At 64.5% G+C, this 54,506-nt stretch carries 57 protein-coding genes and 1 tRNA gene (1 of these 58 running past the window's edge); 39 read left to right on the top strand and 19 right to left on the bottom strand.

All coding sequences use genetic code 11. The annotated features are described in order from the left end of the window. From PMI15_RS04750 to PMI15_RS04630, 25 genes are all read left to right on the top strand, one after another. Positions 1 to 1,133 carry the 3' portion of a branched-chain amino acid ABC transporter substrate-binding protein gene (locus PMI15_RS04750; protein ID WP_007864498.1) on the top strand. 145 nt of this gene lie to the left of the window's left edge, so 1,133 of the gene's 1,278 nt are visible here — the last part of the coding sequence; its start codon lies off the left edge, out of view; it ends in the stop codon at positions 1,131 to 1,133. Between the two features lie 55 nt (positions 1,134 to 1,188). Then, positions 1,189 to 2,385, top strand: coding sequence for a pyridoxal phosphate-dependent aminotransferase (locus PMI15_RS04745; protein ID WP_255348953.1), 1,197 nt, complete (start codon positions 1,189 to 1,191; stop codon positions 2,383 to 2,385). 162 nt (positions 2,386 to 2,547) lie between these two features. After that, positions 2,548 to 2,814, top strand: coding sequence for a 30S ribosomal protein S15 (rpsO, locus tag PMI15_RS04740; RefSeq protein ID WP_007864491.1), 267 nt, complete (start codon positions 2,548 to 2,550; stop codon positions 2,812 to 2,814). Positions 2,815 to 3,034: 220 nt separating this feature from the next. Then, the gene (gene pnp, locus PMI15_RS04735) at positions 3,035 to 5,152 is read left to right on the top strand and encodes a polyribonucleotide nucleotidyltransferase (protein ID WP_007864483.1); all 2,118 of its coding nucleotides are present in this window, start codon (positions 3,035 to 3,037) and stop codon (positions 5,150 to 5,152) included. A 76-nt stretch (positions 5,153 to 5,228) separates the two neighbouring features. After that, positions 5,229 to 6,215, top strand: coding sequence for an NAD(P)H-quinone oxidoreductase (locus PMI15_RS04730; RefSeq protein WP_007864482.1), 987 nt, complete (start codon positions 5,229 to 5,231; stop codon positions 6,213 to 6,215). Between the two features lie 7 nt (positions 6,216 to 6,222). Then, the gene (gene tpiA / locus PMI15_RS04725; RefSeq protein WP_036837511.1) at positions 6,223 to 6,981 is read left to right on the top strand and encodes a triose-phosphate isomerase; all 759 of its coding nucleotides are present in this window, start codon (positions 6,223 to 6,225) and stop codon (positions 6,979 to 6,981) included. 33 nt (positions 6,982 to 7,014) lie between these two features. Continuing rightward, complete coding sequence (gene secG / locus PMI15_RS04720; RefSeq protein WP_007864475.1) at positions 7,015 to 7,434, top strand: preprotein translocase subunit SecG; 420 nt, start codon at positions 7,015 to 7,017, stop codon at positions 7,432 to 7,434. Between the two features lie 116 nt (positions 7,435 to 7,550). Continuing rightward, positions 7,551 to 7,635 (top strand) — tRNA-Leu (locus PMI15_RS04715). Positions 7,636 to 7,734: 99 nt separating this feature from the next. Beyond that, positions 7,735 to 8,094, top strand: coding sequence for an NADH-quinone oxidoreductase subunit A (locus PMI15_RS04710; protein WP_007864471.1), 360 nt, complete (start codon positions 7,735 to 7,737; stop codon positions 8,092 to 8,094). A 61-nt stretch (positions 8,095 to 8,155) separates the two neighbouring features. Next, entirely contained in the window at positions 8,156 to 8,635 is a 480-nt protein-coding gene (locus PMI15_RS04705; protein WP_007864469.1) for an NADH-quinone oxidoreductase subunit B family protein, read from the top strand. Positions 8,636 to 8,638: 3 nt separating this feature from the next. Beyond that, positions 8,639 to 9,247, top strand: coding sequence for an NADH-quinone oxidoreductase subunit C (locus tag PMI15_RS04700; RefSeq protein ID WP_007864468.1), 609 nt, complete (start codon positions 8,639 to 8,641; stop codon positions 9,245 to 9,247). A gap of 24 nt (positions 9,248 to 9,271) precedes the next feature. Beyond that, positions 9,272 to 10,525: an NADH-quinone oxidoreductase subunit D gene (locus PMI15_RS04695; protein ID WP_007864466.1), complete on the top strand. Its 1,254-nt coding sequence runs from the start codon at positions 9,272 to 9,274 to the stop codon at positions 10,523 to 10,525. Positions 10,526 to 10,530: 5 nt separating this feature from the next. Further along, positions 10,531 to 11,025 carry an NADH-quinone oxidoreductase subunit NuoE gene (nuoE, locus tag PMI15_RS04690; RefSeq protein ID WP_007864453.1) on the top strand — a complete coding sequence of 165 codons (495 nt, stop codon included), beginning with the start codon at positions 10,531 to 10,533 and terminating at the stop codon, positions 11,023 to 11,025. After that, positions 11,022 to 12,416: an NADH-quinone oxidoreductase subunit NuoF gene (gene nuoF / locus PMI15_RS04685; RefSeq protein ID WP_007864447.1), complete on the top strand. Its 1,395-nt coding sequence runs from the start codon at positions 11,022 to 11,024 to the stop codon at positions 12,414 to 12,416. The genes nuoE and nuoF overlap by 4 nt, the downstream gene beginning before the upstream one ends. A 19-nt stretch (positions 12,417 to 12,435) precedes the next feature. Beyond that, positions 12,436 to 14,592: an NADH-quinone oxidoreductase subunit NuoG gene (gene nuoG / locus PMI15_RS04680; RefSeq protein ID WP_007864444.1), complete on the top strand. Its 2,157-nt coding sequence runs from the start codon at positions 12,436 to 12,438 to the stop codon at positions 14,590 to 14,592. Next, positions 14,589 to 15,680 carry an NADH-quinone oxidoreductase subunit NuoH gene (nuoH, locus tag PMI15_RS04675; protein ID WP_007864442.1) on the top strand — a complete coding sequence of 364 codons (1,092 nt, stop codon included), beginning with the start codon at positions 14,589 to 14,591 and terminating at the stop codon, positions 15,678 to 15,680. The genes nuoG and nuoH overlap by 4 nt, the downstream gene beginning before the upstream one ends. 4 nt (positions 15,681 to 15,684) lie before the next feature. Next, positions 15,685 to 16,185, top strand: a complete 501-nt coding sequence (nuoI, locus tag PMI15_RS04670) for an NADH-quinone oxidoreductase subunit NuoI (protein ID WP_007864440.1) — start codon at positions 15,685 to 15,687, stop codon at positions 16,183 to 16,185. A 38-nt stretch (positions 16,186 to 16,223) separates the two neighbouring features. Continuing rightward, positions 16,224 to 16,877, top strand: coding sequence for an NADH-quinone oxidoreductase subunit J (locus PMI15_RS04665; RefSeq protein ID WP_007864438.1), 654 nt, complete (start codon positions 16,224 to 16,226; stop codon positions 16,875 to 16,877). Continuing rightward, entirely contained in the window at positions 16,874 to 17,182 is a 309-nt protein-coding gene (nuoK, locus tag PMI15_RS04660) for an NADH-quinone oxidoreductase subunit NuoK (RefSeq protein ID WP_007864437.1), read from the top strand. Before PMI15_RS04665 ends, nuoK begins: the two co-directional genes overlap by 4 nt. 7 nt (positions 17,183 to 17,189) lie before the next feature. Next, complete coding sequence (gene nuoL / locus PMI15_RS04655; protein ID WP_007864436.1) at positions 17,190 to 19,214, top strand: NADH-quinone oxidoreductase subunit L; 2,025 nt, start codon at positions 17,190 to 17,192, stop codon at positions 19,212 to 19,214. A 30-nt stretch (positions 19,215 to 19,244) separates the two neighbouring features. Then, positions 19,245 to 20,720: an NADH-quinone oxidoreductase subunit M gene (locus tag PMI15_RS04650; RefSeq protein WP_007864433.1), complete on the top strand. Its 1,476-nt coding sequence runs from the start codon at positions 19,245 to 19,247 to the stop codon at positions 20,718 to 20,720. A 29-nt stretch (positions 20,721 to 20,749) separates the two neighbouring features. Next, complete coding sequence (gene nuoN, locus PMI15_RS04645) at positions 20,750 to 22,252, top strand: NADH-quinone oxidoreductase subunit NuoN (RefSeq protein ID WP_007864431.1); 1,503 nt, start codon at positions 20,750 to 20,752, stop codon at positions 22,250 to 22,252. After that, complete coding sequence (locus PMI15_RS04640; protein WP_007864430.1) at positions 22,249 to 22,551, top strand: DUF2818 family protein; 303 nt, start codon at positions 22,249 to 22,251, stop codon at positions 22,549 to 22,551. Before nuoN ends, PMI15_RS04640 begins: the two co-directional genes overlap by 4 nt. Further along, positions 22,548 to 23,168: an NUDIX domain-containing protein gene (locus PMI15_RS04635; RefSeq protein ID WP_007864429.1), complete on the top strand. Its 621-nt coding sequence runs from the start codon at positions 22,548 to 22,550 to the stop codon at positions 23,166 to 23,168. The genes PMI15_RS04640 and PMI15_RS04635 overlap by 4 nt, the downstream gene beginning before the upstream one ends. Positions 23,169 to 23,189: 21 nt before the next feature. Further along, entirely contained in the window at positions 23,190 to 23,705 is a 516-nt protein-coding gene (locus tag PMI15_RS04630; protein ID WP_007864428.1) for a DUF1178 family protein, read from the top strand. Positions 23,706 to 23,714: 9 nt separating this feature from the next. Here the strand turns inward: PMI15_RS04630 and PMI15_RS04625 are convergent, their stop codons facing one another. From PMI15_RS04625 to PMI15_RS04615, 3 genes are all read right to left on the bottom strand, one after another. After that, entirely contained in the window at positions 23,715 to 24,206 is a 492-nt protein-coding gene (locus PMI15_RS04625; RefSeq protein ID WP_007864427.1) for a hypothetical protein, read from the bottom strand. Then, complete coding sequence (locus tag PMI15_RS04620; protein WP_007864426.1) at positions 24,206 to 25,516, bottom strand: Glu/Leu/Phe/Val dehydrogenase; 1,311 nt, start codon at positions 25,514 to 25,516, stop codon at positions 24,206 to 24,208. Before PMI15_RS04620 ends, PMI15_RS04625 begins: the two co-directional genes overlap by 1 nt. 160 nt (positions 25,517 to 25,676) lie before the next feature. Then, positions 25,677 to 27,515 carry an ABC transporter transmembrane domain-containing protein gene (locus PMI15_RS04615; RefSeq protein WP_007864425.1) on the bottom strand — a complete coding sequence of 613 codons (1,839 nt, stop codon included), beginning with the start codon at positions 27,513 to 27,515 and terminating at the stop codon, positions 25,677 to 25,679. Positions 27,516 to 27,635: 120 nt separating this feature from the next. Between PMI15_RS04615 and PMI15_RS04610 the strand changes: the two genes are divergently transcribed. The 9 genes from PMI15_RS04610 (at position 27,636) to PMI15_RS04570 (ending at position 36,357) form a co-directional block, all read left to right on the top strand. Beyond that, a complete protein-coding gene (locus PMI15_RS04610; RefSeq protein WP_007864423.1) occupies positions 27,636 to 28,190 on the top strand; it encodes a MarR family winged helix-turn-helix transcriptional regulator in 555 nt (184 codons plus the stop codon). Between the two features lie 88 nt (positions 28,191 to 28,278). Continuing rightward, positions 28,279 to 29,754, top strand: coding sequence for an efflux transporter outer membrane subunit (locus PMI15_RS04605; RefSeq protein WP_036837527.1), 1,476 nt, complete (start codon positions 28,279 to 28,281; stop codon positions 29,752 to 29,754). A 60-nt stretch (positions 29,755 to 29,814) separates the two neighbouring features. Next, positions 29,815 to 31,212 (top strand): HlyD family efflux transporter periplasmic adaptor subunit, encoded by a 1,398-nt coding sequence (locus PMI15_RS04600; RefSeq protein ID WP_007864421.1) that lies wholly within the window; start codon positions 29,815 to 29,817, stop codon positions 31,210 to 31,212. A gap of 77 nt (positions 31,213 to 31,289) precedes the next feature. Further along, positions 31,290 to 32,858, top strand: a complete 1,569-nt coding sequence (locus PMI15_RS04595) for a DHA2 family efflux MFS transporter permease subunit (RefSeq protein ID WP_007864419.1) — start codon at positions 31,290 to 31,292, stop codon at positions 32,856 to 32,858. A gap of 245 nt (positions 32,859 to 33,103) precedes the next feature. Continuing rightward, the gene (locus PMI15_RS04590) at positions 33,104 to 33,565 is read left to right on the top strand and encodes a hypothetical protein (RefSeq protein ID WP_007864417.1); all 462 of its coding nucleotides are present in this window, start codon (positions 33,104 to 33,106) and stop codon (positions 33,563 to 33,565) included. Positions 33,566 to 33,605: 40 nt separating this feature from the next. Next, positions 33,606 to 34,265: a hypothetical protein gene (locus PMI15_RS04585; RefSeq protein ID WP_007864413.1), complete on the top strand. Its 660-nt coding sequence runs from the start codon at positions 33,606 to 33,608 to the stop codon at positions 34,263 to 34,265. A gap of 58 nt (positions 34,266 to 34,323) precedes the next feature. After that, positions 34,324 to 34,773 carry an SRPBCC domain-containing protein gene (locus tag PMI15_RS04580; protein ID WP_007864410.1) on the top strand — a complete coding sequence of 150 codons (450 nt, stop codon included), beginning with the start codon at positions 34,324 to 34,326 and terminating at the stop codon, positions 34,771 to 34,773. A 98-nt stretch (positions 34,774 to 34,871) separates the two neighbouring features. Next, entirely contained in the window at positions 34,872 to 35,525 is a 654-nt protein-coding gene (locus PMI15_RS04575; RefSeq protein ID WP_007864407.1) for a hypothetical protein, read from the top strand. A 4-nt stretch (positions 35,526 to 35,529) separates the two neighbouring features. Continuing rightward, positions 35,530 to 36,357 (top strand): DUF4261 domain-containing protein, encoded by an 828-nt coding sequence (locus PMI15_RS04570; protein ID WP_007864404.1) that lies wholly within the window; start codon positions 35,530 to 35,532, stop codon positions 36,355 to 36,357. A 79-nt stretch (positions 36,358 to 36,436) separates the two neighbouring features. On the opposite strand, the gene PMI15_RS04565 is transcribed toward PMI15_RS04570, so the two are convergent. The 7 genes from PMI15_RS04565 to PMI15_RS04535 form a co-directional block, all read right to left on the bottom strand. Then, positions 36,437 to 36,868, bottom strand: coding sequence for a PaaI family thioesterase (locus tag PMI15_RS04565; RefSeq protein WP_007864401.1), 432 nt, complete (start codon positions 36,866 to 36,868; stop codon positions 36,437 to 36,439). Positions 36,869 to 37,059: 191 nt separating this feature from the next. After that, positions 37,060 to 37,503, bottom strand: a complete 444-nt coding sequence (locus PMI15_RS04560; protein ID WP_007864399.1) for a tetratricopeptide repeat protein — start codon at positions 37,501 to 37,503, stop codon at positions 37,060 to 37,062. Between the two features lie 351 nt (positions 37,504 to 37,854). Beyond that, positions 37,855 to 38,454 (bottom strand): hypothetical protein, encoded by a 600-nt coding sequence (locus PMI15_RS04555; RefSeq protein ID WP_007864396.1) that lies wholly within the window; start codon positions 38,452 to 38,454, stop codon positions 37,855 to 37,857. Between the two features lie 104 nt (positions 38,455 to 38,558). Then, positions 38,559 to 38,852, bottom strand: coding sequence for a YciI family protein (locus tag PMI15_RS04550; protein WP_007864393.1), 294 nt, complete (start codon positions 38,850 to 38,852; stop codon positions 38,559 to 38,561). Positions 38,853 to 38,890: 38 nt separating this feature from the next. Continuing rightward, on the bottom strand, positions 38,891 to 39,997 hold the full coding sequence (locus PMI15_RS04545) for a lipocalin-like domain-containing protein (protein ID WP_007864390.1): 1,107 nt from the start codon (positions 39,995 to 39,997) through the stop codon (positions 38,891 to 38,893). Between the two features lie 10 nt (positions 39,998 to 40,007). After that, on the bottom strand, positions 40,008 to 41,090 hold the full coding sequence (locus tag PMI15_RS04540; RefSeq protein ID WP_007864387.1) for a PLP-dependent cysteine synthase family protein: 1,083 nt from the start codon (positions 41,088 to 41,090) through the stop codon (positions 40,008 to 40,010). Positions 41,091 to 41,132: 42 nt separating this feature from the next. Continuing rightward, entirely contained in the window at positions 41,133 to 41,408 is a 276-nt protein-coding gene (locus PMI15_RS04535) for a DUF1127 domain-containing protein (RefSeq protein WP_007864384.1), read from the bottom strand. 135 nt (positions 41,409 to 41,543) lie between these two features. Between PMI15_RS04535 and PMI15_RS04530 the strand changes: the two genes are divergently transcribed. After that, entirely contained in the window at positions 41,544 to 42,437 is an 894-nt protein-coding gene (locus PMI15_RS04530) for a LysR family transcriptional regulator (RefSeq protein ID WP_007864383.1), read from the top strand. Here PMI15_RS04530 and PMI15_RS24670 read toward each other — a convergent pair. Genes PMI15_RS24670 through PMI15_RS04520 form a run of 3 tightly spaced genes read right to left on the bottom strand, consistent with a single transcriptional unit; the run spans position 42,434 to position 44,809 of the window. Next, on the bottom strand, positions 42,434 to 42,574 hold the full coding sequence (locus tag PMI15_RS24670) for a hypothetical protein (RefSeq protein WP_007864382.1): 141 nt from the start codon (positions 42,572 to 42,574) through the stop codon (positions 42,434 to 42,436). The genes PMI15_RS04530 and PMI15_RS24670 overlap by 4 nt on opposite strands. Beyond that, positions 42,571 to 43,797: an alpha-hydroxy acid oxidase gene (locus tag PMI15_RS04525; protein WP_007864374.1), complete on the bottom strand. Its 1,227-nt coding sequence runs from the start codon at positions 43,795 to 43,797 to the stop codon at positions 42,571 to 42,573. Before PMI15_RS04525 ends, PMI15_RS24670 begins: the two co-directional genes overlap by 4 nt. A 40-nt stretch (positions 43,798 to 43,837) precedes the next feature. After that, entirely contained in the window at positions 43,838 to 44,809 is a 972-nt protein-coding gene (locus tag PMI15_RS04520) for a tripartite tricarboxylate transporter substrate binding protein (RefSeq protein WP_007864371.1), read from the bottom strand. Between the two features lie 106 nt (positions 44,810 to 44,915). Between PMI15_RS04520 and PMI15_RS04515 the strand changes: the two genes are divergently transcribed. Continuing rightward, positions 44,916 to 45,716, top strand: a complete 801-nt coding sequence (locus PMI15_RS04515) for an IclR family transcriptional regulator (protein ID WP_007864368.1) — start codon at positions 44,916 to 44,918, stop codon at positions 45,714 to 45,716. A 182-nt stretch (positions 45,717 to 45,898) separates the two neighbouring features. Here PMI15_RS04515 and PMI15_RS04510 read toward each other — a convergent pair whose 3' ends face one another. After that, positions 45,899 to 46,570, bottom strand: a complete 672-nt coding sequence (locus PMI15_RS04510; protein ID WP_007864366.1) for a glutathione S-transferase family protein — start codon at positions 46,568 to 46,570, stop codon at positions 45,899 to 45,901. Between the two features lie 18 nt (positions 46,571 to 46,588). Beyond that, positions 46,589 to 47,014, bottom strand: coding sequence for a DoxX family protein (locus PMI15_RS04505; protein WP_007864364.1), 426 nt, complete (start codon positions 47,012 to 47,014; stop codon positions 46,589 to 46,591). Positions 47,015 to 47,092: 78 nt separating this feature from the next. On the opposite strand from PMI15_RS04505, the gene PMI15_RS04500 reads away from it, so the two are divergent. Next, the gene (locus tag PMI15_RS04500; protein WP_036837500.1) at positions 47,093 to 48,004 is read left to right on the top strand and encodes a LysR family transcriptional regulator; all 912 of its coding nucleotides are present in this window, start codon (positions 47,093 to 47,095) and stop codon (positions 48,002 to 48,004) included. A gap of 11 nt (positions 48,005 to 48,015) precedes the next feature. Here the strand turns inward: PMI15_RS04500 and PMI15_RS04495 are convergent, their stop codons facing one another. The 3 genes from PMI15_RS04495 to PMI15_RS04485 all read right to left on the bottom strand — a co-directional run bounded on the left by PMI15_RS04495 (position 48,016) and on the right by PMI15_RS04485 (position 51,656). Continuing rightward, a complete protein-coding gene (locus PMI15_RS04495; protein WP_007864362.1) occupies positions 48,016 to 48,255 on the bottom strand; it encodes a hypothetical protein in 240 nt (79 codons plus the stop codon). 201 nt (positions 48,256 to 48,456) lie between these two features. Further along, the gene (locus tag PMI15_RS04490) at positions 48,457 to 48,921 is read right to left on the bottom strand and encodes a hypothetical protein (RefSeq protein WP_007864361.1); all 465 of its coding nucleotides are present in this window, start codon (positions 48,919 to 48,921) and stop codon (positions 48,457 to 48,459) included. Positions 48,922 to 49,109: 188 nt separating this feature from the next. Then, a complete protein-coding gene (locus PMI15_RS04485) occupies positions 49,110 to 51,656 on the bottom strand; it encodes an FtsX-like permease family protein (protein WP_036837516.1) in 2,547 nt (848 codons plus the stop codon). A gap of 150 nt (positions 51,657 to 51,806) precedes the next feature. Here PMI15_RS04485 and PMI15_RS04480 point away from each other — a divergent pair, with 150 nt between their 5' ends. Together PMI15_RS04480 and PMI15_RS04475 are read left to right on the top strand one after the other, a co-directional pair. Continuing rightward, complete coding sequence (locus PMI15_RS04480) at positions 51,807 to 52,778, top strand: threo-3-hydroxy-L-aspartate ammonia-lyase (protein WP_036837497.1); 972 nt, start codon at positions 51,807 to 51,809, stop codon at positions 52,776 to 52,778. Positions 52,779 to 53,067: 289 nt separating this feature from the next. Beyond that, positions 53,068 to 53,631, top strand: coding sequence for a hypothetical protein (locus PMI15_RS04475; RefSeq protein ID WP_007864354.1), 564 nt, complete (start codon positions 53,068 to 53,070; stop codon positions 53,629 to 53,631). Positions 53,632 to 53,650: 19 nt separating this feature from the next. On the opposite strand, the gene PMI15_RS04470 is transcribed toward PMI15_RS04475, so the two are convergent. After that, the gene (locus PMI15_RS04470) at positions 53,651 to 54,298 is read right to left on the bottom strand and encodes an ABC transporter ATP-binding protein (protein WP_007864351.1); all 648 of its coding nucleotides are present in this window, start codon (positions 54,296 to 54,298) and stop codon (positions 53,651 to 53,653) included. Between the last annotated feature and the right edge of the window lie 208 nt (positions 54,299 to 54,506).

Genomic DNA, 54,506 nt, shown 5'->3' with positions numbered 1-54,506 from the left:
CCGGCGAAGCGGTGTTCCGCAACCTGGTCTGGGCCACCGAGCGCGTCAACGCGCGCGGCGGTGTCAAGCTGGTCGGCGGGCCGCGCAACCTGGCGGTCGAGCGCTACGACAGCAAGGGCCAGAACGAGGAGGCGCTGGCGGCCTTGCGCTCGGCCATCGACGACGGCGTGACCATCATCGCGCAGGGCAATTCGTCGGCCATCGCGGCGGTGCTCATAGACGCCATCAACAAGCACAACGAGCGCGAGCCGAAAAAGCGCGTGCTGTTCCTGAACTACTCGGCGGTCGACCCTATCCTGACGAATGAAAAGTGCAGCTACTGGCACTTTCGCTTCGACGCGCACGCCGACATGCGCATGGCCGCGCTCATGGACGTGCTCAAGGACGACAAGGCGCTCAAAAGCATTTACCTGATAGGCCAGGACTACAGCTTCGGCCAGGCGGTGTTGCGCGAGGCCCGCAAGCAGCTGGGCACGCAGCGCCCGGACGTGCAGATCGTGGGCGACGAGTTGCACGCGCTGGGCCGCGTCAAGGATTTCATCCCCTATGCCGCGAAGATCAAGGCCAGCGGTGCGCAGGCGGTGCTCACGGGCAACTGGGGCAACGACCTGACCTTGCTGATCAAGGCGGCCAGAGAGGTGGGCTACGAGGGCAAGTTTTACACCTTCTACGGCAATGCGCTGGGCGTGCCGGGCGTGCTGGGCGAGGCCGGCGTGGGCAAGGTGGTCGCCGTGGCCGACTGGTTCCCCAACGAGGCGGGTGCGCAGTCCGAGGCTTTTTACCAGTCCTTCCGCCAGCGTTTCCCGAAACCGCAGGACGACTATGTGCACATGCGCATGCAGCTCATGGTCGAAGCCCTGGCCCAGAGCCTTGACAAAGCCGGCAGCGCCGAGGCCGGCGCGCTGGCGGCGCAGCTTGAGCGCAGCACCGTCACTTTCGCGGGCCACCAGGGCGCGATGCGCGCGCAGGATCACCAGTTCCAGCAGCCGCTGCTGGTGGCGCTGATGGGCAAGCAGGGTTCGCCCGGCGTGAAGTTCGACGTGGAGGGCTCGGGCTACGGCTTTCGTGTCATCAAGACCATCTCGCCCGATCGGGCCGAGCAGCCGAGCAGCTGCAAGATGGTCCGGCCCTGAGCTTCAATTTCTTTGCTTTTTTTGACGGACGCCGACAGGCAGATCGAACATTCCCATGACTCTGAGACAGGCTGTTTTAAACCTTGAAGAATCCATGATCCGCCAGGTCGCCAATGCCGGCATGGGGCGCAGCGACGTGCTCAAGTTCTGGTTCGGCGAAAGCGACGAGGTCACGCCGGCCTTTATCCGCGACGCCGCCGCCGCCTCGCTGCAGCAGGGCGAGACTTTTTATGCGCACAACCTGGGTCTGCCAGAACTGCGCGAGGCGATTGCCGGCTATGCCACGGACCTGCGTTGCCCGGGCGCCGCGCCTATCACGGCGGAGCGCATTGCCGTCACCTCGGGCGGCGTCAATGCCCTGATGCTGGCCGTGCAGGCGCTGGTGGACGCGGGCGACGACGTGGTGGCCGTGACGCCGGTCTGGCCCAACCTGACGGCCCAGCCCGCCATCATGGGGGCCCGGGTTCAATGCGTGAGCCTCAAGCCTGTGGCGGGCGAATGGAAACTCGACATGACCGAGCTGCTGGCCGCCATCACGCCCAAAACCAGGCTGCTGATCGTCAATGCGCCCAACAATCCCACTGGCTGGACCCTGGCGCGCGCCGAGCAGGAAGCCATCCTGGCGCATTGCCGCCAAACCGGGACCTGGATACTGGCCGACGAGGTGTATGAACGGCTGTATTACGAACCCACGCCCAATGGCTGTGCGCCCAGTTTCCTGGATATCGCGGCGCCCGAAGACCGGCTGGTCGTGGTCCACAGCTTTTCCAAGAGCTTTCTGATGACCGGCTGGCGCCTGGGCTGGCTGGTGATGCCGGCCGCGATGACGCCGCACATGGGCAAGCTGGTGGAATTCAACACCTCCTGCGCGCCGGTGTTCGTGCAGCGGGCCGGCCTGGTGGCCATTGAACGCACGGCCGACATCACGCCGCGGGTGGTGGCCCACCTGAAAACCTGTCGCGACACCCTGGTTCCCCTGCTGCAGGCCGTGCCCGGCGTGCAGCTGGCGCCGGCCAAAGGGGGCATGTACGCCTTTTTCCGGCTGCAAGACCCCGCAACCCCTGGGCGCTTTGGCGACTCGCTGGAAACGGCCAAGCGCCTGGTCGTGGAGGCCGGCCTGGGCCTGGCGCCGGGCAACGCCTTCATGGTCAATCCCGGGCCCGAGGCCCAGGGCTGGCTGCGCTGGTGTTTCGCCAGCCAGGACGTGGCCAGGCTGGGGCAGGGGGTGGAGCGGCTACGGCGCTGGCTCTAGAACCAGTTCCCAGTCTTCAGGCTATAATCCAAGGCTCTGCGCAGTTTCAGGCCTTTTTCGGGCCTTTTTCATGCCGGAACACGACGAAAGCGGTTTATCCATCTCCCATGTCGGGAACGCTGCTTCGCTCGCAAGCGCACCTCGGTGCAGGAAAGAGAAAACATGATTGCAAAATCCGTCAAGGCCGAAATCGTCCAGGCCAACGCACGTGCCGCCGGCGACACCGGCAGCCCTGAAGTTCAAGTGGCGCTGCTGACCGGCCGCATCAACGAACTGACCCCCCATTTCAAGGCCAACGCCAAGGATCACCACGGCCGCCGCGGCCTGCTGCGCATGGTGAGCCGCCGCCGCAAGCTGCTGGACTACCTGAAGTCCAAAGACGCCGACCGTTACACCGCGCTGATCGCCAAGCTTGGCCTGCGCAAGTAATCGGTAACAACGATTTGAAAGCGCCTGAGTTAGTTCACTAGCTCAGGCGCTTTTTACTTCGGAGCAAGGCAAAACGAGCACGCGCTGTGTCATTCCACAAAAAAAGCCCTGGGCAGGCCGCTGACCCCAGGCATTTTGTGGAATGGCATCGTGTTCAGCCAGCCGCCGCTCCGGGCCTCCCGCGCTGCCTCAAGCGTGTGAATTTAGTGGAGATAAGAACATGAGCATTTTCAACAAAGTCACCAAGTCCTTCCAATGGGGCCAGCACAAGGTCACGATGGAGACCGGCGAAATCGCCCGCCAGTCCAGCGGCGCCGTCGTCGTCGACATGGACGGCACCGTGGTGCTGGCCACCGTGGTTGCCAAGTCCGATGCCAAGCCCGGCCAGGATTTCTTCCCCCTGACCGTCGATTACCTCGAAAAAACCTATGCCGCCGGCCGCATTCCCGGCAGCTTCTTCAAGCGCGAAGGCCGCCCCAGCGAATTCGAAACGCTGACCTCCCGCCTGATCGACCGCCCCATCCGTCCGCTCTTCCCCGAAGGCTTCTTCAATGAAGTGCAGGTCGTGATCCACGTGCTGTCGCTGAACCCTGAAGTCGAAGGCGACATCCCCGCGCTGATCGCCTCGAGCGCCGCCCTGTCGATTTCCGGGATCCCCTTCAACGGCCCCATAGGCGCCGCGCGCGTGGCCTACATTGACGGCCAGTACGTGCTGAACCCCGGCAAGACGCAGCTCAAGGATTCGAAGATGGACCTCGTCGTGGCCGGCACCGAAGCCGCCGTGCTGATGGTCGAGTCCGAAGCCCAGCAACTGTCCGAAGAAATCATGCTGGGCGCCGTGGTGTTCGGCCATGAGCAGGGCAATATCGCGATCAATGCCATCCACGAACTCGTGCGCGATGCCGGCAAGCCGGTCTGGGACTGGCAAGCCCCCGCCAAGAACGAGCCGCTGATCGCCAAGGTCAACGAGCTGGCCGGCGCCAAGCTGCAGGCCGCTTACCAGATCCGTGCCAAGCAGGCGCGTACGCAGGCCTGCCGCGTGGTGACCTCGGACGTGATGGCCGCGCTCAAGGCCGACGGCGTGGAGTTCGACAGCGTCGCCGTGGAAGGCATGCTGTTCGACATCGAAGCCAAGATCGTGCGCAGCCAGATTCTGGCCGGCGAGCCCCGCATCGATGGCCGCGACACCCGCACCGTGCGTGCCATTGAAATCCGCAACAGCGTGCTGCCCCGCACCCACGGCTCGGCCCTGTTCACGCGTGGTGAAACCCAGGCGCTGGTCGTGACCACGCTGGGCACCGAGCGCGACGCGCAGCGTATCGACGCGCTGTCCGGCGACTACGAAGACCGGTTCATGCTGCACTACAACATGCCTCCGTTCGCCACCGGCGAAACCGGCCGTGTCGGCAGTCCGAAACGCCGCGAAATCGGCCACGGCCGCCTGGCCAAGCGCGCGCTGGTCGCGGTTCTGCCTACCAAGGAAGAATTCCCCTACACCATGCGCGTGGTGTCTGAAATCACCGAGTCCAATGGCTCGTCGTCGATGGCTTCGGTCTGCGGCGGCTGCCTCTCGCTGATGGACGCGGGCGTTCCGATGAAGGCCCACGTGGCCGGCATCGCCATGGGCCTGATCAAGGAAGACAACCGCTTCGCCGTGCTGACCGACATCCTGGGTGACGAAGATCACCTGGGCGACATGGACTTCAAGGTTGCCGGTACCACCTTCGGTATCACCGCGCTGCAGATGGACATCAAGATCCAGGGCATCACCAAGGAAATCATGCAGGTTGCGCTGGCCCAGGCCAAGGAAGCCCGCATGCACATCCTGGGCAAGATGCAGGAAGCCATGGGCGAGGCCAAGGCCGAAGTCTCCGACTTCGCGCCCCGCCTCTACGTCATGAAGATCAACCCCGAGAAGATCCGCGACGTGATCGGCAAGGGCGGCGCCGTCATCCGCGCGCTGACCGAAGAAACCGGCACGCAGATCAACATCGAGGAAGACGGCACCATCACCATAGCCTCGAACGACAGCGCCAAGGCCGATGAGGCCAAGCGCCGCATCGCCGAGATCACCGCTGAAGTCGAAATCGGCAAGGTCTACGAAGGCCCGGTCACCAAGATCCTGGACTTCGGCGCGCTGATCAACCTGCTGCCCGGCAAGGACGGCCTGCTGCACATCAGCCAGATCGCCCACGAGCGCGTCGAGAAGGTCACCGATTACCTGAGCGAAGGCCAGATCGTCAAGGTCAAGGTTCTTGAGACCGACGAAAAAGGCCGCGTCAAGCTGTCGATGAAGGCTTTGCTGGACCGTCCGGCCCAGGACCAGGACCGGGGCTGATCCGCACCGGCCATGGATGTTGCGCCGCTTGCGCCCGGATGCCGGGCGCCGGCGGTGCAAACGAATTGCATACCCCATGAAAGCTGTTGAAATTACCTCCTACGGCGGGCCCGAGGTGTTGCGTCTGGGCGCGCGCCCGGCACCCGTCGACGGCCCGGGCGAGGTGGTGATCCGCGTGAACGCCAGCGGCGTGAACCGTCCTGACGTGCTGCAGCGCATGGGCCACTACCCGGTGCCACCGGGGGCCTCCGATATCCCGGGCCTTGAAGTTGCCGGCGTGATCGTCTCCGGTGACGCCAAGGCCATGGCCGCGGCGGGGCTCAAGCCCGGCGACCGCGTCTGCGCGCTGGTCGCCGGCGGCGGTTATGCCGAGCTGTGCATCGCGCCCGTCGGGCAATGCCTGCCGGTGCCCGAGGGCCTCAGCGACATCGAGGCGGCTTCGCTGCCCGAGACCTTCTTCACGGTCTGGAGCAATGTGTTCGATCGCGCCCGCCTGCAGCCTGGTGAAACCCTGCTGGTTCAGGGCGGCTCCAGCGGCATAGGCGTGACGGCCATCCAGGTCGCCAAGGCCCTGGGCGCCACCGTGCTGGTCACGGCCGGCAGCGACGACAAATGCGCGGCCTGCGTTGCCCTGGGGGCGGACCACGCCATCAACTACAAGAGCAGAGACTTCGTCGAAGAGGTGAAGCGGCTCACGAACGGGCAGGGCGTCAACGTCATTCTGGACATGGTGGCCGGCAGCTATGTCGCGCGTGAGCTTGAATGCCTGGCCGAGGACGGCCGCCTCGCCATCATCGCGGTGCAGGGCGGCATCAAGGCCGAGATCAATGCCGGCCTGGTGCTGCGAAAGCGCCTGACTATCACCGGCTCGACCTTGCGTCCGCGTTCCGTCGAGTTCAAGGCGGCGATTGCAAAAGCGCTGAAGGAAAAAGTCTGGCCGTTGATGGCCCGCGGCGCCGTCAAGCCGGTGATCCACAGCACCTTTGCCGCGGCCGATGCGGCCAAGGCCCATGCGCTGATGGAGTCGAATTCGCATATCGGCAAAATTGTGTTGACCTGGTAGGCCAAAGATGAAAAAACTCATTGCAGGAAACTGGAAGATGAATGGCAGCCTGGCGGCCAATGCGGCCTTGCTGGACGCGCTGGCGCAGGGCCTGGACCGCGCGCCGGCTTGCGAGGTCGCCGTTTGTGTTCCCGCGCCCTACCTGGGGCAGGTGCAGGCCATGCGCTCCGCGCAAGCCGGCCTCGCGGCCATCGAGCTCGGCGCGCAGGATGTCTCGGCGCAGGCCTCGGGCGCTTACACGGGCGAGGTGAGTGCCGCCATGCTCAAGGATTTCGGTTGCCGTTTTGCCATCGTCGGCCACTCGGAGCGCCGCCAATACCACGGCGAAAGCGACGCGCTGGTGGCCGACAAGGCCAAGGCCGCGCTGGCATCGGGTATCACGCCCATCGTCTGCGTGGGCGAGACCCTGGCCGAGCGCGAGGCCGGCCACACCGAAGAAGTCGTCAAGCGCCAGCTGGCCGCGGTAATCCACACCAACGGCCACTGCATCAGCGAAATCGTCGTGGCCTATGAACCCGTATGGGCCATAGGCACCGGCAAGACGGCTTCGCCAGAAGAAGCCCAGGCCGTGCACGCGGTGCTGCGTGCCCAACTGAAGGCCGCCACCGACCAGTTCGCGCGTGTGAAAATCCTGTATGGCGGCAGCATGAACGCCGCCAATGCGGCAGCGCTGCTGGCCCAGCCCGACATTGACGGCGGCCTGATTGGCGGCGCCTCGCTCAAAGCCCCCGATTTCTTGACCATTATTGCTGCAGCCCGCAAATAACGAGCGCAGAACGCTATTAATTTAGGAGTAGATATGAACGTTGTATTGACCATTGTCCTCGCTGTGCAAATGCTCTCGGCGCTCGGCATGATAGGCCTGATCCTGGTGCAGCACGGCAAGGGCGCCGACATGGGCGCGGCGTTCGGCAGCGGCGGCTCGGGTAGCCTGTTCGGCGCCAGCGGCAGCGCCAACTTCCTGTCGCGCACAACGGGTGTTCTCGCCGCGCTGTTTTTTGCGTGCACCTTGCTGCTCGCTTACTTCGGCGGCAGCTCGCTGCCGCGCAGCGGTTCCAGCGTTCTGGAAGGCGCCGCCGTGACGGCACCGGCCCCTGCCGGTGCGGCTTCCGGTGCGGCTCAAATCCCCGCGACCACGGCACCCGCGAGCGGCAGCGCCGCGGTTCCCGCGCCGCCTGCGCCCGCCGCATCGGGTGCCGCGCAAATCCCGACGAAATAACGTGATTTTGCTGCCGCCTCTCGTCGGGAGAGGTGGTATTTCAGGGTAAACTCTGAGACTGTCTGGAAAGCCCAAAACCGCAAGGTTTCCTCATGCCATCCAGTCAGTTAAATACCGCGGACGTGGTGAAATTGGTAGACACGCTATCTTGAGGGGGTAGTGCCGAAAGGTGTGCGAGTTCGAGTCTCGCCGTCCGCACCAGATTGACAAGCATCGGCAGCAGCGCTCCGGCGGTGCTGTCGGCTCAAACGGCAAGCTGAAACAAACCGCGCAGGTGGCTTTTCAGAAGTTGAATCCACGATGAACCTCGATCAATACCTCCCTGTTCTCCTGTTCATTCTGGTTGGTGTGGGTGTCGGCGTGGTGCCCCAGGTCCTGGGTCGTTTGTTGGGCCCCGTGCGCCCCGACAGCGAAAAAAATTCCCCTTACGAATGCGGCTTCGAGGCTTTCGAAGATGCCCGCATGAAATTCGATGTGCGCTACTACCTGGTCGCCATCCTCTTCATTCTGTTTGACCTCGAAATCGCCTTCCTCTTTCCCTGGGCCGTGGCGCTCAAGGAAATCGGTCCCGTCGGTTTCTGGTCGGTCATGATTTTCCTGGGCATTCTGGTCGTGGGCTTCGTCTACGAGTGGAAAAAGGGTGCGCTGGACTGGGAATAAGAAGCTAAAAATCCCGAGGGTTCTCTGGGGCTAGGGCGAATCTCGCCACAAAGGTACGGGTATGTCACTTGAAGGTGTTTTCAACGAAGGCTTCATGACCACGAGCTATGACTCGGTGGTGAACTGGGCCAAGACGGGCTCGCTCTGGCCCATGACGTTCGGCCTGGCTTGCTGCGCCGTCGAAATGATGCATGCGGGCGCGGCGCGCTACGACCTTGACCGCTTCGGCATGTTGTTCCGCCCCAGCCCGCGCCAGTCCGACCTGATGATCGTGGCCGGCACGCTGTGCAACAAGATGGGGCCGGCCTTGCGCAAGGTCTACGACCAGATGTCCGAGCCGCGCTGGGTGCTGTCCATGGGCTCGTGCGCCAACGGCGGCGGCTACTACCACTACAGCTATTCCGTGGTTCGCGGCTGCGACCGCATCGTGCCGGTGGACGTTTACGTGCCGGGCTGCCCGCCCACGGCCGAAGCGCTGATGTACGGCATCATCCAGCTGCAGCAGAAAATCCGCCGCACCAACACGATTGCGAGGGCATAAAGCATGTCCTCTTCCCCCGTGTCCATGGAGCAGCTCGCCGAAACGATTCACGCCGTCCTCGGCGACAAGGTCAAAAGCCTGAAGACCGCGCTCGGAGAAATCACCCTCACAGTCTCCGCCGCCGACTACCTGGCGGCCGCAACCCAGTTGCGCGATGCGCCCGGCTGCCGATTCGAGCAGCTGATCGACCTGTGCGGCGTCGACTATTCCGAATACAGGGACGGCCAGCACGACGGCCTGCGCTACTGCGTGGTGTCGCACCTGCTGTCGGTCAGCCTCAACCAGCGCGTGCGCCTCAAGGTGTTTTGCCCCGACGACGATTTCCCCGTGGTGGATTCGCTCAACGGCATCTGGAACTCGGCCAACTGGTTCGAGCGCGAGGCCTTCGATCTCTACGGCATCATCTTTGAAGGCCACAACGACCTGCGCCGCATCCTGACCGACTACGGTTTCATCGGCCATCCTTTCCGCAAGGACTTCCCGACTTCGGGCCATGTGGAGATGCGCTACGACCCTGAGCAAAAGCGCGTGATTTACCAGCCGGTCACCATAGAGCCGCGTGAGATCACGCCGCGTGTGATCCGCGAAGACAACTACGGCGGCCTGCAGTAAGCGGCGCAGGCAAGAGAACCCCACATGGCTGAAATCAAAAACTACACGCTCAACTTTGGACCCCAGCACCCCGCGGCGCACGGTGTGCTTCGCCTGGTGCTCGAGCTTGACGGCGAAGTGATACAGCGCGCTGACCCGCACATCGGCCTGCTGCACCGCGCGACCGAAAAGCTCGCCGAGAGCAAGACCTACATCCAGTCGCTGCCCTACATGGACCGGCTGGACTATGTCTCCATGATGTCCAACGAGCACGCCTATTGCCTGGCCATCGAGAAGCTGCTCGGCGTCGACGTGCCGGTGCGCGCGCAGTACATCCGCGTGATGTACGCCGAAATCACGCGCCTGCTCAACCACCTGCTGTGGCTGGGCGCGCACGGTTTCGACTGTGGCGCGATGAATATCCTGATTTACTGCTTCCGCGAGCGCGAGGCCCTGTTCGACATGTACGAGGCCGTCTCCGGCGCGCGCATGCACGCGGCCTACTTCCGCCCGGGCGGCGTCTACCGCGACCTGCCCGAGAGCATGCCGCAGTACCGCGTCAGCAAGGTCAAGAACGCAAAAGCCATCGCGGCGCTCAACGAGAACCGCCAGGGCTCGCTGCTCGATTTCATCGAGGACTTCTCCAACAAATTCCCGGGCTACGTCGACGAATACGAAACCCTGCTGACCGATAACCGCATCTGGAAGCAGCGCACCGTCGGCGTGGGCGTCGTCTCGCCCGAGCGCGCCCTCAACCTCGGCTTCACCGGCCCCATGCTCAGGGGTTCGGGTTTTGCCTGGGACCTGCGCAAGCAGCAGCCCTACGATGTCTACGACAAGATGGACTTCGATATCCCGGTCGGCAAAACCGGCGACTGCTACGACCGCTACCTGGTCCGCGTCGAAGAGATGCGCCAGTCCAACCGCATCATCAAGCAGTGCGTGGACTGGCTGCGCGTGAATCCCGGCCCCGTGATCACCAGCAACCACAAGGTCGCCGCGCCGGACCGCGAATCCATGAAGACCAACATGGAAGAGCTGATCCACCACTTCAAGCTCTTCACCGAAGGCTTCCACGTGCCCGAAGGCGAAGCTTATGCGGCGGTCGAGCACCCCAAGGGCGAGTTCGGCATCTACATCGTCAGCGACGGCGCCAACAAGCCCTATCGCCTGAAGATCCGTCCGCCGGGTTTCCCGCACCTCGCGGCCATGGACGAAATGTCGCGCGGCCACATGATCGCCGACGCCGTCGCCGTGATCGGCACCATGGATATTGTGTTCGGTGAAATTGACCGGTAGTCCCCATGATTTCTGAACAAACCAGAGCGCGCTTCGACCGCGAAGTCGCCAAATACCCCGCGGACCAGAAACAGTCGGCCGTCATGGCCTGTCTGGCCATCCTGCAGGAAGAGCACGGCTACGTGAGCGCCGAGAGCGAAAAAGCCGTGGCCGAATACCTCGGCATGGCGCCCATCGCCGTGCACGAAGTCACCACCTTCTACAACATGTACAACCAGCGTCCCGTTGGCAAGTACAAGCTCAACGTCTGCACCAACCTGCCATGCCAGTTGCGCGACGGCGCCAAGGCGCTCAAGCACCTGGAGCACAAGCTGGGCATTGCCATGGGCGAGACCAGCGCCGACGGCCTGTTCACGCTGCAGCAATCCGAATGCCTGGGCGCCTGCGCGGATTCGCCGGTGATGCTGGTCAACGACCTCACCATGTGCAGTTTCATGAGCAACGAAAAGCTGGACCAGCTCATCGAAGGTCTCAAATCCGCCGAGGCAAAGCAACCATGACGCTCGCTCCCCTGTCTCCCAACAGCGCAGCCGCGCAAAGCGTGCTGTCCCAGTTCGCGGCCACCGGCGTGCAGACCTGCTTCCATGGCCGGCACATCAACCCGCAAATCCTGGCCGACCTCAACGGCAGCAACTGGCGCCTGAAGGACTACGAAGCCCGCGGCGGCTACCAGGCCTTGCGCAAGATCCTCAAGCAGGACGGCGGCGAGGGCATGACGCCCGACCAGGTCATTGCCGAGGTCAAGGCCGGCAGCCTGCGCGGCCGCGGCGGCGCGGGTTTCCCGACCGGGCTCAAGTGGAGCTTCATGCCGCGCCAGTTCCCGGGCCAGAAATACCTGGTCTGCAACTCGGACGAGGGCGAGCCGGGCACCTGCAAAGACCGCGACATCATGCAGTACAACCCGCACAGCGTGATCGAAGGCATGGCGATCGCCGCCTATGCCATGGGCATCAGCGTGGGCTACAACTACATCCACGGCGAAATTTTCGCGACCTACCAGCGCTTTGAAGAAGCGCTCGAAGAGGCGCGCGCCGCCGGCCTGCTGGGCAACAACATCTTCGGTAGCGGCTTCAGCTTCCAGCTCCATGCCTCGCACGGCTTCGGCGCTTACATCTGCGGCGAAGAAACCGCGCTGCTCGAGTCGCTCGAAGGCAAAAAGGGCCAGCCGCGCTTCAAGCCGCCGTTCCCGGCCAGCTTCGGCCTCTACGGCAAGCCCACCACCATCAACAACACCGAGACCTTCGCGGCCGTGCCCTGGATCATCCGCAACGGCGGCCAGGCCTACCTCGAATGCGGCAAGCCCAACAACGGCGGCACCAAGATTTATTCGGTCTCGGGCGACGTCGAACTGCCGGGCAACTATGAAGTGCCCATGGGTACGCCGTTCTCCAAGCTGCTGGAACTCGCCGGCGGTGTGCGCAAGGGCCGCACGCTCAAGGCCGTGATCCCTGGTGGGTCGTCGGCCCCCGTGCTGCCGGCTTCCATCATGATGGAATGCACCATGGACTACGACTCCATCGCCAAGGCCGGCTCCATGCTGGGTTCGGGTGCGGTGATCGTGATGGATGACAGCCGTTGCATGGTCGAGTCGCTCAAGCGCTTGTCCTACTTCTACATGCATGAATCCTGCGGCCAGTGCACGCCTTGCCGCGAAGGCACGGGCTGGCTCTGGCGCGTCGTGGACCGCATCCACAACGGCCACGGCAAGCAGACCGACATGGACCTGCTCAACTCGGTGGCCGACAACATCCAGGGCCGCACCATCTGCGCGCTGGGCGATGCGGCCGCCATGCCGGTGCGCGCCATGATCAAGCATTTTCGCCATGAGTTTGAAGCCATGATCAAGCCACAAGTCTCCCACGCTCCGGTTTCGGCTGCCGCGCAAGCCTGAACCGCGGAAAGAAAAAAATATGGTTGAAATAGAACTCGACGGCCAGAAGGTGGAAGTGCTTGAAGGCAGCACGGTGATGCATGCGGCCGAAAAAGCCGGCACCTACATTCCGCACTTCTGCTATCACAAGAAACTCAGCATTGCCGCCAACTGCCGCATGTGCCTCGTCGATGTGGAAAAAGCGCCCAAGCCCATGCCGGCCTGCGCCACGCCCGTCACCCAGGGCATGATTGTGCGCACCAAGAACGACAAAGCCATCAAGGCCCAGAAGGGCGTGATGGAGTTCCTGCTGATCAACCACCCGCTGGATTGCCCGATCTGCGACCAGGGCGGCGAGTGCCAGCTGCAGGACCTGGCCGTCGGCTACGGCGGCAGCGAATCGCGCTACGAAGAAGAAAAGCGCGTGGTCTTCCACAAGGACGTCGGCCCGCTGATCTCCATGCAGGAGATGAGCCGCTGCATCCATTGCACGCGCTGCGTGCGCTTCGGCCAGGAAGTGGCCGGCGTGATGGAGCTCGGCATGTCGCACCGCGGCGAGCATGCCGAGATCGAAACCTTCGTCGGCATGTCGGTGGATTCCGAACTGTCCGGCAACATGATCGACATCTGCCCGGTCGGCGCGCTGACCAGCAAGCCTTTCCGCTACAGCGCCCGCACCTGGGAACTGTCGCGCCGCAAGTCGGTCAGCCCGCACGACTCGACCGGCGCCAACCTGATCGTTCAGGTCAAGAGCAACAAGGTCATGCGCGTCGTGCCCCTGGAGAACGAAGACATCAACGAATGCTGGATCGCCGACCGCGACCGTTTTTCGTATGAAGCGCTCAACGGCGACGAACGCCTGACCAGCCCCATGCTCAAGCAGGGCGGCGAGTGGAAAACCGTCGACTGGCAGACCGCGCTCGAATACGTGGCCAACGGCCTCAAGCAGATCAAGGCCGACCACGGCGCCGCCAGCATTGGCACCCTGGCCAGCCCGCACAGCACGCTCGAAGAACTCTACCTGGCCGCATCGCTGATGCGCGGCCTGGGCAGCGAGAACATCGACTACCGCCTGCGCAACGCCGAGTTCGCCGCACCTTCGGCCATACGCTGGCTGGGCACTTCCATCGCTTCGCTGTCGCAACTGCAGCGCGTTCTGGTGGTGGGTTCCAACCTGCGCAAGGACCATCCGCTGTTCGCACAACGCATACGCCAGGCCGTGCGCAAGGGTGGGGCGCTGAGCACCATCAATTCCGCGACCGAACTGGCAAACGCCGACGCCTGGGCCATGCCCGTCGCCAACACGCTGCTGGCAGCACCCGAAGCCTGGGCCCAGTCCCTGGCCGATGTGGCCGCAGCGATTGCCGCCGACAAGGGCGTCACGGCGCCGGCAGCCGGGCAGGCCACCGATGCCGCCAAGGCCATCGCCAAGTCCCTGCTGGGCGGCGAGCGCAAAGCCATTTTGCTGGGCAATGCCGCGGCTCACCATGCCAAGGCCTCCAGCCTGCTGGCGCTGGCCAACTGGATTGGCTCGCAGACCGGCGCCAGCGTGGGCTACCTCACCGAAGCGGCCAACACCGTGGGTGCCCAGCTTGCCGGCGCTGTGCCCGCCGGCAAGGGCCTGCATGCCGGCCAGATGCTGGACGGCCAGCTCAAGGCCGTGATCCTGCTCAACAATGAACCCGAGTTTGATTCGGCCGCGGGCGCCAGGGCCAAGTCCTCGCTCAACACCGCGCAAATGGTTGTGACGCTGAGCCCCTTCAAGGCCAACATGGCTTTCAGCGACGTGCTGCTGCCCATCGCTCCTTTCACCGAAACCTCCGGCACCTTTGTGAACGCCGAAGGCCGCGTGCAGGGCTTTCACGCCGTCGTCAAGCCGCTGGGCGATACGCGCCCGGCCTGGAAGGTGCTGCGCGTGCTTGCCAACCTGCTGGACTTGCCCGGCTTTGATTTTGAATCCTCGCAAGACGTGCTCAAGCGGGTCGCCGGTGCCGATGCGGCGCAGCTGCCCGCGGACAAGCTGGGCAACGGCACCCAGGCAGGTATCGACCTGTCGGTAGCTGCCGCCCAGGCGCCTGCCGTGGCCAGCATTTACCAGCTCGACGGGCTGGTCAGGCGCGCGACCTCGTTGCAGCTCACGGCCGATGCCCGCCAAGCCGCCGGCCTCGAAGCCCAGCTTGAAGGAGCAGGCGCATGATTGACGGAATCTTCGCCTTCGGCCAGGGTTTGATGGGCGGCATCTGGCCGGGCACCGTGTGGCCCGTGCTGTGGACCCTCATCAAGATCGTCTGCGTGCTGGCGCCGCTGATGGGACTGGTGGCTTACCTGACCTTGTGGGAGCGCAAGGCCATCGGCTTTACCCAGATCCGCCTGGGCCCCAACCGCGTCGGGCCTTTCGGCCTGCTGCAGCCGATCGCCGATGCGCTCAAGCTGCTGACCAAGGAAATCATCATCCCCACGGCGGCCAGCAAGGGCCTGTTCGTGCTGGGCCCCATCATGACCATCATGCCGGCCCTGGCCGCCTGGGCCGTCATTCCCTTTGGGCCCGAGATCGCGCTGGCCAACATCAACGCGGGCCTGCTGTTCCTCATGGCCATCACCTCGCTGGAAGTTTATGGCGTGATCATCGCGGGCTGGGCCTCCAACTCCAAATACGCTTTCCTGGGCGCCATGCGTGCCTCGGCGCAAATGGTGAGTTATGAAATCGCCATGGGTTTCTGCCTGGTGGTGGTGCTCATGGTGACGGGCAGCCTCAACATGACCGACATCGTCATGAGCCAGGGCAAGGGCATGCTGGCAAGCAGCGGCTGGACCTTCCTGTCCTGGAACTGGCTGCCGCTGTTGCCGATCTTTGTCGTGTACTTCATCTCCGGCCTGGCCGAGACCAACCGCCACCCCTTTGACGTCGTCGAAGGCGAATCTGAAATCGTGGCCGGCCACATGGTCGAATACTCGGGCATGGCCTTCGCGATGTTTTTCCTGGCCGAATACGCGAACATGTGGCTGGTCGCCATCCTGGCCGTGCTGATGTTCCTGGGCGGCTGGTTGCCGCCATTCGACTTCCCTCTGTTCAATGCAGTGCTGGGCTGGGTCCCGGGCTGGATCTGGCTGGGCGCCAAGACCTTTGTCGTGGTCACCATGTTCCTGTGGGTGCGCGCCACCTTCCCGCGCTTTCGTTACGACCAGATCATGCGTCTGGGCTGGAAGATCTTCATTCCCGTGACCCTGGTCTGGCTGGTGGTGGTCGGTGCCTGGATGCAGACCTCCTACAACATCTGGAAATAGAACCATGTCTTCCGCTGTAGCTTCCGTCAAGGATTTTGTTTCGAGCTTCATGCTCACCGAGCTGTTCAAGGGCATGGCCCTGACCGGCAAGTACATGTTCAGCCGCAAGATCACGGTCCAGTTCCCCGAGGAAAAGACCCCGCTGAGCCCGCGTTTTCGCGGACTGCATGCGCTGCGCCGTTATGACAACGGCGAAGAGCGCTGCATCGCCTGCAAGCTCTGCGAAGCGGTGTGCCCGGCCATGGCCATCACCATCGAGTCCGACGTGCGTGAAGACGGCAGCCGCCGTACCTCGCGCTACGACATCGACCTGACCAAATGCATCTTCTGCGGTTTTTGCGAAGAAAGCTGCCCGGTCGACTCCATCGTTGAGACCCACATCTTTGAATACCACGGCGAAAAGCGCGGTGACCTGTATTTCACCAAAGAGATGCTGCTGGCCGTGGGCGACCGTTATGAGTCCGAAATTGCCGCCAACCGCGCGGCGGATGCCAAGTACCGCTGAACCCCAGGCCGCTGGCTCAAGAAAGAATCCACAACAACATGGACGCTAAAACAGGTCTTTTTTATGTTTTCGCCGCGGTGCTGCTGTTTGCGGCATTCAAGGTGATTACCGCGCGCAACCCGGTGCATGCGGCGCTGTACCTCGTGCTGGCATTCTTCCAGGCGTCCGCCGTCTGGATCCTGCTCAAAGCCGAGTTCCTGGCCATCACGCTGGTGCTGGTCTATGTGGGCGCCGTGATGGTGCTCTTCCTGTTCGTCGTGATGATGCTGGACATCAACATCGACAGCGTGCGCAAGGGCTTCTGGAAGCATTTCCCGCTGGCCGGCTCCGTCGGCGCCATCATCGCGCTGGAAATGTCTTACGTGCTGATGGGCGGCTTTCGTGAGCCACCCAAGGTCGCGGCCGGCGCGGGCCAGATAGGCGCCCAGCTTTCCAATACCAAGGAGCTCGGCAAGCTGCTGTACTCCGAATACCTGTATCCGCTGGAAGTTGCCGCGGTCATCCTGCTGGTGGCCATCATTGCCGCCATCGCGCTGACCTTGCGCGCGCGCAAGGACTCCAAATACCAGAACCCGTCGGAGCAGATCCGGGTCAAGCGCTCTGACCGTGTCAGCCTAGTCAAGATGAAATCCGTGATGCCCGCACCGGTTGTGGCCGCTGCCGCCGCACCCGCCGAGGAAAAGAAACCATGACGCTCACCCTCGGACACTTTCTTTCGCTGGGCGCGATGCTGTTCGCGCTGTCGGTCATCGGCATCTTCCTGAACCGCAAAAACCTGATCGTTCTGCTCATGGCCATCGAGCTCATGCTGCTGGCGGTCAACATGAACTTTGTGGCCTTCTCGTATTACCTGAACGACATGGCTGGCCAGGTTTTTGTGTTCTTCATCCTGACCGTCGCCGCGGCCGAATCGGCCATCGGCCTGGCCATCCTGGTGCTGCTGTTCCGCAACAAGTCCAGCATCAACGTCGACGAACTCAACACGCTCCAGGGCTAACAACAAGATGAGTCAAACCCTCTCCGCATCGGCCCTGCTGGCCGTCCCGCTGGCGCCGCTGGCCGGCGCCCTGGCGGCCGGTATCCTCGGCACCTCCTTCGGCGGCAACTGGATAGGCCGGCGCCTGTCGCACAGCCTCACGATTCTCGGCGTGCTGGTGGCCTTCATCATTTCGGCCATGACGCTCAAGAGCGTGGCCATCGACGGCGCGCGCTTCAACGAAACGCTCTACACCTGGATGAACGTCGGTGGCCTGAAAATGGAAATCGGCTTCCTGGTCGACGGCCTCACGGCCATGATGATGTGCGTGGTGACCTTTGTGTCCCTGATGGTGCACATCTACACCATAGGCTACATGGAAGAAGACGAGGGCTACAACCGCTTCTTCGCCTACATCTCGCTGTTCACCTTCTCCATGCTGATGCTCGTCATGAGCAACAACATGCTGCAGCTGTTCTTCGGCTGGGAAGCCGTGGGCCTGGTGTCCTACCTGCTGATCGGCTTCTGGTTCAACAAGCCGACCGCCATTTTTGCCAATATGAAGGCCTTCCTGGTCAACCGCGTGGGCGACTTCGGCTTCATCCTCGGCATCGGCCTGATCGCCGCCTATGCCGGCACGCTGAACTACGCTGAGGCCTTTGCCAAGGCCGATGAACTCTCCAAGCTGACATTTCCCGGAACCGGCTGGATGCTGGTCACCGTGGTCTGCATCTGCCTTTTCATTGGCGCCATGGGCAAGTCGGCGCAGTTCCCTCTGCACGTCTGGCTGCCGGACTCCATGGAAGGTCCGACCCCCATCTCCGCGCTGATCCACGCGGCCACCATGGTGACCGCCGGTATCTTCATGGTGGCGCGCATGTCGCCGCTGTTTGAGCTCAGCGACACCGCGCTTAGCTTCATCATGGTGATAGGCGCCATCACGGCGTTGTTCATGGGTTTCCTCGGCATCATCCAGAACGACATCAAGCGCGTGGTCGCCTATTCCACGCTGTCGCAGCTGGGCTACATGACAGTGGCGTTGGGCGCTTCCGCCTATTCCGTCGCGGTGTTCCACCTGATGACCCATGCCTTCTTCAAGGCGCTGCTGTTCCTGGCGGCGGGCTCGGTCATCATCGGCATGCACCACAACCAGGACATCCGCTGGATGGGCGGCGTGCGCAAGTACATGCCCGTCACCTGGATCACCTCGCTGCTGGGCACGCTGGCCCTGATAGGTACGCCCTTGTTCGCGGGTTTCTATTCCAAGGACAGCATCATTGAAGCCGTGCATGAGAGCCACCTGGCGGGTGCCGGCTTTGCCTACTTCGCGGTGCTGGCAGGCGTCTTCGTGACGGCCTTCTACTCCTTCCGCCTGTATTTTCTGGTGTTCCACGGCAAGGAGCGCTTCGACCAGAATCCCGATGCGCACCATCATGGCCACGACGACCACGGCCACCATGACGCGCACCACGAACCGCACGAATCCCCCTGGGTCGTCACGGTGCCGCTGATCCTGCTGGCGATCCCGTCCGTGGTCATCGGCTTCATGACGATTGAGCCCATGCTGTACGGCGGGTTCTTCAAGGATGCCATCTTCGTGAACCTCGAGAAACACCCCGCCATGGAAGAGCTCAAGCAGCTGTTCCACGGACCGGCCCAGATGGCCTTGCATGGGCTGATGGCGCCGCCGTTCTGGCTGGCCCTGTCGGGCTCGGTGCTGGCCTGGTATATGTATATGGTCAACCCGGCCCTGCCGGCCGCGATCAAGCGCATGTTCATGCCCGTGTTCACGCTGCTCGACAACAAGTACTACTTCGACTGGTTCAACGAAAACGTGCTGGCTCGCGGCACGCGCCTGCTCGGCACCGCCCTCTGGAAGGGCGGCGACCAGAAGCTGATCGACGGCGCACTGGTCAACGGCTCCTGGAAGGTCGTCGGCTGGGTCTCCGGCGTGGTGCGCCGGCTGCAGTCCGGTTACATCTACCACTATGCCTTCGGCATGATTGTTGGCGTGTTTGTGTTGATGACGTATTTCGTCTGGCTCAATCGCTGATCAGTTCAACAAAATCAAGGAAGAACAAGAATGGGTTTGTTGAGTCTTGCGATCTGGACACCGATTGTTTTCGGTGTGGTTCTGCTGGCGCTGGGCCGTGACGAGCAGGCGCGCAGCGTTCGCTGGGTTGCGCTGATAGGCGCGGTCGTCAGTTTCCTGGTTACGCTGCCTTTGTACAGCGGCTTCGAGCTGGGCACCTCGGCCATGCAATTCGTGGAGAAGGGCGGCTGGATCCAGCGCTTCAACGTCAACTACCACCTCGGTGTCGACGGCATCTCGCTGTGGTTCGTGCTGTTGACGGCCTTCATCAACGTGGTGGTCGTCATCGCCAGCTGGGAAGCCATCACGACGCGCGTGAACCAGTACATGGCCTCTTTCCTGATCCTGAGCGGGCTCATGATCGGCGTGTTCGCGGCGCTGGACGGTATCCTGTTTTACGTGTTCTTCGAGGCCACGCTGATCCCGATGTACCTGATCATCGGCATCTGGGGCGGCCCCAACAAGATTTACGCGGCCTTCAAGTTCTTCCTCTACACCTTGCTCGGCTCGCTGCTGATGCTGGTGGCGCTGATCTACCTGTACAACAAATCGGGCGGCAGTTTCGACATCCTGACCTGGCACAAGCTGCCGCTGGGCGGCACCATACAGACGCTGCTGTTCTTCGCCTTCTTCGCGGCCTTTGCCGTCAAGGTGCCGATGTGGCCGGTCCACACCTGGCTGCCCGACGTGCACGTCGAGGCGCCCACCGGCGGCTCCGCCGTGCTGGCGGCCATCATGCTGAAGCTGGGTGCCTACGGTTTCCTGCGTTTTTCCATGCCCATCGCCCCGGATGCCGCGCACGAGTGGGCCTGGCTGATGATCGCGCTGTCCCTGATTGCCGTCGTCTATGTGGGACTGGTGGCCCTGGTGCAGCAGGACATGAAAAAACTGGTGGCCTACTCGTCGGTGGCCCACATGGGTTTTGTCACGCTGGGCTTTTTCATCTTCAACGACCTCGGTGTTTCCGGTGGCCTGGTGCAGATGATTGCCCACGGCTTTGTCTCGGGCGCCATGTTCCTGTGCATAGGCGTGCTCTACGACCGCGTCCATTCGCGCGAGATCGCCAGCTACGGCGGCGTGGTGAACACGATGCCCAAGTTCGCGGCTTTTGCCTTGCTGTTCGCCATGGCCAACTGCGGCCTGCCGGCCACGGCGGGTTTCGTCGGCGAGTGGATGGTGATTCTGGGCGCCGTCAAATACAACTTCTGGATAGGCGGCGCAGCGGCGACCGCGCTCATTTTTGGCGCAGCCTATACCCTGTGGATGTACAAGCGCGTTTACCTAGGCCCGGTGGCCAATGAGGACGTCAAGGCGCTCACCGACATCAACAGCCGCGAGTTCCTGATGCTGGCCCTGCTGGCCATTGCCGTGCTGTACATGGGCATCTTTCCCAAGCCCTTCACGGACGTGATGAACACGTCGGTCGCCGACCTGCTCAAGCATGTCGCAGTCTCCAAGCTGAACTGAAGCCGACCGAGCAACTACAAAGAATTCAGATGATAGACAAACTCTCCTGGATCGCGGTTTATCCCGAACTCATACTCCTGACCATGGCCTGCGTGATCGCGCTGGTGGATCTGGGCGTCAAGACACCGCAGCGCACGCTCACCTATGTGCTCACCCTGGTGACGCTGGCCGTTGTGGCCGCCATGGAAGCCGCCTACGCGGTGGGCGGTCAGACTTTCTACGGTTTCGGCAACATGGTGGTCGTCGACCCCATGGGCGGCTGGCTCAAATGCTTTGCCTGCATCACCTTGATGATCACGCTGGTGTACGGCCGGCCCTACGCCGCGGACCGCGAGATGCTGCGCGGCGGCGAATTCTTCACGCTGAGCCTGTTCGCGTTGCTGGGCATGTTCGTGATGATCTCGGGCCACAACTTCCTGGTGATCTACATGGGCCTGGAGTTGCTGACGCTGTCGAGTTACGCGCTGGTGGCCCTGCGCCGCGACAACGCCATCGCCACGGAAGCGGCCATGAAGTATTTCGTGCTCGGCGCGCTGGCTTCGGGCTTCCTGCTGTACGGCCTGTCCATGCTGTACGGCGCCACCGGCTCCCTGGACCTCAATGAAGTGTTCAACGCCATCGCCAGCCGGCAGGTCCGCCACCAGGTGCTGATTTTCGGCCTGGTCTTCATCGTGGCCGGGCTGGCCTTCAAGCTGGGGGCCGTGCCTTTCCACATGTGGCTGCCCGACGTTTACCAGGGCGCACCCACGGCGGTGACGCTGCTGATAGGCGGCGCACCCCAGCTCGCGGCCTTCGCGATCTGCATACGCCTGCTGGTCGAGGGCCTGCTGCCGCTGGCGATTGACTGGCAGCAGATGCTGGCCCTGATGGCGATAGGCTCGCTGCTGGTCGGCAACCTGGCCGCCATCGCCCAGTCCAACCTCAAGCGCATGCTGGCCTTCTCGACCATCTCCCAGATGGGTTTCCTGCTGCTCGGCCTGCTGGCCGGCGTGGTCAACGGCAACCAGCTCAACACCGAGTCCGCCTACAGCGCAGCGATGTTCTACGCCCTGACCTACGTGCTCACCACCCTGGGTGCCTTCGGCATCATCATGCTGCTGGCGCGCGCCGGCCATGAGTCCGAGGACATCGTCGACCTGGCCGGCCTGAACCAGCGCAGCCCCCTGTACGCGGGTGTGATGGCCATCTGCATGTTCTCGCTGGCCGGCCTGCCGCCGCTGGTGGGCTTTTATGCCAAGCTGTCCGTCCTGCAGGCGCTGGTCTCGTCGCAACAGGCCAGCTACATCGCATTGGCCGTCTTTGCCGTGGTCATGTCGCTGGTCGGTGCTTTTTACTACCTGCGCGTGGTCAAGGTCATGTACTTTGACGCGCCGCTGGCCCACAATGCCCAGCCGGTTTCCGGGCCGACGGACGCCAAGGTGGTGCTGGCGATCAACGGCGCACTGATCCTGATCCTGGGCATGCTGCCCGGCGGCCTGATGACGCTGTGCTCCCAGTCGATCAACAGCATCGTCAAGTCCCTGGGTTCATGACACAAACGGCTTCGGTCTGGCTGGTGGTGCTGCTGGCCCTGCTGGCGGCCAACCTGCCTTTCGTCAGCAACCGCCTGTTCGCGGTCTACGCCCTCACGCAGCCCAAAAACCTGGCTATCCGGCTGGGTGAAATGGTCGTCTGGTACTTCCTCATAGGCGGCCTGGGCCTTTACCTTGAGCAGCGCAGCGGCCAGATCGCACCGCAGGGTTGGGAGTTCTACGCCATCACCGGCGCGCTCTTCATCACCTTTGCCTTTCCCGGTTTCACCTGGCGCTACCTGTTCAAGCACCGGCCATGAAAAAAGTCGCGGTACCGGGCGACCCTGAAGCCGGCAAGCCGGCCGATGCGCATCTTGTGGAGACCCGGCTGGCTTCCACGGAAATCCTCAAGGGCCATTTCCTCCACGCCATGCGCGATACCGTCGGCCTGCCCGACGGCACACAGGCGACGCGCGAATACATCATCCACCCCGGCGCCGTGATGATCGTGGCCCAATGCGACGATGGCCGCCTGGTGCTGGAGCGCCAATACCGCTACCCGGTGCAGGCCGTCATGGTCGAGTTTCCCGCGGGCAAGCTGGACCCGGGCGAGGCCTCGCTGGCCTGCGCGCAGCGCGAGCTGCTCGAGGAAACCGGCTACATCGCGCGCGAGTGGGCGCGTGCCGGTGTGCTGCATCCGGTGATCTCCTATTCGACCGAGTTCATCGACATCTGGTTCGCGCGCGGGCTGGCGCAGGGCTCGCGCAAGCTCGACGCCGGCGAATTTCTCGACGTCTTTACCGCCACTCCCGCCGAATTGTTGTCCTGGTGCGCGAACGGGCAAGTGACCGACGCCAAAACGCTGACGGGCGCACTGTGGCTGCAAAACGTGCTGTCGGGCGCATGGGCTCTGGACTGGCAGCCTGCCATTGCCTGACTCCCCGGCGATAATCCGCCCATGAAGGTCCTGAATCTCCAGTGTTCGCATCAGCATGTGTTTGAAGGCTGGTTTGCGTCCGAAGACGATTTCCAGGGCCAGCTGTCGCGCGGCCTGGTCGAGTGCCCCCTGTGCGCCGACAAAAGCGTGCAAAAACTCCCGAGCGCACCGCGCCTGAACCTGGGCGGCCGCCAGGACCCGGATGCGTCCGCAAAACAATCCCCGTCATCCTCCACAGCCGTGAATGCGCAGGAAAGCACTGCGGGGCGCAACGTGGCCGCCGTCACGGGCGTGCCGGCCGGCGCCAGCCAGGCGCAGCAGGCCGCATTTCTGCAGGCCCTGCGCCATGTGCTGGCCAATACCGAGGATGTGGGAACGCGTTTTGCCGACGAGGCGCGCCGCATGCACTACGGCGAGCAGGAGGCGCGCAGCATCCGCGGCCAGACCAGCGTGCGCGAAGCCGTTGAGTTGCTGGAGGAGGGCATTGAAGTCATGCCCTTGCCGCTGCCGGCGGCTGTCAAGGAAACGCTGCAGTAGCCTGGCCGCTCATCGAGGCGCGGGCTTCGCCCGGCGCCGCACCATGCGATTGGCCGCATAAAGCCCCAGCGGGATGGCGACGAAATGCGGCCAGATGAAATAGGCCGGCTCATAACTCACCCAGCTGAACGGGCTTTCGCCGACGGCCATGGAGTCCATGGTACCGGTCACGACGACATACAGCAGCCATGGCAGGGCGCTGAGCGCCAGCAGGGCGAGTGAGGGGTTTTTGAGCAGTCTGAATACCAGGTTGCCAGCGGCTACCGCGAGCAGGAACATCGGCAGGTGGCGGATGGCGATCAGCGCGAAGGCGGCCCGCAGGTTTTCATCTTCATAACTTTGCACGCTCCAGCGCGCGATGGCCGGGCCGTCGAGCAAAGGCCCCAGCAGCGCCGCGAGGATCGCCACCAGGGCGCCCAGAAACAGGGCGGCCGCGGGCCGGCGAAAAGCGGCCATCGCAGGCCGCCCGTCGCCGGGACCGTCGGCCGCGCTGCTGTCCATCAGGGGTAGAGACCGCGCAGCTCGCGCGTGTGCAGTATGCGTTTGCAGGCCACGATGAAGGTCGCGGTGCGCAGGCTCACCTTCTGGTCCTGCGCCACATGCCAGACGCCGGCGAAGGCGTCTTTCATGATTTTGACCAGGCGCTTGTTGATCTCTTCCTCGTCCCAGAAAAAGCTGGAGAAGTCCTGCACCCATTCAAAGTAGCTGACCGTCACGCCGCCGGCATTGGCGATCACGTCCGGCAGCACCAGGATGTTGCGGTCGTGCAGGATGTCGTCGGCGGCCGGCGTGGTCGGGCCGTTCGCGCCTTCGATGATCATGCGCGCCTTGATGCGGCCGGCATTGGCTTCGGTGATCTGCTGCTCGAGCGCGGCGGGGATCAGGATGTCGCAGTCCACGTCCCAGAACTTGTCGTTGGTGATGACTTCGGCCTCGGCGAAACCGGCCACGCTGCCGTTGGCTTCCACATGCCTGAGCAGCGCCGGCACGTCCAGGCCGGCTTCACGGTAAATCGTGCCGCCGTGGTCCTGCACCGCCACCACGCGCGCGCCGGTTTCGGCAAACAGCTTGCCCGCCACGCCGCCCACATTGCCGAAGCCCTGCACGGCGATGCGCGAAGTCGCGATGTCCAGGCCTATGTGCTTGGCCGCTTCCACACCTACGGTGTACACGCCGCGGCCCGTGGCCTCCCGCCGGCCCAGCGAACCGCCCAGGTCCACCGGCTTGCCCGTGACCACGCCGGTCGAGGTGGAGCCGGTGTTCATCGAGTAGGTGTCCATCATCCAGGCCATGATCTGGTCGTTGGTGTTGACGTCGGGCGCCGGGATGTCCTTGTTGGGACCGATGATGATGCCGATCTCGCTGGTGTAGCGGCGCGTCATGCGCTCGAGCTCGCCGCGGGAAAGCTTCTTGGGGTCGACGCGGATGCCGCCCTTGGCGCCGCCGTAAGGCACGTTGACCGCCGCGTTCTTGACGGACATCCAGGCCGACAGGGCCATCACTTCAGACAGCGTGACATCCTGGTGGAAGCGCACGCCGCCCTTGCCGGGGCCGCGCGAGACGTTGTGCTGCACGCGGTAGCCCTCGAAGTGGGCGACGGTGCCGTCGTCCATGTGGATGGGCACGTCGACGATCAGCACGCGCTTGGGGCGCTTGAGCGTCTCGGCCCAGCGCGCCAGGCTGCCCAGGTGCGGGATGACGCGGTCGACCTGCTGAAGGTAGTTGCCCCAGGGGCCGAGGTTGTCGGCCTGGAGGTAGGAGGGCAGGGGGTGGGAGCCCGCGGGGACGGGGCCGGATGAGGCGTGCGACATGAAAAACTCCTTGTGGGATTTCTTGGTGAAACTCAGTGCACGGAGCTTAAAAGCCCGCCCCCGAATAGTCCAAGGCATTGTGCACCACGATCTATGCAAATTATGCATATCGTCGGACTTGAATTCAGCCGCCGGGCCTGGGCGGGCGACCCGGCGGGCTTCATACCGTGAATTGCAGGGCGGCCAGCCGCGCGTAGACGCCACCGCGGTTCACCAGTTCGGTGTGGGTTCCCTGTTCCACCAGCCGGCCATGGTCCAGCACCAGGATGCGGTCGGCCTGCTGGACCGTGGCCAGGCGGTGGGCGATCACCAGCGTGGTGCGGCCCTTCATGGCCGACTCCAGCGCCGCCTGCACCATGCGTTCGCTTTCGGCGTCCAGCGCGCTGGTGGCTTCGTCGAGCAGCAGCAGCGGCGAATTCTTCAGCATGGCGCGCGCGATCGCGATGCGCTGGCGCTGCCCGCCCGACAGCCGCACGCCGCGCTCGCCCAGGAAGGTGTCGTAGCCCTCGGGCAGGGCCGTGATGAACTCGTGCGCGAAGGCGGCTTTCGCGGCGGCGCGGGTTTCCTCGTCGCTGGCCTCGGGTTTGCCGTAGCGGATGTTTTCAAGCGCGCTGGTGGAGAAGATCACTGCGTCCTGCGGCACGATGCCGATGCGCTTGCGCAGGTCTTCCAAGGACATGGCGTCGGTGCGCACGCCGTCGAGCTCGATGCGGCCCGAAGCCGGGTCGTAAAAACGCAGCAGCAACTGGAACACCGTGCTTTTGCCCGCGCCGCTGGGCCCGACGATGGCCACGGTTTCACCGGGTGCCACGCTGAGGCTGAAATCGCTGAGCGCGGCCTGCGCCGGGCGCGAAGGGTAGTGAAAGTTCACCGCCTCAAACCGGATCGCGCTGCCTGCCTGCGTCAACCGGGCAGGCACAGGCCTGGCCGGCGAGCTGACGGGCGAGCGCGAGGCCAGCAGTTCCATCAGCCGCTCCGTGGCGCCCGCCGCGCGCAGCAGGTCGCCATAGACCTCGCCCAGCACCGCCGAAGCGCTGGCCAGGATGATCACGTAGACCACGGTCTGCCCCAGGTGGCCCGCCGTGATGTCGCCGCGCATCACGGCCTGCGTTCCCTGGTACAGGCCCCACAGCAGCGCCGCCGAGGTCGCGATGATGATGAAGGCCACCAGCACCGAACGTGCGCCCGCACGACGCACGGCCGTGTTGAAAGCCCTGGTGGTCGACTGGTCGAAACGCCCGGCTTCGCGTGCCTCGGCCGTGTAGCTTTGCACCACCGGAATCGCATTGAGCACCTCGGCGGCGATGGCGCTGGAGTCGGCCACACGATCCTGGCTGGCGCGCGAGAGCTTGCGCACACGCCGGCCGAACCACACCGAGGGCGCGACGATGAGCACCAGCACGCCCAGCACCTGCACCATCAAATAGGGGTTGGTGTAGACCAGCATGCCCAGCGCGCCCACGCCCATCACGGCATTGCGCAGGCCCATGCTCAGCGAGGAGCCCACGACGGTCTGCACCAGCGTCGTGTCACCGGTCAGGCGCGACAGCACTTCGCCGGTCTGCGTGGTCTCGAAAAACTCCGGGCTTTGCCGCAGCACATGGGCATACACCGCGTTGCGCAGGTCGGCCGTCACACGCTCGCCCAGCCAACTCACCATATAGAAGCGGCCGGCCGAAAAAAGCCCCAGCGCCGCAGCCACGGCAAACAGCTCGAAGAAATGCGTGCGCAGGGCCATCAACTGCTCACCCTTGCCGGCCGCGCTGAAGCCGCCGTCGATCAGGCTGCGCAAGGCCAGCGGAAACACCAGCGTCGCCACCGCGGCCAGCACCAGGAAGACCGCGGCCAGCAGGATGTGGCCCCGATAGGGCCGCAAAAAAGGCAGCAGGCCGGACAGCGAACGGGGCGAGCCCTTGGCACCGATGGCTCCGGAGGCGGCGAGTACAGAGGAGGGGAGAGGCGAGGAAGAAGGAGACGGAGAAGAGGAGGAGGTAGCCATGCCGCGAGTTTAGTCACAAAGCCGGCCAAGAAATTGCCCGAACAAAGGAGTCCCAAGCAACAAAAGCCCAAACAAACACAGCCTTGACATTAATTGTCTAGGCATGTATTATTCGCTTCCATGAAATCCAAAACCGTCAGCCCGCAGCCCGGCCAGCCAATCTCCGGCAGTCCCGAAACCCCTCTTTGCGGGTTGCCGGCGGAGTTCTACTGCGCCTCCGACTACGACGCCGGCCAAAGCACCGGCTACCTGATGCGCCAGATCATCAATAGCGTCTCGCAGCAAGTCACCCGTGAACTCGAGCCCAAAGGCCTGACCAACGCGCAGTGGGTGCCCATGCTCAAGCTCTACCTGGGCAAGGCCTCCACCGTGGCCGAACTGGCGCGCCAATGCCAGCTCGACGCCGGCTCCATGACCCGACTGCTGGACCGGCTCGAAGCCAAGGGCTTTTGCCGCCGCATCCGCTCCAGCGACGACAGGCGCGTGGTGAACATCGAGCTCACGCCTGAAGGCCGCGAAGCCGCCAAGGAAATTCCCGCCGTGCTCAGCCGCGTGCAGAACGCCCACCTGGCCGGCTTCTCGGTCGAGGAGTGGCAAAACCTCAAAGGCTACCTGCGCCGCATCCTCGAAACCGCGCACACCCTCCAAGCAGCGAATGAACAACATGACAAATAACACCTGTGACTTTCCCCGGGCCGCCGCCCCCGGCGTGACGCCGGGCAATGCCGACCAAAGCCTGCCGGTCTGGCAGGCTTCCTTCCGCATGGCCCTCGTGGCCGCCGCCAGCGTGGTGGCCGTGGGCCTGATGGCGACCGGCCTGACCGGCTGCGCCGACATGTCCGGCATCACGCCACAAGCGAGCATGCGCGACGCGCCCTCGCTGGGCCTGAAGGCCAATCCAGACTCCGGTGGTGCTCAAGCTGCGGCGCAGGCGCCGCTGGCCGCTGAATGGTGGCGCGACTTCGGCGACGAGCAACTCAATACCCTGGTCGCGCAAGCCCTGCAAACCAGCCCCAGCCTCAAGCTGGCGCAGGCGCGGCTGGCGCGCGCGCAGGCCGTGATCGAGGTGGCCGACGCCGCCACCTTGCCGCAGCTCACCGGCCAGCTCGACCTGACCCGCCAGCGCTACACCGCCAATGGCGCGGTACCGCCACCGCTGGCCGGCTCCATCCGCGAAAGCGGCACGGCCCAGCTCAATGCCAGCTGGGAGCTTGATTTCTTCGGCAAGAACCGCGCGGCGCTCGACGCCGCGCTGGGCAGCGCCAATGCCGCCGAGGCCGACGCGCAGGCCGCGCGTGTGCTGCTGGCCAGCAATGTCGCGCGCAGCTATTTCCAGCTGGTGCGCCTCAATGAACAAGCCAATGTGGCGCGCCGCACGCTCGCGCAGCGCGAGGAAACCCTGAAGCTGGTGCGCGACCGCGTCGACGCCGGCCTGGATACCCGCCTTGAACTGCGCCAGAGCGAGGGCGGCCTGCCCGAAGCGCGCCTGCAGCTTGAAACCGTGATGGAGCAGATGGCGCTCACACGCAATGCGCTGGGTGCGCTGGTGGGCCAACCCGATGGGGCCGCCGCGCTGGCGCCGACCGCGCAAGCCGCGATCAAAAACGTCGCGGTTTCCGCCACCATCCCCGCCGACCTGCTGGGCCGCCGTGCCGACATCGCCGCCGCGCGCTGGCGCGTCGAGGCTTCGTCCAAGGACGTGGCCAATGCCAAGACCCAGTTTTATCCCAACATCAACCTCGTCGCCTTCGCCGGTTTCTCCAGCATAGGCCTGGGCAACCTGCTGGATTCGGGCAGCCGGCAGTGGGGCGTGGGCCCGGCGCTGCGCCTGCCGATTTTTGACGCGGGCCGGCTGCGCGCCAACCTGCGCGGCAAGACCGCCGACCTCGACGCCGCGGTGGAGAGCTACAACGCCGCCGTGATCGACGCGGTGCGCGATGTCGCCGACCAGGTCGCTTCCTCGCAGGCCATTGTTCGCCAGCAAACCGAGCAGCGCGCCGCCCAGGACGCCGCCGAAAGCGCTTACGAAATTGCCGTGCAGCGCTACAAGGCCGGCCTGGGCAACTACCTCAACGTGCTCACGGCGGAAACCAGCGTGCTGGCCCAGCGCCGGCAGGCGGTGGACTTGTCGGCCCGCGCGCTGGACACGCAGGTGGCGCTGATACGCGCACTGGGCGGCGGCTACACCCCCGGCCCCGCCGTGGCCACAGGTCGCCATGCAAGCGCCGCGGCCTTCTGAGCCAGCCGCAGACAACCCGCAGAGACAGACATCCACAGATAACCAGCAGACCCAAACACCATGAGCACTCCTGAATCTTCCAATTCCGCCGCTTCCCCAGCCTCCACGCCAGCCGCCGCACCGGCGCAGGCGCCTGCGGGCAACCCGAAACGCAAAAAGGCGCTAACCGCGCTGGCCGCCGTCGTGGTGGTGGCCGGCCTGGGTTGGTCCGCCTATGAATACCTGGTGGCCAGCCACTACGAGTCCACCGACAACGCCTATGTGCAGGGCAATGTGATCCAGATCACCCCGCAGATCGGCGGTACCGTCATGGCCATCATGGCCGACGACACCGACTTCGTGAAAGCCGGCCAGTCCCTGGTGCAGCTGGACCCGGCCGACGCCAAGGTCGCGCTCGAGCAGGCCGAAGCCGCGCTGGCCCAGGCCGTGCGCCAGGTGCGCACGCTCTACGCCAACAACGGCACGCTGGCCGCGCAGATCGCCTTGCGTGATGCCGACGTGGTCAAGGCGCAAAGCGACATTGCGCGCGCCAATGACGACCTCAATCGCCGCCAGTCGCTGACCGGCAACGGCGCCGTGTCCAAGGAAGAACTCAACCATGCGCGCACGCAACTGGACACCGCGAAAAGCGCCCTGGCCGCCGCGCAGGCCGGCGTGACCGCCGCGCGCGAGCAGCTCGCCAGCAACCAGGCGCTGACCGAAGGCACCAGCATCGAGCAGCACCCCAGCGTGCAGGTGGCCGCCGCCAAGGTGCGCGAAGCCTTCCTGGCCACGCAGCGCGCGGGCCTGCTCGCACCGGTTGACGGTTATGTCGCCAAGCGCACGGTGCAACTCGGCCAGCGCGTGGCCGCCGGCACGCCCATGATGTCCATCATCCCGCTCAAGCAGGTCTGGGTCGATGCCAACTTCAAGGAAGTGCAGCTGCGCAATATCCGCATAGGCCAGCCCGTCACCCTGGTGGCCGACCTCTACGGCAAGAAGGTCGAGTACAAGGGCGCGGTGGCGGGCCTGGGCGTCGGCACCGGTGCCGCTTTCTCGCTGCTGCCCGCGCAGAACGCCACCGGCAACTGGATCAAGGTGGTGCAGCGCGTGCCCGTGCGCATCGCGCTGGACGCCAAACAGCTGGCCGAGAACCCGCTGCGCGTGGGTCTCTCCATGGAAGCCGAAGTCGACGTGAGCAACAAGGACGGCAAGACCCTGGCCGACGCGCCGCGCGATGCCGCCCTGGCGCACACCCAGACCTATGGCGCGCAGGACGATGCGGCCGACAGGGATGTGCAGCGCGTGATCGCCGCCAACACCGGCAAAGCTGCCCTGAAGTCGGCCAAGGCCGCCAACGCGGCCAGGCCGGCGCCGCAGCCGGGCGGGGCTGCCTTGCCCACCCAGGCCGGCGGCGATGCCCAGACCCTCGCGTTCAGTCACACGCTGTCGCTGGCCGGCAAGCGCACGGCGCCCTGAGTCGCTCACCCCAAGCACGCGTAACCGCGGTAAACCTCCATCGCGGTTTCCACCCGCTCTTTCTTCGCAAGGCTTTCATGGCTTCCGCACCCGCTTCCGCCTATATCCCACCCCCGCCGCTGACGGGGTCGGCCCGCCTGTGGGGCACGCTGGCCCTGTCGGCAGCGACCTTCATGAACGTGCTCGACACCTCCATCGCCAACGTGTCGCTGCCCGCCATTGCCGGCGACCTGGGCGTGAGCCCCAACCAGGGCACCTGGGTCATCACCAGCTTCGGCGTGGCCAACGCGATTGCCGTGCCGCTGACCGGCTGGCTGTCGCAACGCTTCGGCCAGGTGCGCCTGTTCACGGCCAGCGTCATGCTGTTTGTGCTGACCTCCTGGCTGTGCGGCCTGGCGCCGAACATGACCACGCTGATCTTTCTGCGCGTGTTGCAGGGCCTGGTCGCCGGGCCCATGATTCCGCTGTCGCAGGCGCTGCTGCTGTCGAGCTACCCCAAGGCGCTCGCGGGGTTGGCCATGGCCTTATGGTCCATGACGACGCTGATCGCCCCGGTCATGGGGCCGCTGCTGGGGGGCTGGATTACCGACAATATTTCCTGGCCCTGGATTTTCTACATCAACATCCCCGTCGGCGTCGGCGCGGCCTTCATCACCTGGAGCATCTTCCGCAAACGCGAAAGCCCAACCAAAAAGCTGCCCATCGATTCCGTGGGGCTGGCGCTGCTGGTGGTCTGGGTCGGCTCGCTGCAGATCATGCTCGACAAAGGCCATGAGCTGGACTGGTTCCATTCCGGCGAAGTCATCGCCTTGGCCATCATCGCGCTGGTAGGCTTGATTGCCTTCGTGATCTGGGAGTTCACCGAAGAGCACCCGGTGGTGGACCTCACGCTGTTCAAGAAACGCAACTTCTGGGCCGGCGCGCTCGCGCTGTCGGTGGGCTACGGCCTCTTTTTCGGTAACGTGGTGCTGCTGCCCCTGTGGCTGCAGCAATACATGGGCTACACCGCCACGCAAGCCGGCATGGTGCTGGCGCCTGTGGGGGCTTTTGCGCTGCTGCTGTCGCCCATCGTCGGCAAGAACATCGCCAAGGTTGACCCGCGCCGCTTCGCCGCCTTTGCCTTCATGGTGTTCGCGCTGGTGCTGTGGATGCGTTCGCACTTCAACACCCAGGCCGACTTCCAGACCATCATGATCCCGACCATCATCCAGGGCGTGGCCATGGCCTTCTTCTTTATCCCGCTGGTCACCATCACGTTGTCGGGCATCGCGCCCGAGAAGATTCCGGCGGCGTCGGGCCTGTCCAACTTCGTGCGCATCACGGCCGGCTCCTTCGGCACCTCGATTGCCACCACCATCTGGCAGGACCGCGCCGCCATGCACCATGCGCAGATCAGCGAATACGTGAACCAAGGCAGCGTCGCCACCAACAGCGCCCTCAATGGTTTGGCCGGTGCCGGCCTCACGCCCGAGCAGGCCCTGGGCACCATCAACCGCCTCGTCGACCAGCAGGCCTATATGCTCGCGGCCAACGACGTGTTTTATGTGTCGGCGCTGATCTTCCTGCTGTTGATTCCGCTGGTGTTTTTGACGCGGCATACCAAGGCCGGGGCGGGGAGTGCGGACGCGGCGGCCGGGGCGCACTGAGGCATTTACGGATCGGTCGATCCAAGAAAAAGGCGCCGCGGGCGCCTTTTTCTTTGGCTTTTCATTCAGTAGCCACATATCCCGGTGTTTATGGAATCGGGAGTTGGTCAGGTTGATGACAAAGCCGGTGAAGCTCTAAAGGGCGTGGCGAGACAGGAATTTTCTTATGATGTGTCGCTGGCGTGGCGGCATACACTGCGCTAGGCTTTACGAGCCATCATCCTCAAACCCAAAGGAGCTTTCCCTTGAACATCAAGAATCACCTTGGCCTGTTTCTCGCGGCCTGCGCAGTCATCCTCTCGGGGTGCGCCACCACAGCCCAACCTGGCTCTGCGCCACAACCCGCCACAGCCGCAGCTTCCGTGGCCGAGTTGCCCACCCTCAAGGTGACATTGGATTGCGGTCCCTGCGTGGTGAAGCCGACGATTCCTTCCCTCATCGCCGGCGGCTACAACGAAGCTGCGGCGAAGGCAGGGCGCAAGGTGACGAAAGAAAAAGAAGCCAGCCTGACTGTCAAGGCGTATGTGGCGCGCGAGGATGCCGCGCGCTTCATGGCCGGAGCGTTTGCCGGCAAGGACGAAATCAAGGCCGTCATTGCCTACCAGGGGAAAACCTATCCCGTCGAAGACTACTACCGGAACGCCTGGCTGGGCATAGACACGCTGGCAAAAAAGATCGGTGAGATGGCCTACGCCGAGTTGAAATAAGCGCCTGCTCCGGACCCTTCCCCTCCAGGTTTAGGCTGCCATGTCAGACGCCGTATTCGTTTTGCTGCAACTTTCAGGAGATCCTGACTCCCTGGCTTCTTGCCGCGATACCCATTTCAGCGCGGGAACCTTCGATTTCAATTCGGTGGTTCCGATGCCGCCGGAGCTTGAGATTGAAGAAAGTAGCGCGGTGACGACGGGTTACGACGCGCTCTATGGCGACTGGACAGAGCCTGCAAAGTATTGGACGTGGAAGGAGTCGGCCGCGAAGCTGGGCCATCCGTTTCCGCTCGAGTCCCGTGAGCAGCTGCTGGCATGCATCCGCAGCCTCGATTGCGCGGAGATGTACCTGGCGCCCGTGCGCCAGTACCAGGAGAACATCGAGAAGCACGGCTTTGGGTCCTGGCACGGCTGGTGCAAGAAGAACTGGGGCTCGAAGTGGAACGCCGAGGACTCCGATGTTGACGCGGAGCGTGACCGGATCATTGTCAGCTTCACCACGGCATCAGCTTTTCCCAAGCCATTGGTCAAGGCACTCTCGAAAAAATGGCCCGCGATCGAAATCAGGGTTCTGTATGCGGACGAGCATCTGCGTTGGGGTGGTGACTATGTTCTCAAGGGTGGCCGGGAAAGTGAGAGGCTTGATCGACCCGCGGCGGACATCTTGAAGGAAATCCGGAACGGTGGTGTCGCCGCCTGACAGGCCTTCAGGCACCATATATTTGCCGGGCCAAACCGGTCCAAAGAAGTGAAGCACCATGACTCAGTCCTTCGAACTCAACACGCTTATCGACGCGCCAGCGCCGGTTGTGTGGGATAGCCTGGTCCATACCGAGAAAATGAAGGTGTGGATGGGCGAACCAGAGATGGAAATCGAAATAGAGACCGACTGGAAAGTCGGTAACCCGTTGGTGGTGAGTGGTATCCACCATTTGCGCTTCCGGAACATCGGCGTGGTCTTGGCGTTCAAGCATATGGAGCGGCTCAGCTACACCCATTTGAGTTCCTTATCCCGGCTTCCCGATGAACCTGGAAATTTCACGACTTTGACCTTCAGCCTGACGCCGCAAGGAGAAGCGACGTCGCTGACACTCATGGTGGCAGGCTTCCCGACGGTCAGTATCTTTAAGCACCTGCAGTTTTACTGGGCCGGGACACTGGGCGTCCTGAAGCAGTTCGCGGAGCGGTGTTATTGCTGCGGTGCCTGAGCCGGACGACAGGCGCGGGCTCAGTTTGCGGTATGGTCGAAGCTGGGCGTTTGGCCATTACTTGAATCTGCGATTGCCACTCAAGACATCGGAGCACTATGGGCGCGAGAACCTGGATGATTGTTATCTCGGATGGAGATCCCCGTCAGTCGCTTGCCTCCCGGCCAGCACTGGATCGAGATCAGACGAGTAAGGTCGCGGCGGCACTTTTTCCCAAAGAAAAACTTGAGCCGCTGGAAGACAGCTCCCTCATGTGGACTTCTCCGCCCGACAACGAAATTCGCATCGGCTGTTTTCCGGGCATGGTGATCGTGGCCGCCGAGGAGTTCGTCATCGATCATCCGTCAAAGATTCCAGCGCGATTCCTTGAGTATGCGGGTTCCAGGACCGTGCACTTTCATGCGATGCACAGCGTTGTGGATTGGCTGGCATTCGCTGTGTGGCGCAACGGAAAGCTGGAGCGCTCCCTGAGCCTGTCACCTGATGACGGCATCGTTGAAGATATCGGTCGACGCCTGCCATTCGAGGCACCGTATTGGGATGGAGCCCACCCGGCAGTTGACCCAGCGGATATGGACGACGATGAACCGCCCTATCCGTTTCCGTTTCATCCGCTGGAGCTTGGAGAGGGCGTGCTCCGCGAGTTTTTTGGGTACCACCTTGAGGGGCCTGTTGATCCGTCGCTGCTGGACCCGGAGTCGATTCCCTTGCTCTGCTACAAGCGCAAGAAGTCGGTTTTCAAACTATGGTGACCTTGTGAAATCAATATACCGCCTCGTTACAACTCTGGTCATTTTTGTATCCCTGATTTCGCCTGCGCTGGCGGAAACAAGCAAAGTCAAAGGCCTGGCTTTTGTGGTGCTCGCCGAGCCGAAGATGCCTTCTGGCGAACAAGTCAAGGCGGCCCTTCAGCAGCGGCTCGGAAATTCATTGCTGATCGACAAGATGGAGGCCGGTGATCAGGTCATACTCTTTCGCGTTGCCGAAGGCACGGTGGCCATTGGCCTGGTAGACAGCCCCATTCCCAACAAGGAACTCGAAGACGTTTGCCGTTTTGCCTGGTACTGGCCGGACGCCTGCCAATCCGTCGCACCGCATAAGGCGCATCTCATCGTCACCATGCTCGATGTCAAGCTTGACAAGGTTGGTGCAGCGCTGCTCCTGACCCAGGTGGTGGCATCTTTCATGCCGGATGCCAATGCGATTGCGGGCTATTGGCAGGGCAACCTTCAATCGAGAGACGTGTTTCTGAAACTGAGTGGGGTAGCTTCGCGGCAGCGCTTGCCTGTAATGCTGTGGGTCAACTACCGTCTCAGCAACGACCTCCTGAAAGGCTGGAGCATTTCGACAAGGGGCATGAAGGAGTTCGATCTCATGGAGATCGAATCCAAGGATGCGAATGTCGATGGAAAATCGCTTTTCACGCTGGTTGCGTGGATGAGCGATTACCTTATTTCAAAAGGGCCGGTCATTCTGGACGGTGACACCGTAGGCGAATCACCGGCGCAAAAAATTCAGGTTCGGCATGCGCCCTCATATTGGAACGAGGGGCAGACCGTCTACCGCGTTGTGTATCCCCAATAGAAGGATTCACTGTGACCTACCCCGTTGCTGAAAGTGATTGACGAGCCTTTGAGCATCAATCCATCTGTTATCAATGAACTCAGAATTTTGCCTGCGGCTCCACCGGCACCAGGATCGCATTGCCGGTAGCCACCAGCAGCAACTCGCCACTGTCCTGTCCGGCATACAGCTCCGCACTCGCGAACACCTGCTTGCGCCCGGCCTTCACCACGCGCCCGCGCGCCACAAAGCCGCGACCCACGGCGGGTGCCAGGCAGTTCACTGAAAAATGCGAGGCCAGCACGCGGCCCGCCACGGTGGCGGCCGCATAACCGCAAGCCGTGTCCAGCATGGCGCCCATCAGGCCCGCATGCAGGTAACCGGCGTACTGGCCCATGTCTTCTTCCCGCCAGGCCATGCGTATCTCGGCTTCGCCGGCCGCGGCGCGCACGACCTCAAAACCGGCCCAGCGATTGAAGGAGGCGGTCTGGTTTACCGCCTGCAGGGTGTTCAGGAGTGTGGGTTCCGTCATGGCTGGAAATATAGGACGGTCAGGGGTGGCGCGCTGTAGCGCGGGTGACAGGCCAGTGGCTGACTATCCGGAGAATTTGTACAAACCGTTGAGCATGTTGTTGCTTCTAACGCCCAGTGCTGAAGTCGCTGGATCGTACCGTGTGTCGTGCATGGGTCCTGTCCCGCCGCTGCGCTGTGCCGCGCTGCCGGTTAAATATCTTCGCCGTTTTCATGCAAAAGGTCTGCGGCGGCGGGATGCCCCTGTACGGCTGCCAGCTTAAGCCAGCGAATTGCCTCCTCGTGGTCTTCATCCGACTGCAGGAGGTGCTGCCCTAACTTCCATTGCGAGGCGTCCAGCCCGGCTTCGGCTGATTTGCGAAACAGAATCAAAGCCGCCTCTACGTTGCACGGGGTGCCCATGCCGTGGTAGGTGAAGCTCGCCAGGTAATGCGTGCCTTCAAGAAAACCGCCGTCGGAGGACTTTTGGTACCAGGCGTACGCCTGCTCCTGGTCGCGTGGTGAGAGCTCATCACAAAGGTGGCCCATATAGAACTGCGCGACCGGGTTTCCAGCGTTCGCCAAAGGCAATAGCTGCTCCCACGCCGTTTCCGGCGCTTCGTCGTGATAGATGTCAGAGATCTGGTCAGTTGTCATTGAGGGAAAGGGTATCTACCTTGAGAAGTGGTCGCACGGTGGTGCGGTGCCTGTGCTGTTTGTGCCGCCTGGCGTGTCAGGTACCGCCAGTGTTTCGATCAAGCTTATTGTGTTTGGCTTTTGTTCTGTATCTCTGCAGGAGACCCAGCAGATACCAACAGATAAGGACTCCCAGCGGAATGCACAGAGGAAGCCAGATGTAGGCGTTATGCCCACAAGCCACGCTCCCCCTCAAGCCTGTGATCCCGCATACAAAGCCAAGAAAAAACCAACCGAGCACGGACCCGGCAACGATGGAAATCAGCAGTCTGATCGTGGTGAACATTCCTGCACTGTGCTGCTTGATCACCGTTACACCAAGGCGAGATAAGCCTCGCGCGTCTCGGGCGACACCGAGGCCACGAGCTGCTCATGCGAGGTCTTGTGCCGCACCAGCATGCGCGCCGAGGCCACGGCCTTGGACTTGCAGAACCAGTGGCAGCTGTGCTGCATCAGGAACAGCTCGGCCGACATCGTGAAGGCCTTGTCCTTGGGCGTGCGCCGGGCGCTGTTTTCCGCCGCCCGCAGAATGCCCTGGGCATGGACCGCCAGCATTTTCCGCATGTCGAAGCTCAGGCCTGGCAGCAGCCTGGTGGCGAAGGGAAACGTGATCGGCAGCTTGCTTGTGCGTGCCTCCACCTCATCTACCTTGGAAAAGCCCGCGGCAAAAAGGGTGAACTGCTCGCACAGCTTGAGCTCGCTGCCGGCCAGCTGGTTCCAGACCTGTTCGCGGCGCTCCGGTTCTTTCTCGCCCAGGGCCCGGAGGTAACCGTCGGTCAGGGTCTCCATCAGTTTTTCGATCTGGTATTGGCCGAGGTGGCTGCCCAGCAGGGTGATGCGCCGGCGCTCTTCCGACAGTTTGAGGATGTAGACGGCTATGGCGACGCAGGCCACCAGGGTGAAGAATTCCATTTTTGGAGTTTTGGGAAAGGGTATGTGGGGGACGTACCAGTGTAGTCACTCCGGGGTAACGCCGAGGCGGCAAGCCGCCCCGGCGAAGAGCACATCAGCGCCGCCTACAACACCACTTTCTTGTCAGCCAGTGCCTTGCCCCACGTCAGCAGCCGGTAGCCGCGGTGCTCGGGCACAAAGTAAGGATCGTTCTCCACAAGCGCCACGGCGCGGTCGCGGGACTCCACCTCCAGCACCCAGAGCCCGCCGACAAAGCCGCCACCCGGCGCTTCGCGCAAACCGCCCGCGATGAGGATTTCGCTTTCATGGGTACGCAGATAAGCCAGGTGCAGGGGCTCACGCTCCTGGCGTACGGCCAGCATCCCGGGTTTGTCGTCAAAGATGGCTACCCAGCGCATGGATTTCTCCTGTTGAAGTTTGAAGAGAGGCGACGAATTCACATCCGCAGCGGCTGCGCATACCCTGTCATCTCAAGGTAGCCCATGCCCACCCGCTTGCCGTTGCTGTCGATCAGCTCGCTCAGGCCTTCCCAGTAGATCGCGCCTGTGGATTGGCGGCTGTCGAGTTCCTGGTTGTCGATGACAGCCCGCACGGTGAAAAAATCGGCGGGGGTTCGGACTATCCATTCCACGGGATACGTGGTTTGTGTCAGCGGGCTTTTCCAGGTGCGCACGGGCTTGAAAATGACTTCGCCGCGGCTGAAGGTGTAGAGCCCACCTTTGTCCGAACGGAAGGAGCCGCCGTCCCACAACGTGCTGCCGTCCTTGGCGCGTAGCCGGAAGGCCGTCAGGGCGCTGCCGTCGGTGAGGTTCATGCCTATCCAGTCCCAGCCCGCGGCCTCAGGGTGCAGTATTTCCTCGCTCCATTCATGGTCCAGCCAGGCCTTGCCGTTCACGGCAAAATCCTGGCCCTTGAGCCGCAGGGTGCCGCGTGTGGCTAACTGCGGCTGGCTGTAGTAGTAGCTGGCCTGTTTTTCTTCGGGGCCTTTGCGCGACAGGCCTTGTTTTCCCTGCAGCAGCAGTTCCTGCGTTTCCTCAAACGCGAGCTTGAGCGCGAAGTCGCTGGACGGCAACTCCGCAGTGTACCTGCCGCCTTGGGCCTTGAGCGACCAGTCGCGCAGCTTGAGGTCCATGTCGCGTTCGCTGGCGGCGGCAATGCCAAAGCCGCCGCGCGCGATGCGCTGGTCGTGCCAGAGTTTTTTGCCCTGCACGTCGGTCAAGGCGGCGTGGGCAAAGAGCAACTGTCTGGCGGCGAACTTGGAGGCCATGCCCTGGGTCGCGTCCACGCGTGAGCGGAAAAAAGTGAGCTGGAAACCGAAGGCCTGCCTGTCTGCTTCGGCGCTGGCGTGGCCCGTGATGTACCACCACTCGGTGCGAAATTCGGGATGGGCGCCGCGGTCGCGCGGAAACGCCAGGGTTTTGGCGGGCAAGGCCCGGGCTGGGCGGGTGACACCTCCCCATCCGGCCAGTGCGGCGCCGGCCAACAGCAGGCTGCGCCTGGGCAGCAGGGCGGGCAAGGTGCGCGTGGGCGGCGGCATGGGCATGGGGGGTTCTTCAGGCGGTAGCCGCGGGCCGCAGCAGCCTGGCGATCTGCGCCTGGGCGGCCGTGCAGTCGCCGATCTTGCCGGCCACCCATTCGGCGTTGTAGTAAGTCGGCAGGTAGCGATCACCCGAGTCGCACAGCAAGGACAGGATGGAGCCTTGCTCGCCGCGCGCCAGCATCTCGTGGGCCAGCGTGAGCATGCCCACCAGGTTGGTGCCGGTCGACGGCCCGACGCGGCGCCCCAGCAACTGCGAGAGCGCCTGCATGGCGGCGAGGGAGTCCACGTCGGCGACTTCCACCATGCGGTCTATCACGGTGCGGATAAAGCTGGCCTCCACGCGCGGCCGGCCTATGCCCTCGATCCGCGAGCCCGCGCCGCTCAGACCGGCATCGCCGTTGCGGTGGTAGGCGGCAAAGACCGAGCCCGCCGGGTCGACCACGCAGAGCCGGCTGTCGTGGCGCTGGTAGCGCACGTAGCGGCCTATGGTGGCACTGGTGCCGCCCGTGCCCGCGCCCACCACAATCCAGCGCGGCACCGGATGCCTTTCGCGTGCCATCTGGCTGAACATGCTTTCGGCAATGTTGTTGTTGCCGCGCCAGTCGGTGGCGCGCTCGGCATAGGTGAACTGGTCCATGTAGTGGCCCCCGGTTTCCCGGGCGAGCCTGCGCGCTTCGTCGTAGACCTGCGCGGCGCTGTCCACCCAGTGGCAGCGCCCGCCGTAAAACTCGATCTGCGCGACTTTTTCGGGTGAGGTGCTGCGCGGCATCACCGCGATAAAGGGCAGGCCCAGCAGGCGCGCGAAGTAGGCCTCGCTGACCGCGGTGGAGCCGCTGGAAGCCTCCACGATGGTGCTGCTCTCGTGGATCAGGCCGTTGCACAGCGCGTACAAAAACAGCGAACGCGCCAGCCGGTGCTTGAGGCTGCCCGTCGGGTGCGTGGATTCGTCCTTCAGGTAGAAGTCGATGCCGCGCGCTGAGAACTCCGGCAGCGGCAGGGGGATCAGGTGGGTGTCGGCGCTGCGCTGGTAGTCGGCTTCAATGCGGACGACAGCGGCGCTGAGCCAGGGGCTGCTGGGTGTTTGAAGGGCGGCCATAGCCCCGATTCTCGCAGCAAGCGGGGCCCCCGGGGCCGGCCTTCAATGCCGGTCGGCTCTCCAGGAAGAGGGCTCGCAGAACAGGGCCGGGATCTCGCTGCGGCCTATGCCCAGGTCGCTCAACTGATGGCTGCTCATGGCCATCAGTTCGTCCCGCTGCAGGCGGGTGGGCACCAAGCCGCCCGGTGCGTTGCCGTGCGATGGCAGGAACCAGGCGCTACCGAGCCTGCACAGCGCCGCCGCCATGTCCGCGAGACGGTGCATGCCGGCTGTGAGACTGAAGCTCGGGGTGACGGTGGGAATGGCGGCGCAAGGCATGGGGTGCTCCTAAGGGTGTGACGGTGTGGATGAAGCCAGGCGCCCATGGTGCAATTTATTCTGGTATTGTGGAAGTTGAGTTTTCTGATTAAAACTATCAGTATTCCTGATGAGGCATGTCATGAAGCACCTTCCATGCGTGAATTGAACCTGGACCAGCTGCGCACCCTGGTGGCCATCACCGACCTGGGCACTTTTTCGGCCGCGGCGCAGGGCCTGCACCTGGCGCAGCCCACCGTCAGCCTGCACGTGAGCGAACTCGAAAGCCGCCTCGGCACGCCGCTGGTGGTGCGCGGCGGGCGCAAGGTCGAGCCCACGCCGGCGGGCGCCGTGCTGGTGGAACGGGCCCGCCGCCTGCTGCGCGACGCCGACGATGCGGTCGATGCGGTCAAGCGCCACGTCGAAGGCCGCGCCGGCCGCGTGCGCCTGGGCAGCACCACCGGGGTGCTGGTCTACTTTTTGCCGCAGGTGCTCAAAGCCATGGAGCTGGCCCATCCCGATATCGACGTCGAGGTCAGCATCCTGGGCTCGGCCGATACCCTGGAGCGGCTGGCGCAGGGCACGCTGGACGTGGGGCTGGTGGCCACGCCGCCGCCCGCGCAGCGCGGCATGGTGATCACGCACTGGCGCAGCGACCCGATGATGGCTTTTGTGCCCAAGCGCTGGAAGGCGCCGAAACACGCCACGCCGGCCTGGCTGGCGGGCAAGCCGCTGATCTTCAACGAGACGCCCACCCATATGTACCGCATGACCATGGCCTGGTTTGCCGATGCGGGCTTCACGCCGCGCGCGCGCATCGAACTCAATTATTCCGAGGCCATCAAGAGCCTGGTCGCCGCCGGCTACGGCGCCGCCGTGCTGCCGCGGGAGGAGTCGCAGGAAGAGTCCCATGTGCGGCATGACGTGCAACTGCTGCCGCTCAAGCCCGCGCTGGTACGCCACACGGCCATGGTGCATCGGCCGCCGGAGGCGCTGGACGGCGCCACGCGCAACCTGCTCAAAATCCTCGCGAACTTCCGCCAGGCCTAGGGCCTTTGCGAAGCCGTGGCGGCAATGCCATCCACGCGCTGCGAAAGCTCGGAACCGTGCCGGCGCAGGAAGTGCGTGAGGGCGGCCGCATAGTTGCCGCGCACGGCCTCGAAGTCGCGGACTATTATTTCGTTCATGTTTGCAGTTGTGTTGGGTGCTTGCGGCTGGCCAGGTCGCGCAACTGTGCGCCGTGCACTTCCGAAATGGAGCTCAGCCCGAGCAGGCCCAGGTCGCGCTGGACTTCGTCGGCCAGGATGCGGATCGCATGGCGCACGCCCTCTTCTCCGGCCGCGGCGGCCGCATAGTTAAACGGGCGGCCCACGAACACGAACTTGGCGCCCAGTGCGAGCGCCTTCAGGACGTCCGTCCCGCGCCTGATGCCGCTGTCCATCATGACCGGGAAGTCGGCGCCCACCGCTCGGACGACCTCGGGCAGGACGCGCAGCGGCGAAACCGTGCCATCGAGCTGGCGGCCGCCGTGGTTCGACACGATCAGGCCGTCGGCGCCCATGTCCCGCACTTTGCGCGCATCCTCGTGGTGCATGAGTCCCTTCACCACCAAGGTGCGCTTCCATCGGCGGCGGATGAGCGCCAGATGCTCCCAGTCCAGGTGGTCCTTGGCGCCGAAGTCACGTGCCACCCGCGACGACAGGATGGGAGCGCCACGGGTCGCGTACGAGTTCTCGAAGTGCGGCATGCCGTGCGCCATGATCGTCCGCAGGAAGGTGCCTATCGTCCAGCGCGGATGGGTGAGCCCCTCCCACGCAAGGCGCAAACCCGGTCGCAGGGGAGTGGAAAAGCCTGCCCGCACATTGTTCTCGCGATTCGCAAGAACGGCGGTGTCCACCGTCAGCACGAGCGTCTTGACGCCCGCACGGTCGACGCGATCGATCAAGGCTTCGATCTTGGCGGTCTCGCCAGGCAGGTAAGCCTGGAACCAGGTCTCCGGGGCCGCGGCGATCACCTCTTCCAGCGGGATGAGTGAGGAGCCGCTCATGATCATCGGCACGCCCTCGGCCGCAGCCGCGCGCGCCTGCACCAGGTCGCCGCGATACGCGCTCAGCGCGCTGATACCCATCGGCGCGATGCCGAAGGGTGACGCGTAGCGCCTTCCGAGAAGATCGACGGCCTGGCTGCGGCCCGACACATTGCGCAGCACCCGTGTGACAAAACCGAACTCGGAAAATGCGGCGCGGTTGTCGTGCAGCGAGGCCGAGTCTTCCGCTCCACCGGCGATGTATTCAAAGAGCGGTCGCGGCAGGTGACGGCGAGCGCCCGTCTCGAAATCCTGCAGCGACAGGAATTTCCGCAAGCCCGGCGGGGCGGTGGGACGTGCGCCCGGCGACAGGCGCGTTTCCATGGGGGCCGGTCCGTAAGAGGCAAGTTGCGGCATGCGGCGCTCAGTTGACCTGGATGTTAGCTTCGCGGATCACCTTGTCCCACACCGCGGTCTCCTTGCGGACCATGTCGGTGAGTTCGGCGGAGTCAGCAAGCTCGGTGTCGACGCCTTGTTCCTCAAAGCGCTTTGCCAGTCCCGGGTCCGCCGACGCCTGCTTCATCGCCGCGTAGAGCCGCGCGATGACCGGCGCGGGCGTGCCGGCTGGCGCGAAGAGGGCATTCCAGCTCTTGTAGCCGAAGCCCCGGACGGTGTTCGCGATCAGTGGGATACCCCTCAGCGGTGTTGCTGCGCTGGGGGCGGTGATGCCGACGACGCGTAGCATGCCGTTCTGGACCATGCCGGTGAACGACGGCATGGTTCCGAACATCGCGTGAATCTGGCCGGAGACAAGGTCCGTCATCGCCGCCGAAGCACCGCGGTAGGGAACGTGCTTGATGTCGACTTGCGCCGCGCGCGCGAACAGCTCGGTGCCCAGGTGCGCCAATCCTCCGACGCCTGCAGAGCCGAAGTTCAATTGACCCGGATGTGCCTTCGCATAGGCGACCAGCTCCGCGACCGTCTTGAACGGCATCTTCGCCGCCACCACCAGCACATGCGGCGCCGTGGCGATCATCCCCACCGGCGTGAGCTGCGTCAGGATGTCCACGCGCGGCTTCTGCAGCAGCGGCTGCGCCGTGATGTTGCCGGAGGCGGCGAATAGCAGCGTGCTGCCATCGGCCTTTGCGCCCGTCACCTTTTGCACGGCAGGCACGCCGGCGCCACCGCCCGCGTTCTCGATGACAAAAGGTTGCCCCAAGGCGGTGCTCATGGCCTTGGCGAGATCGCGACCTAGGACGTCGGTGGCGCCTCCGGCAGCGAATGGAATCACCATCCGGGTGGGCGCCGGGGAGGCGCCCTGGGCTTGGGCGCCAAACGCGGCAAACGCCGCCGCCGAGGCGAGGAAGCTACGGCGGCTTGTGTACATGTATGTCATCGAACGTGTCTCCTTTATTTATGGGGGCATGATCCGGACGCTGGTCCCGCATGGCAATGCGTTACGCCTGACGTAACGGGCGTGGACTTGGGAATACACTCCGGCCATGCCGCAACAGTCCAGGTTCAAGCCGCCGCCTGTCACGCCGAAGCGACTTCTCACGGATGGGCCGGAGGGAACCTCGGCGCGTCCAGGCGACGAGAACGTCGCGGCTGTGGCGCGTGCCCTGGCTATCCTCACGGCCTTCGAAGGCGACGAGCTCTTTCTGCCGCTTGCGGAACTCGCACGCCGTACCGGCATGCACAAACCCACGGTGCTGCGGCTTGCGCGCACGCTCGCTGCAGCCCGGTTCCTCGTCAGGCGCGAAGACGGTGCGTGGCGGCTAGGCCCCGCAGCAGGCTGGATGGGTTCCCGCTACCAGGCGCAGTTCGACCTCGATGCCGCCATCGAGCCCATCCTGCGCCAGCTGAGTGCGGCCACGGGAGAAAGCGCATCGTTCTTCGTTTTCGAAGGCAACCTGCGCAGCTGCCTGATGCGTTGCGAGGGAACGGCAGGTGTTCATAGCCAAATTCGCTCCGGCGAGGTTTTTCCGCTGGACCGCGGATCCGCCGGCCGGGTGATCTCGGCCGCCCTGGGCGAACCGGGTGATCTCAATGAGCGCATCCGCCAACGCGGTTTCCACATCACCCGCGGCGAGCGGAACTCGAAAATGGCGAGCGTCTCAGCTGCCGTGCGCGGGCACCATGGCGCCGTGCTGGGCTCTGTCAGCACGGCGGGGCCGGTAGAACGGTTGACGGCTTCGGTACTCGCGCGTTACGCGCCCGCCACGGTTCTGGCGGCGAAGCAGCTCGGGCTAGCGCTCGGCGCCATGCCGTCCACGGCACTGCGGGCAACCTGGCATCCGTGATCCGCGACTGAAGAACAGCAGCGCCGGCCCATACAGGCGCCCAGCTGCGTTGAAACCTGAGGCGCGGATGCACCCGAACGTGTCGTGTCCAGTCAGCCGATCTGGGATGCATTCATGGTTTTGCACTGGGTGTGGGCGGCGGCTTCTGGCTGAAAGCAGCCATTCACTTGATGGCAGCAAGCTCAACTATCACGCTCCGCAATGCGGCGCGAGAGTTCGGAGCCGCGGGCCAGGAAGAAGCGCTGCAAGTCCCGGGCATAGCCGCCACCCACCGCCTGCCGGACGGACGGGCGTGTGGCCAGTGCGGTGCGCCAGGCTTGCACCTTTGGCAATTGCTCAAGGAAGCCATCTTCCCCCACGCCGTCCAGCACATCGAAATAGCGGAACACCGGACCAAACACGGCATCCACCATGCCGAAAGATGCGCCGGCGAAATACGGCCCTTCGTGCACCAGCACGGCTTCGAGCTGGGTAAACCGGCGCCGGATGTCGTCACGGTGCCGCGCCAGGGAGGCTGCATCGGCTGCGTTGTAGAACGCGCCGATGGCATTGAGCAGGGCGGAGCCGAACTCCATCCACGCCCTGTGCTGCGCGCGCTGGAGCGCATCGCCCGGGTGCAGGCGCGGCAGCAGCGTGTCGTCCAGGTATTCACAGATCACGGCGGATTCAAAAATCGCGTCGCCGTCCACCAGCAGCACCGGCGTCTTGCCCAGTGGCGAGACGGCCTTGAACCAGTCCGGCTTGTTCGCGAGGTCCACATCGCGGCGCTCAAAGGCCACGCCTTTTTCGGCGAGCACGATGGCCGCGCGCTGGACATAAGGGCACAGCGCGTGGCTGATGAGGGTGAGCTTCATGGCGCGTTCCCTGTGCATTCAGCGGGGCGCCAGCAGGCTGCTGCGGCGCGCGGCCCAGGCGCCGTCGCCGAGCAGCCATTGCGCCAGCGAGGCGACCAGCAGGAACAACGGGTATTCCCAGCCGCCCTTGGGGCTGGTGAAGACCCAGCCGTTGGGCCAGTGCACCCAGACGACGACCGCCAGGACCGGCGCCAGCAGCAGCGAGGCCTGGCGGCCGTAAAAGCCCAGCAACAGCGCGGCGCCGCCGGCCAGCTCGGCTGCCACCACGGCATAGGCCATAAAGCCGGGCAGGCCGACCGATTCAAAGAACTGCGCGGTGCCGGGCAGGGTGAAGACGAAGATTTTCAGCAGCGCGTGAGTGATCCACATGGTGCCCAGCGCGATGCGCAGCAGCGTGGCGCCGTGGCTGGCGGCGAGGGTTTCAGGAGAAGACGTGGTGCTCATGGTGCGGTGCCTGGTCAGGGCGGGAGTTGAAGGAGTCGCCACTGTATGTTTGCAGAAAAGCAATGTAAATTAGCGATCATGAAAACATTGATTGCAAAAACGCAATACGCTTTGACGGCCTACGACCTGCAAACCCTGCTGGCGCTGGTGCGCGGGGCCACGCTGGCCGAAGCCGCGCGGCGATTAGGCGCCGACGCTTCCACGGTGTTCCGCTCGGTGCAGCGGATCGAAAAAAGCCTGGGCCAGCGCCTGTTTGAACGCTCCCGCCTCGGCTACCTGCCGACCGAACCCATGCAGGGCCTGGTGCCGCATGCCGAGCGCATAGAGGCCGAGCTTGAAGCCGCGCGCGCCAGTGCCCAGCATCCGCATGAAGGCGTGGCCGGCCGGGTGCGGCTCACGACCACCGACGCCGTGCTGCGCGGGCTGGTGCTGCCGTCCCTCAAGCCCTTGCTGGCGCAGCATCCTTTGCTGCAGCTGGACCTGCGCACCGGCAACGAGCTGGCCAGCTTGAGCCGGCGCGATGCCGACCTGGCGCTGCGCGCCACGCGCAAGCCGCCCGACCACCTGGTGGGGCGCAAGCTGGGCACGGTGCGTTTTGTGCTGTGCGGCCTCAAGGCACAGGCCAAGGCCTTGTCGGCGGGAAAGAAACCCTCAGCGCTGGACGCGCTTGCCGGCTTTGACTGGATAGCGCCCGATGAAGCCCTGCCCGAACACCCTTCGGTGCTGTGGCGGCGCAAGCAGCTGCCCAAGGTGACGCCGCGCCACTATGCGGACGGGATTGTGGCGGTGACGGATGCGATCAAGGCGGGGCTGGGGGTGGGCATTGTGCCGGTGTTCATGCTGGCCGGTGAGCCGGCGCTGGTGCCGCTGGGCGGCACGCTGGAAGGCTGCGAGTCAGACCTGTGGTTGCTGGCGCATGCCGAGTCGCGCCACCTGCGAAGGATCGCGGTGGTCTACGACCATTTCGCGGCCAGCGTACGGCTGGCCTGAACAAGTGTTGCTCAAAATGGCTGGCTCGCGCCGGAAGAGCCGGAAGTGCGGAACACGACTTCGCCGCTGGGGATATGGACCACGCGCACTTCCTGACGGGTGGGGTCGGCGACGCTTTTGACGGCGACGGCGACCGCCAGGGAATAGTCCGCAAAAACATGGTTGGAACTGCTGGGCGGCAACAGGCTGCCCTTGACCGGGTCCACGTTTTCAATGCGGTAGTCATGTGGCGGTGCTTTGACGGATGCCATGGTGAAGACCTCTTTGAAGTGATTTCGGTTTTGGGGGATATGGCCTCCATGTTAGGAGCGCAGGGCGGCCCCGTGATGACAATTGCGGGACAAAAACGTGACTATGCGTAAGCAAACGAAAGCGCCTTCACCTGAAGGCGCCTGCATTGGCAAAAACTAAGCCGATGGGATTGCGGCCAGCTTCGCCACTAATCCTTTAGTTCAGTGCAGGCCCTGGCCCGGGCTGCGCTCCGACAGTTCCAGCTTCTTCATTTCGACGGCCACCGACTTGAGCATCTCCAGCGAGGCTTCCGGCGTCTGCACGATGCCCAGCCAGCCGAAAAGATGGTGCCGCAGGAACAGCAAGATCTTGCCGGTCAGCGGGTCGCAGGCCACCCAATGGCGCGGCGTATAGCAGGGCTCCAGCGCACACAGCGGGGGGCAGTCCAGCGGGTAGGGCGGATCCAGCTCGGCGCGCAAGCCGGCAAGGTCTGTCACCAGGTCCTCGAGTTCCTCGGCCTGCAGCGTGAGCGGCTGCGCCATCTCCAGCGTGACGCTGCCGTCTTCGTTGCGCACGGCCAGCAGGCCGTGGGCGAGCCGGGTTGCCATGTGCGGCGGCCGCTGGCCGGCCGCGCCCGTGTGGGAACCGGCGTGGGAGGCGGGATTGGCGTTCAGGGTGGTGCTCATGGCGTGCTCCCGTGCGTGAAGGGATGACAGAAGGGGGCGAATGTGTGGCCCGGGTGTTGGCCGGGGTCCGCATGGGAACCAGTGTGCGGCGCGGCAGGGCCGGGCGGCGTGGGAAACCGGCCTTGCGCGCTGTAGGACGGCGCGGCTGCATGCACCCAGCCGCCCTCCCGGCCAGGCGCGGCCGCGGCCTACCAGTCTTCCTTGACCGCGAGCACCGCGTCCCTGCCTGCCGCGGCGCGCCCGGCCAGCCAGGCGGTCAGCGTTCCCGCCACCACCACGGCCGCGCACAGCAGGCCCAGGCGCAGCCAGGGCGCCATCAGGTCCATGGTCCAGTGAAAGCTTTGCGGGTTCACCACGTAGACCAGCACGGTGGAGACCGCCAGCCCCAGCGTAAGGCCCGCCAGCGCGCCTATCAAGGTCCAGGCCGCGCCTTCGCCGGCCACCACGGCCAGGATCTGCCGCCGCGTGAGCCCCAGGTGCGCCAGCAGGCCGAACTCCTTGCGGCGGGCCAGCACCTGGGCGCTGAAGCTGGCCGCCACGCCGAAGAGGCCTATGGCGATCGCCACCGCCTGCAGCCAGTAGGTGACCGCGAAGCTGCGGTCGAAAATCCGCAGCGAGGTCGCGCGCAACTCGCTGACCGAGGCCAGCTCCAGCAGTGCACCCGCGCCCGACTGCCGCTCGGCCAGCGCTCGCACCGATTGCTGCACCTGGGCATCGCCCGCGCTGCCGTCCAGCCACAGCGCCAGGTCGTTGGCGTGCCGGTCGCCGGTCAGGCGTTCGAAGTCGGCGCGGGCCATGGCAATCGCGCCGAACTGGCGTGCATAGTCGCGCCAGACGCCCGCCACATAGAAGGGCGGCGTTGCCATGCCCGCTGCGGCTTGCAGCGACTGCGAGAGCGGCTGAAAGACAGTGCCCGGGCGCGCGCCATACAGATCCACCATGGGCTCGCTCACATAGATGCCGATATGCCCGGGCGGCACCGGCAGCCGCCGGCCCACCAGCGGCAACGCGCTGGCCGGGTCGTCCAGCGGGCGCGCGATCAGCGTGACGGCCGGCCTTGCCGGGTCCAGCAGCAGTTGCACGGTGCGCGCGGCGCCCACGCGCGCCACGCCGGGCAGGCGGCCCAGCGCCTCGACGAATTCCGGCGAGAAATAGGCGGTGTCGCTGGCCGAACTGCCCAGCGCCGTGCGCACATAGAGGTCGGCCGGCAGCACCACGTCCAGCCAGCGCGTGACCGATTCGCGAAAGCTCGCGACCATCACCGTCAGCGCCACCGCCAGGCTCAGCGAGGCCACCACGCCGCTGACGGCCACGGCCGCGCTTTCGCGCACGCGCCGCGCGCGCTCCACCGCCAGCAGCGGCAAGAGGTGGTGGGCGACGTGGGGGCTGAGCCTGTCGTAAAGCAGCGCGATCAGCCAGGGCAGGGCCGTGATGCCGCCCACCAGCAGCAGGCCCACGGACACATAGGCCGCCAGCGGAATACCGAACAGCGGCGGCACCAGCGCCAGCAGGCCGCCGGCGGCGGCCAGGGCGACGCTGAGCCAGTGGCCCTTGCCGGCGCCGGCGCTGGCGCCCAGGCCTTTGAGTGTTTGCGCGGGCGGCAGCTTTTGCGCGGCCCGCGCCGGCCACCAGCCGCCCACGGCCGCGGCCAGCACGCCCAGCGCGCCATAGGTGAGAGCCGCCGTGCCATTCCACTGAAGGCTGGGCGCGACACCGGAAAAATAGCCGCCACCCAAATCGCCGCCCAGCAGCCGCAATGCCAGCGCGGCCAGCGCCGTGCCCAGCGCGATGCCCAGTACGCTGCCGGCCAGGCCCAGCAACACGGATTCGGCCAGCACCAGGCGCAAGCGCTCGCGGCCCGTAAGGCCCAGTACACCCAGCAGCGCGAACTGCTGCGCTCGCTTGGCCACGCTGAGCGAGAGCACCGAGAACACCAGGAAGGCGCCGGTGAACAGCGCCACCAGCGCCAGCACCGTGAGGTTGACGCGGTAGGCGCGCGAGAGGTTGCTCACGCGTTCGGCCGCATCGCCCGGTGCCGTGGCCGTGATGCCGGGTGGCAGTTGCAGCGAGGCGATAAAACCTTGCGTTTCGGCGCCAGCCTTGAGTCGCACGTCGATGCGCGAGAGCTGGCCGCCCTTGCCGAACAGGTCTTGCGCGGCGGCGATGTCCATCACGGCCAGCGGCCCGCCGCCCGCGCCCACCGTGCCGGCCACGCTCACGCCGCGCAGTTCGAGGCCGCTTTGCAGGCGCAGCGAAGAGGCGCCGAACAACTGCTGCGCGGCCGGATTCAAAAACACCGTGCCGGGCGCGAACAGCGCGAGGCGCTCCGCGTTCGATGCGGGCACAGGCATCAGGGCTGGCGCCATGGCGCCGACTGCCAGCACGTCCACGCCCATGATGCGCAACGGCAGGCGTTCGGCCTGGCCGGTCGCGGTTTGCGTGACCGCGTAGGTGCTGATCTCCAGCACGGGGCTGGCCAGGGCGACCCGCGGGTCGGCGGCCACGCGCTGGTACAGGCTTTCGTCAAAGCCGCCCTGCACGGCGCGCAGCTCCAGGTCGGGCTGGCCGTTGACCGCGCGCACCGCCTGGGAAAACTCGCTGAGCGCCGAGGCATTGATCAGCTGCACAGAAAACGCCAGCGCCACACCCAGCATCACGGCCGCCGCCGCGGCGGCATTGCGCCAGGGGTGGTGTTTCAATTCCCGCCAGGAGAAGCTAAAGAGCAGGGCGCGCATGGGCTTCATTGTGCTTCAGCGCCGCAAATGCAGCGCCAGCCGACATCTGTACCGGTACAGAAAGGGCTTGCCTGTTGCTGCCGGGAAAACACCGCCTTCGTTTAAGCTAGGCCCTGAATTTTCCGTCCTGACATGAAAGCCTGCTCCACCATGCAACTCCCCACCTACGACGACGTTATTGCCGCCGCCGCGCGTATTGAAGGCCATGCGCACCGCACACCCGTGCTGCAGTCGGCCACCGCCCAGGCTCGCTGGGGCGCCCAATTTTTTTTCAAGTGCGAAAACTTCCAGCGCATGGGCGCCTTCAAGTTTCGCGGCGCCTTCAATGCGCTGTCGAAGTTCGACGCGGCGCAGCGCAAGGCCGGCGCCATCGCGTTTTCGTCGGGCAACCACGCGCAGGCCGTGGCCCTGTCGGCGCGCATGCTGGGCATGCCGGCGGTGATCGTGATGCCGCAGGACGCGCCCGCCGCCAAGCTGGCCGCCACGCGCGGCTACGGCGCCGAAGTGGTGCTCTATGACCGTTTCACCGAAGACCGCGAAGCCCTGACCCAGAGGCTGGCCGCCGAGCGCGGCATGACGCTGGTCCCGCCTTACGACCACCCCGACGTGATCGCCGGCCAAGGCACGGCCGCCAAGGAACTGTTCGAGGAAACCGGTGCGCTGGACCGTCTCTATATCTGCCTGGGCGGCGGCGGCCTCACCAGCGGCTCGGCCCTGGCGGCGCGCGCGCTCGCACCGAAGTGCAAGGTCTACGGCGTGGAGCCCGAAGCCGGCGACGACGGCCTGCAATCGCTGCGCGCCGGCCGCATCGTGCGCATCGCCACACCCAAAACCATTGCCGACGGCGCGCAGACCCAGTACCTGGGTGAATACACCTTCGGCATCATCCGCCGCGACGTGGACGATATCCTCACCGTGAGCGACGCGCAGCTGGTGGAGGCCATGCGCTTTTTCGCCGAACGCATGAAGATGGTGGTGGAGCCTACGGGCTGCCTGTCCTTCGCCGGCGCCTGCAAGGCGCTGGAAGAAAAACCGCCCGCCAAGGGCGAGCGCATAGGCATCATCGTGAGCGGCGGCAACGTCGACCTGGCGCGCTACGCGGAGCTGCTGGCCGCGCGCTGAGCCGTCGCAAGGGCGGAGGTGCCGGGCTTTGCCCTGGACGGCCGCTGCCCGCTTTTTTTCCGGTTCGCCTGTTGTCGGGGACGCGGCCACGCGTGTGCTTTGCTGTCCGCGTTCGGGCTTGCATGCCGTTTCGATACGGAAAATCCAACAAACAATAGCCGCGCCAAGACAATGTTCGCGGGTCTGCCTGGTGAGTTCGCATACGGTTCAGGGTCTTAAAAAAAGTGCTTCATCGAGGTACTTCTCCCACCTGGCCCCATGGCCTGAACCCAGCGCGGCAGACCCGACCATGTTTAGAACCGACCCTCAAAACCCTTTGCGCCGCATCACCCGCGTCGAATCCGATCGCGAAAGAAGCTGGCGCGTCACTGTCCGCCGCTATGGGCAGACCATTGCAAGGACTTTTACCGACCTGTGCTACGGCGGCAAGCGCAAGTCGCTCGCCGCGGCCAGGATTTACCGGGATGCCCTGGAAGCGCACATCGCCACGTTCGATGCGGACCATCGCCTGTGGCGCCGCACGCAGAAAAGCAAAGGCAATTCATCGGGAACGGTAGGCGTGGCGCGCTACCTGGCGCCTTCCAAAGTGCCGGGCGGCCTGCCCGCTCCCTATTGGCAGGCTTTCTGGCTGGATGAATTGGGCAGGCGCCAGAGCAAGGTCTTTCGGGTAGGCACCCATGGCGAGAGGGGGGCCAGGCGGCTTGCCCTGCAAGCACATGCCCAGGGCCTGGCCGAGGTGCATGCCGCCTTCCAGCGCAAGGCGTGGCCGGAGCCCCAACGCAGCAAGCTTGGCAAGGAACACGAGTCCCTTCTTTTTGCCGCCGCCTTCGCCGCTGAATCCTTGCGGCCCTGACGCCCGGCCGGCGGCGATTTCAGCCGGCGCGTATGCCGCCTGCGTTCAGGTGCAGTATGCGGTCGGCGCGCGCGGCGGCGGCTTCCGAATGCGTGACCAGCACCAGCGAGGCGCCTTGCCCGCGCGTCTGGGCGATCAGCGCGTCCATCACGCGGGCGGCGGTGGACGGGTCCAGGTTGCCCGTGGGCTCGTCGGCCAGCAGCAGGCTGGGCTTGTGCACCAGCGCGCGCGCGATGGCCACGCGCTGCAGCTGGCCGCCGCTGAGCTGCTGCGGCAACCGTGCGCCCAGGCCGGCCAGGCCCACGGCCGCCAGCATGGCCTCCACCCGGGTCGCGTCGGGCCGCTCCAGCAACAACAAGGGCAGCGCCACGTTTTGCGCCACGTCCAGATGCGGCAACACATGGAAAGCCTGGAACACAAAACCCACATGGCGGCGGCGCAGCAGCGCGCGCCCGTCGTCGCCAAGCACGCCGAGGTCCTGGCCCTTGAGTTGCACGGATCCCTCATCCCAGCTGTCCAGCCCGGCCATGCAGTTGAGCAGCGTGGACTTGCCCACGCCTGATTCACCGACGATGGCGACGAATTCGCCGGGCGCGACGTCCAGCGAGACGTCGCTGAAGACAGGAGTGTCCAGGTAGCGTTTGGCGAGGTGGCGGACTTGCAGCATAACCTCGATGCTACCCCCGCCCAGGCTCACTGCGTGTAGCCTGTCCCCCCCTCAAGGGGGCGGCGCCTGGGACCGGCAAAGCCGGACCCTCGGCCCCCACTGGTGGAATACCTCGCTACTGGTCGCGCTCGCTGAACTCTTAAACCCAGCAGGGGCCGCGGAACCGGCTTTGCCGGGCCGCAGGCGCAGCGGCCCCCCCGGGGGGCAG

This window comes from Polaromonas sp. CF318 (assembly GCF_000282655.1).
Classification (GTDB): domain Bacteria; phylum Pseudomonadota; class Gammaproteobacteria; order Burkholderiales; family Burkholderiaceae_C; genus Polaromonas.
Note: the sequence above shows the minus strand (reverse complement) of the source record. Positions and strands in the feature narration are given on the sequence as shown.

Excerpts from the sequence above, each read along its gene's own strand:
- PMI15_RS04540 (WP_007864387.1), bottom strand. The coding sequence starts at position 41,090 with ATGGCCGCCCTTCAAACACCCAGCAGCCCCTGGCTCAGCGCCGCTGTC.
- PMI15_RS04505 (WP_007864364.1), bottom strand. The coding sequence starts at position 47,014 with ATGAGCACCACGTCTTCTCCTGAAACCCTCGCCGCCAGCCACGGCGCC.
- PMI15_RS04475 (WP_007864354.1), top strand. The coding sequence starts at position 53,068 with ATGTTTAGAACCGACCCTCAAAACCCTTTGCGCCGCATCACCCGCGTC.
- nuoG (WP_007864444.1), top strand. The coding sequence starts at position 12,436 with ATGGTTGAAATAGAACTCGACGGCCAGAAGGTGGAAGTGCTTGAAGGC.
- PMI15_RS04695 (WP_007864466.1), top strand. The coding sequence starts at position 9,272 with ATGGCTGAAATCAAAAACTACACGCTCAACTTTGGACCCCAGCACCCC.
- PMI15_RS04665 (WP_007864438.1), top strand. The coding sequence starts at position 16,224 with ATGGACGCTAAAACAGGTCTTTTTTATGTTTTCGCCGCGGTGCTGCTG.
- PMI15_RS04635 (WP_007864429.1), top strand. The coding sequence starts at position 22,548 with ATGAAAAAAGTCGCGGTACCGGGCGACCCTGAAGCCGGCAAGCCGGCC.
- PMI15_RS04575 (WP_007864407.1), top strand. The coding sequence starts at position 34,872 with ATGGGCGCGAGAACCTGGATGATTGTTATCTCGGATGGAGATCCCCGT.
- PMI15_RS04485 (WP_036837516.1), bottom strand. The coding sequence starts at position 51,656 with ATGCGCGCCCTGCTCTTTAGCTTCTCCTGGCGGGAATTGAAACACCAC.
- PMI15_RS04705 (WP_007864469.1), top strand. The coding sequence starts at position 8,156 with ATGTCACTTGAAGGTGTTTTCAACGAAGGCTTCATGACCACGAGCTAT.
- nuoN (WP_007864431.1), top strand. The coding sequence starts at position 20,750 with ATGATAGACAAACTCTCCTGGATCGCGGTTTATCCCGAACTCATACTC.
- PMI15_RS04610 (WP_007864423.1), top strand. The coding sequence starts at position 27,636 with ATGAAATCCAAAACCGTCAGCCCGCAGCCCGGCCAGCCAATCTCCGGC.
- PMI15_RS04490 (WP_007864361.1), bottom strand. The coding sequence starts at position 48,921 with ATGAGCACCACCCTGAACGCCAATCCCGCCTCCCACGCCGGTTCCCAC.
- PMI15_RS04495 (WP_007864362.1), bottom strand. The coding sequence starts at position 48,255 with ATGGCATCCGTCAAAGCACCGCCACATGACTACCGCATTGAAAACGTG.
- nuoF (WP_007864447.1), top strand. The coding sequence starts at position 11,022 with ATGACGCTCGCTCCCCTGTCTCCCAACAGCGCAGCCGCGCAAAGCGTG.
- PMI15_RS04510 (WP_007864366.1), bottom strand. The coding sequence starts at position 46,570 with ATGAAGCTCACCCTCATCAGCCACGCGCTGTGCCCTTATGTCCAGCGC.
- PMI15_RS04650 (WP_007864433.1), top strand. The coding sequence starts at position 19,245 with ATGGGTTTGTTGAGTCTTGCGATCTGGACACCGATTGTTTTCGGTGTG.
- PMI15_RS04605 (WP_036837527.1), top strand. The coding sequence starts at position 28,279 with ATGGCCCTCGTGGCCGCCGCCAGCGTGGTGGCCGTGGGCCTGATGGCG.
- tpiA (WP_036837511.1), top strand. The coding sequence starts at position 6,223 with ATGAAAAAACTCATTGCAGGAAACTGGAAGATGAATGGCAGCCTGGCG.
- nuoH (WP_007864442.1), top strand. The coding sequence starts at position 14,589 with ATGATTGACGGAATCTTCGCCTTCGGCCAGGGTTTGATGGGCGGCATC.
- PMI15_RS04530 (WP_007864383.1), top strand. The coding sequence starts at position 41,544 with ATGCGTGAATTGAACCTGGACCAGCTGCGCACCCTGGTGGCCATCACC.
- PMI15_RS04710 (WP_007864471.1), top strand. The coding sequence starts at position 7,735 with ATGAACCTCGATCAATACCTCCCTGTTCTCCTGTTCATTCTGGTTGGT.
- PMI15_RS04500 (WP_036837500.1), top strand. The coding sequence starts at position 47,093 with ATGAAAACATTGATTGCAAAAACGCAATACGCTTTGACGGCCTACGAC.
- PMI15_RS04550 (WP_007864393.1), bottom strand. The coding sequence starts at position 38,852 with ATGCGCTGGGTAGCCATCTTTGACGACAAACCCGGGATGCTGGCCGTA.
- nuoK (WP_007864437.1), top strand. The coding sequence starts at position 16,874 with ATGACGCTCACCCTCGGACACTTTCTTTCGCTGGGCGCGATGCTGTTC.
- PMI15_RS04625 (WP_007864427.1), bottom strand. The coding sequence starts at position 24,206 with ATGGACAGCAGCGCGGCCGACGGTCCCGGCGACGGGCGGCCTGCGATG.
- nuoL (WP_007864436.1), top strand. The coding sequence starts at position 17,190 with ATGAGTCAAACCCTCTCCGCATCGGCCCTGCTGGCCGTCCCGCTGGCG.
- PMI15_RS04520 (WP_007864371.1), bottom strand. The coding sequence starts at position 44,809 with ATGACATACATGTACACAAGCCGCCGTAGCTTCCTCGCCTCGGCGGCG.
- secG (WP_007864475.1), top strand. The coding sequence starts at position 7,015 with ATGAACGTTGTATTGACCATTGTCCTCGCTGTGCAAATGCTCTCGGCG.
- pnp (WP_007864483.1), top strand. The coding sequence starts at position 3,035 with ATGAGCATTTTCAACAAAGTCACCAAGTCCTTCCAATGGGGCCAGCAC.
- PMI15_RS04525 (WP_007864374.1), bottom strand. The coding sequence starts at position 43,797 with ATGGAAACGCGCCTGTCGCCGGGCGCACGTCCCACCGCCCCGCCGGGC.
- PMI15_RS04630 (WP_007864428.1), top strand. The coding sequence starts at position 23,190 with ATGAAGGTCCTGAATCTCCAGTGTTCGCATCAGCATGTGTTTGAAGGC.
- nuoE (WP_007864453.1), top strand. The coding sequence starts at position 10,531 with ATGATTTCTGAACAAACCAGAGCGCGCTTCGACCGCGAAGTCGCCAAA.
- PMI15_RS04545 (WP_007864390.1), bottom strand. The coding sequence starts at position 39,997 with ATGCCCATGCCGCCGCCCACGCGCACCTTGCCCGCCCTGCTGCCCAGG.
- PMI15_RS04620 (WP_007864426.1), bottom strand. The coding sequence starts at position 25,516 with ATGTCGCACGCCTCATCCGGCCCCGTCCCCGCGGGCTCCCACCCCCTG.
- PMI15_RS04580 (WP_007864410.1), top strand. The coding sequence starts at position 34,324 with ATGACTCAGTCCTTCGAACTCAACACGCTTATCGACGCGCCAGCGCCG.
- PMI15_RS04600 (WP_007864421.1), top strand. The coding sequence starts at position 29,815 with ATGAGCACTCCTGAATCTTCCAATTCCGCCGCTTCCCCAGCCTCCACG.
- PMI15_RS04700 (WP_007864468.1), top strand. The coding sequence starts at position 8,639 with ATGTCCTCTTCCCCCGTGTCCATGGAGCAGCTCGCCGAAACGATTCAC.
- rpsO (WP_007864491.1), top strand. The coding sequence starts at position 2,548 with ATGATTGCAAAATCCGTCAAGGCCGAAATCGTCCAGGCCAACGCACGT.
- PMI15_RS04535 (WP_007864384.1), bottom strand. The coding sequence starts at position 41,408 with ATGCCTTGCGCCGCCATTCCCACCGTCACCCCGAGCTTCAGTCTCACA.
- PMI15_RS04595 (WP_007864419.1), top strand. The coding sequence starts at position 31,290 with ATGGCTTCCGCACCCGCTTCCGCCTATATCCCACCCCCGCCGCTGACG.
- PMI15_RS04640 (WP_007864430.1), top strand. The coding sequence starts at position 22,249 with ATGACACAAACGGCTTCGGTCTGGCTGGTGGTGCTGCTGGCCCTGCTG.
- PMI15_RS04585 (WP_007864413.1), top strand. The coding sequence starts at position 33,606 with ATGTCAGACGCCGTATTCGTTTTGCTGCAACTTTCAGGAGATCCTGAC.
- PMI15_RS04615 (WP_007864425.1), bottom strand. The coding sequence starts at position 27,515 with ATGGCTACCTCCTCCTCTTCTCCGTCTCCTTCTTCCTCGCCTCTCCCC.
- PMI15_RS04730 (WP_007864482.1), top strand. The coding sequence starts at position 5,229 with ATGAAAGCTGTTGAAATTACCTCCTACGGCGGGCCCGAGGTGTTGCGT.
- nuoI (WP_007864440.1), top strand. The coding sequence starts at position 15,685 with ATGTCTTCCGCTGTAGCTTCCGTCAAGGATTTTGTTTCGAGCTTCATG.
- PMI15_RS04745 (WP_255348953.1), top strand. The coding sequence starts at position 1,189 with ATGACTCTGAGACAGGCTGTTTTAAACCTTGAAGAATCCATGATCCGC.
- PMI15_RS04470 (WP_007864351.1), bottom strand. The coding sequence starts at position 54,298 with ATGCTGCAAGTCCGCCACCTCGCCAAACGCTACCTGGACACTCCTGTC.
- PMI15_RS04480 (WP_036837497.1), top strand. The coding sequence starts at position 51,807 with ATGCAACTCCCCACCTACGACGACGTTATTGCCGCCGCCGCGCGTATT.
- PMI15_RS04565 (WP_007864401.1), bottom strand. The coding sequence starts at position 36,868 with ATGACGGAACCCACACTCCTGAACACCCTGCAGGCGGTAAACCAGACC.
- PMI15_RS04515 (WP_007864368.1), top strand. The coding sequence starts at position 44,916 with ATGCCGCAACAGTCCAGGTTCAAGCCGCCGCCTGTCACGCCGAAGCGA.
- PMI15_RS04555 (WP_007864396.1), bottom strand. The coding sequence starts at position 38,454 with ATGGAATTCTTCACCCTGGTGGCCTGCGTCGCCATAGCCGTCTACATC.
- PMI15_RS24670 (WP_007864382.1), bottom strand. The coding sequence starts at position 42,574 with ATGAACGAAATAATAGTCCGCGACTTCGAGGCCGTGCGCGGCAACTAT.
- PMI15_RS04560 (WP_007864399.1), bottom strand. The coding sequence starts at position 37,503 with ATGACAACTGACCAGATCTCTGACATCTATCACGACGAAGCGCCGGAA.